General features: G+C 32.0%; 39 protein-coding genes and 1 tRNA gene (1 of these 40 running past the window's edge). 4 read left to right on the top strand and 36 right to left on the bottom strand.

The features are described from left to right. A protein-coding gene (locus tag ACTG3V_RS00200; RefSeq protein ID WP_439130100.1) for a PadR family transcriptional regulator crosses the window boundary here: on the bottom strand, window positions 1–102 show its 5' portion. Its footprint begins 237 nt before the window's first position; the window shows 102 of its 339 coding nt (coding positions 1–102); the start codon lies at window positions 100–102; its stop codon lies beyond the left edge, outside the window. A gap of 355 nt (window positions 103–457) precedes the next feature. Further along, on the bottom strand, window positions 458–817 hold the full coding sequence (gene trxA / locus ACTG3V_RS00195; RefSeq protein WP_439130099.1) for a thioredoxin: 360 nt from the start codon (window positions 815–817) through the stop codon (window positions 458–460). 358 nt (window positions 818–1,175) lie between these two features. Here trxA and ACTG3V_RS00190 point away from each other — a divergent pair, with 358 nt between their 5' ends. Further along, window positions 1,176–3,257: a prolyl oligopeptidase family serine peptidase gene (locus ACTG3V_RS00190; protein WP_439130098.1), complete on the top strand. Its 2,082-nt coding sequence runs from the start codon at window positions 1,176–1,178 to the stop codon at window positions 3,255–3,257. Window positions 3,258–3,338: 81 nt separating this feature from the next. Here ACTG3V_RS00190 and ACTG3V_RS00185 read toward each other — a convergent pair whose 3' ends face one another. After that, window positions 3,339–4,184 (bottom strand): DMT family transporter, encoded by an 846-nt coding sequence (locus ACTG3V_RS00185; protein ID WP_439130097.1) that lies wholly within the window; start codon window positions 4,182–4,184, stop codon window positions 3,339–3,341. Between the two features lie 278 nt (window positions 4,185–4,462). On the opposite strand from ACTG3V_RS00185, the gene ACTG3V_RS00180 reads away from it, so the two are divergent. Further along, window positions 4,463–6,382, top strand: coding sequence for a glycoside hydrolase family 97 catalytic domain-containing protein (locus tag ACTG3V_RS00180; RefSeq protein ID WP_439130096.1), 1,920 nt, complete (start codon window positions 4,463–4,465; stop codon window positions 6,380–6,382). 80 nt (window positions 6,383–6,462) lie between these two features. Here the strand turns inward: ACTG3V_RS00180 and ACTG3V_RS00175 are convergent, their stop codons facing one another. The 26 genes from ACTG3V_RS00175 to ACTG3V_RS00050 form a co-directional block, all read right to left on the bottom strand. After that, window positions 6,463–8,028: a solute:sodium symporter family transporter gene (locus ACTG3V_RS00175; RefSeq protein ID WP_439130095.1), complete on the bottom strand. Its 1,566-nt coding sequence runs from the start codon at window positions 8,026–8,028 to the stop codon at window positions 6,463–6,465. Between the two features lie 32 nt (window positions 8,029–8,060). Further along, the gene (locus ACTG3V_RS00170) at window positions 8,061–9,245 is read right to left on the bottom strand and encodes an aldose epimerase family protein (RefSeq protein ID WP_439130094.1); all 1,185 of its coding nucleotides are present in this window, start codon (window positions 9,243–9,245) and stop codon (window positions 8,061–8,063) included. A 23-nt stretch (window positions 9,246–9,268) separates the two neighbouring features. After that, on the bottom strand, window positions 9,269–10,759 hold the full coding sequence (gene araA, locus ACTG3V_RS00165; protein WP_439130093.1) for an L-arabinose isomerase: 1,491 nt from the start codon (window positions 10,757–10,759) through the stop codon (window positions 9,269–9,271). 14 nt (window positions 10,760–10,773) lie between these two features. Further along, entirely contained in the window at window positions 10,774–11,475 is a 702-nt protein-coding gene (locus ACTG3V_RS00160; protein ID WP_439130092.1) for an L-ribulose-5-phosphate 4-epimerase, read from the bottom strand. Between the two features lies 1 nt (window position 11,476). Next, a complete protein-coding gene (locus ACTG3V_RS00155; protein ID WP_439130091.1) occupies window positions 11,477–13,150 on the bottom strand; it encodes a ribulokinase in 1,674 nt (557 codons plus the stop codon). 64 nt (window positions 13,151–13,214) lie between these two features. After that, window positions 13,215–15,236, bottom strand: coding sequence for an alpha-L-arabinofuranosidase C-terminal domain-containing protein (locus tag ACTG3V_RS00150; RefSeq protein ID WP_439130090.1), 2,022 nt, complete (start codon window positions 15,234–15,236; stop codon window positions 13,215–13,217). 12 nt (window positions 15,237–15,248) lie between these two features. Beyond that, entirely contained in the window at window positions 15,249–16,250 is a 1,002-nt protein-coding gene (locus ACTG3V_RS00145) for a family 43 glycosylhydrolase (RefSeq protein ID WP_439130089.1), read from the bottom strand. After that, complete coding sequence (locus ACTG3V_RS00140) at window positions 16,251–17,591, bottom strand: MFS transporter (protein ID WP_439130088.1); 1,341 nt, start codon at window positions 17,589–17,591, stop codon at window positions 16,251–16,253. A gap of 73 nt (window positions 17,592–17,664) precedes the next feature. Beyond that, a complete protein-coding gene (locus ACTG3V_RS00135; protein ID WP_439130087.1) occupies window positions 17,665–19,368 on the bottom strand; it encodes a GH39 family glycosyl hydrolase in 1,704 nt (567 codons plus the stop codon). Window positions 19,369–19,390: 22 nt separating this feature from the next. Beyond that, complete coding sequence (locus ACTG3V_RS00130; protein WP_439130086.1) at window positions 19,391–21,340, bottom strand: glycoside hydrolase family 127 protein; 1,950 nt, start codon at window positions 21,338–21,340, stop codon at window positions 19,391–19,393. A gap of 3 nt (window positions 21,341–21,343) precedes the next feature. After that, entirely contained in the window at window positions 21,344–22,687 is a 1,344-nt protein-coding gene (locus tag ACTG3V_RS00125) for a serine hydrolase domain-containing protein (RefSeq protein WP_439130084.1), read from the bottom strand. 9 nt (window positions 22,688–22,696) lie between these two features. Further along, window positions 22,697–23,710 (bottom strand): family 43 glycosylhydrolase, encoded by a 1,014-nt coding sequence (locus ACTG3V_RS00120; RefSeq protein WP_439130083.1) that lies wholly within the window; start codon window positions 23,708–23,710, stop codon window positions 22,697–22,699. A gap of 30 nt (window positions 23,711–23,740) precedes the next feature. Then, entirely contained in the window at window positions 23,741–24,622 is an 882-nt protein-coding gene (locus ACTG3V_RS00115; RefSeq protein WP_439130082.1) for an alpha/beta hydrolase fold domain-containing protein, read from the bottom strand. 14 nt (window positions 24,623–24,636) lie between these two features. Continuing rightward, complete coding sequence (locus tag ACTG3V_RS00110) at window positions 24,637–25,524, bottom strand: alpha/beta hydrolase family protein (RefSeq protein WP_439130081.1); 888 nt, start codon at window positions 25,522–25,524, stop codon at window positions 24,637–24,639. A 37-nt stretch (window positions 25,525–25,561) separates the two neighbouring features. Then, window positions 25,562–27,421 carry a glycoside hydrolase family 2 protein gene (locus ACTG3V_RS00105; RefSeq protein ID WP_439130080.1) on the bottom strand — a complete coding sequence of 620 codons (1,860 nt, stop codon included), beginning with the start codon at window positions 27,419–27,421 and terminating at the stop codon, window positions 25,562–25,564. Between the two features lie 5 nt (window positions 27,422–27,426). Then, entirely contained in the window at window positions 27,427–30,546 is a 3,120-nt protein-coding gene (locus ACTG3V_RS00100) for a glycoside hydrolase family 2 TIM barrel-domain containing protein (protein WP_439130079.1), read from the bottom strand. Continuing rightward, window positions 30,543–31,766: a glycoside hydrolase family 88 protein gene (locus tag ACTG3V_RS00095; protein WP_439130078.1), complete on the bottom strand. Its 1,224-nt coding sequence runs from the start codon at window positions 31,764–31,766 to the stop codon at window positions 30,543–30,545. The genes ACTG3V_RS00100 and ACTG3V_RS00095 overlap by 4 nt, the downstream gene beginning before the upstream one ends. Window positions 31,767–31,842: 76 nt before the next feature. Further along, window positions 31,843–33,111: a DUF2264 domain-containing protein gene (locus ACTG3V_RS00090; protein WP_439130077.1), complete on the bottom strand. Its 1,269-nt coding sequence runs from the start codon at window positions 33,109–33,111 to the stop codon at window positions 31,843–31,845. Between the two features lie 20 nt (window positions 33,112–33,131). Beyond that, on the bottom strand, window positions 33,132–34,118 hold the full coding sequence (locus ACTG3V_RS00085) for an arabinan endo-1,5-alpha-L-arabinosidase (RefSeq protein ID WP_439130076.1): 987 nt from the start codon (window positions 34,116–34,118) through the stop codon (window positions 33,132–33,134). A 6-nt stretch (window positions 34,119–34,124) separates the two neighbouring features. After that, window positions 34,125–35,105 (bottom strand): glycoside hydrolase family 43 protein, encoded by a 981-nt coding sequence (locus ACTG3V_RS00080; protein ID WP_439130075.1) that lies wholly within the window; start codon window positions 35,103–35,105, stop codon window positions 34,125–34,127. Window positions 35,106–35,115: 10 nt separating this feature from the next. Next, window positions 35,116–36,648: an arabinan endo-1,5-alpha-L-arabinosidase gene (locus ACTG3V_RS00075; protein ID WP_439130074.1), complete on the bottom strand. Its 1,533-nt coding sequence runs from the start codon at window positions 36,646–36,648 to the stop codon at window positions 35,116–35,118. Window positions 36,649–36,660: 12 nt separating this feature from the next. After that, window positions 36,661–38,163 (bottom strand): alpha-N-arabinofuranosidase, encoded by a 1,503-nt coding sequence (locus ACTG3V_RS00070; RefSeq protein WP_439130073.1) that lies wholly within the window; start codon window positions 38,161–38,163, stop codon window positions 36,661–36,663. Between the two features lie 267 nt (window positions 38,164–38,430). Continuing rightward, a complete protein-coding gene (locus ACTG3V_RS00065; protein WP_439130072.1) occupies window positions 38,431–39,786 on the bottom strand; it encodes a vanadium-dependent haloperoxidase in 1,356 nt (451 codons plus the stop codon). A gap of 34 nt (window positions 39,787–39,820) precedes the next feature. Next, entirely contained in the window at window positions 39,821–43,327 is a 3,507-nt protein-coding gene (locus ACTG3V_RS00060) for a VCBS repeat-containing protein (protein WP_439130071.1), read from the bottom strand. Window positions 43,328–43,372: 45 nt separating this feature from the next. Further along, entirely contained in the window at window positions 43,373–44,923 is a 1,551-nt protein-coding gene (locus ACTG3V_RS00055) for a RagB/SusD family nutrient uptake outer membrane protein (protein ID WP_439130070.1), read from the bottom strand. A gap of 13 nt (window positions 44,924–44,936) precedes the next feature. Continuing rightward, the gene (locus ACTG3V_RS00050; RefSeq protein ID WP_439130069.1) at window positions 44,937–48,038 is read right to left on the bottom strand and encodes a SusC/RagA family TonB-linked outer membrane protein; all 3,102 of its coding nucleotides are present in this window, start codon (window positions 48,036–48,038) and stop codon (window positions 44,937–44,939) included. Between the two features lie 187 nt (window positions 48,039–48,225). Between ACTG3V_RS00050 and ACTG3V_RS00045 the strand changes: the two genes are divergently transcribed. Then, window positions 48,226–48,915: an NUDIX hydrolase gene (locus ACTG3V_RS00045; RefSeq protein WP_439130227.1), complete on the top strand. Its 690-nt coding sequence runs from the start codon at window positions 48,226–48,228 to the stop codon at window positions 48,913–48,915. 2 nt (window positions 48,916–48,917) lie between these two features. Here ACTG3V_RS00045 and fsa read toward each other — a convergent pair whose 3' ends face one another. The 7 genes from fsa to ACTG3V_RS00010 all read right to left on the bottom strand — a co-directional run bounded on the left by fsa (window position 48,918) and on the right by ACTG3V_RS00010 (window position 57,222). Next, window positions 48,918–49,571, bottom strand: coding sequence for a fructose-6-phosphate aldolase (gene fsa, locus ACTG3V_RS00040; protein ID WP_439130068.1), 654 nt, complete (start codon window positions 49,569–49,571; stop codon window positions 48,918–48,920). A gap of 10 nt (window positions 49,572–49,581) precedes the next feature. Further along, window positions 49,582–51,621: a transketolase family protein gene (locus tag ACTG3V_RS00035; RefSeq protein ID WP_439130067.1), complete on the bottom strand. Its 2,040-nt coding sequence runs from the start codon at window positions 51,619–51,621 to the stop codon at window positions 49,582–49,584. A gap of 117 nt (window positions 51,622–51,738) precedes the next feature. Continuing rightward, window positions 51,739–53,064, bottom strand: coding sequence for a xylose isomerase (gene xylA, locus ACTG3V_RS00030; RefSeq protein WP_439130066.1), 1,326 nt, complete (start codon window positions 53,062–53,064; stop codon window positions 51,739–51,741). Between the two features lie 27 nt (window positions 53,065–53,091). Then, on the bottom strand, window positions 53,092–54,576 hold the full coding sequence (locus ACTG3V_RS00025; protein ID WP_439130065.1) for a xylulokinase: 1,485 nt from the start codon (window positions 54,574–54,576) through the stop codon (window positions 53,092–53,094). A gap of 4 nt (window positions 54,577–54,580) precedes the next feature. Then, window positions 54,581–55,582 carry a GntR family transcriptional regulator gene (locus tag ACTG3V_RS00020; RefSeq protein ID WP_439130064.1) on the bottom strand — a complete coding sequence of 334 codons (1,002 nt, stop codon included), beginning with the start codon at window positions 55,580–55,582 and terminating at the stop codon, window positions 54,581–54,583. Window positions 55,583–56,113: 531 nt separating this feature from the next. Then, window positions 56,114–56,187, bottom strand: a tRNA-Ile gene (locus ACTG3V_RS00015). A gap of 63 nt (window positions 56,188–56,250) precedes the next feature. Then, window positions 56,251–57,222, bottom strand: coding sequence for a polyprenyl synthetase family protein (locus ACTG3V_RS00010; protein WP_439130063.1), 972 nt, complete (start codon window positions 57,220–57,222; stop codon window positions 56,251–56,253). A 126-nt stretch (window positions 57,223–57,348) separates the two neighbouring features. On the opposite strand from ACTG3V_RS00010, the gene ACTG3V_RS00005 reads away from it, so the two are divergent. Beyond that, window positions 57,349–57,671: TetR/AcrR family transcriptional regulator (locus tag ACTG3V_RS00005; protein ID WP_439130062.1), on the top strand; the 323-nt coding region annotated here is incomplete at its 3' end.

Genomic DNA, 57,671 nt, shown 5'->3' with positions numbered 1-57,671 from the left:
TACTTTTTGGGTAATTTCATAGCCATACATTTTATCATTAGTTTCTAATAATTTTAAAATGATGGTTTGTAAAGAACCTTTGTATAATTTCTGATTTCCCATTTTTATGATGTGTAATCGGTTAATTGTTTATTTGTTTAAGCTGTCACTTCGAGTGATTTCGATTTTTTCAATCGAAATTGTATCGAGAAGTCTTATGTGTTCTCGATACAATTTTGTTAAGCTACGCTTGCTATCTTCAATAAAAAAATATTTTTATTTCGATAATTTCACAAATTCACGCGAAGTGACATTTTAAATTTGTCTGTGCGATTCACATCAAATATACATAATTTTTTGATGCATTAGATTCTTAGGTATAAAATTTTAACACTAAAAAAATCCCAAAAGTTAACTTTTTAGGATTTTTTGGATTTTTAATTATTAGATTCCTGCCTTCGCAGGAATGACAAAATTATCATTTTGTCACCTTTAATACATCTGCAATAACACGCTCTAATTCTGCTTTTGGTAAAGCACCATTTGCCATTTGTGGTTGCCCCTCTGCAGGACAAAATAACATTGATGGAATACTTCTAATACCAAATGCAGCTGCTAATTCTTGCTCTGCCTCAGTATCTATTTTATAAATATTAATTTTGTCTTTGTATTCATCTGATAGTTGTTCTAAAACTGGCGCTAACATTTTACATGGCCCACACCAATCTGCATAAAAATCGATGAGTGCAGGTTTATCGCCTTCAAATTTCCATTCTTTATTTTCTTCAAAATTAAACACCTTTTCTAAAAAAGTTGCTTTTGTTAAGTTTTCTGTCATAATAAATCTATTTTACACAAAAGTAGTCGTTTTTGCATACTATTCATTACAAATGCTTGTTTAACGTGAGTTCAACTTAAAAAAAGCTGTTTAGTAGTTCGTTACGTTTTTTATGATTTGAAACGAATGCTATTTGGAAAGAAATGGAGAAATCTTAGTCTAAATTTGAAATATTTCAACTACACTGTGTTTTGTTAGAAATGACAACAATTTGATTTTTAAACAAATAAACCTCTTTATCCCAGAGAAGTTAAATCGAAATCAAGTTTATAGAATTAAAAATTTCATGCTTATTCAAAACCAATCTAATTTTACTACTTATTTTAGCACGTGTGTTCTTACAATCTGATATAAAAAAATGAGACAAAAAAATTTGGTATTGAACTATCCTAAAACCAAAAAAAAACCAGTAACTGACAGTTTTTTTGGTACTTCAGTAACCGACAATTACAGATGGTTAGAAGATGATAAAAGCCCAGCAACAAAAGCCTGGGTAAAAGCCCAAAACGAGGTTACTTTTTCGTATTTAAAGAACATACCTTATAGAGCACAATTAAAATCGCGTTTATCAGAAATGCTGAACTACGAACGCATAGGAATACCCAGCCAAGAAGGTGATTATACATATTTCTCTAAAAATGATGGCTTACAAAATCATTCTGTAATTTATCGTAAAAAAGGAAATACAGCACCAGAAATCTTCTTAGATCCAAATACTTTTTCTGAGGATGCTACTACAGCTTTAGATGTACTTTGTTTTTCTGAAGATGGTAAAACTGCTGCATATTCAATTTCTCAAGCAGGCTCTGACTGGAGAAAAATTATTGTTATGGATGTTGAATCAAAAACTATTAAAGAAGATGCTTTGGTTGATGTAAAATTCTCAGGAATTTCTTGGTACAAAAACGAAGGTTTCTATTATTCTAGTTATGATAAACCTAAAGGAAGTGAGCTATCAGCAAAAACAGAACAACACAAATTGTATTATCATAAACTGGGTACATCTCAAAAAACGGATACCGTAGTTTTTGGCGGAATTGCTTCTGAAAAGCATAGGTATGTAAGTGGAACTGTAACCGAAGACCATCGTTATTTAGTAATTACAGCTTCTGTTTCTACATCAGGAAATAAATTATTTATTAAAGATTTATCAAAACCAAATAGTACGTTAATTCCTATTTTAGAGCACACGAATAGCGATACTTATGTAATAGATAATAGAGGTAGTATGTTATATTTGGTTACAAATTTAAATGCGCCCAATAAAAAAATAGTCACTGTAAACGCTCAAAATCCTATACCAGAAAATTGGCAAGATTTTATTCCAGAAACCAACAATGTACTTTCACCTAGTACAGGAGCTGGCTATTTTTTTGCAAGTTATATGGTTGATGCAGTTTCTAAAGTATTGCAATACGATTTTAACGGTAAATTAATACGAGAAGTAAAATTACCTGGTATTGGCACTGCAAGTGGTTTTTCAGGAAAAACGAACGCTAAAGAACTCTATTTTTCCTTTACCAATTATAATACACCAACTGCATCTTATCAATTCAATCCAAAAAAAGGCACCTACAATTCATATTGGAAACCTGACATTGATTTTAATGCTGATGCTTATGAAAGTAATCAAGTGTTTTATACCTCTAAAGATGGTACAAAAATACCTATGCTTATTACTCATAAAAAAGGTTTACAACTTGATGGTAAAAACCCAACAATTTTATACGGTTATGGAGGCTTTAATGTAAGTTTAACACCTAATTTTAAAACTAGTATAGCTGTTTGGATGGAACAAGGAGGTGTTTATGCTGTACCAAATTTACGAGGTGGTGGAGAATATGGGAAAAAATGGCATATTACTGGCACCAAACTGCAAAAACAAAATGTTTTTGACGATTTTATTGCTGCTGCAGAATATTTACTGAAAAATAAGTACACCTCATCTGATTTTTTAGCCATCCAAGGAGGCTCAAATGGTGGTTTGTTGGTAGGGGCAACTATGACACAAAGACCTGATTTAGCCAAAGTTGCTTTGCCTGCTGTTGGTGTTTTAGATATGTTGCGATATCATACTTTTACAGCTGGTGCTGGTTGGGCATACGATTATGGAACTGCAAATGATAGCGCAGCAATGTTTGAGTATTTAAAACAGTACTCACCTGTACATAATATTAAAAGAGGTATTGAATATCCTGCAACAATGGTAACCACGAGCGATCATGATGATAGAGTTGTACCTGCACATAGTTTTAAATTTGCTGCTGAATTGCAAGAAAAACAAACAGGTAATCATCCAACTTTAATTAGAATAGAAGTAAATGCTGGTCATGGAGCAGGTAAACCGATTTCAAAAGTTATTGAAGAAACTGCTGATATTTTTGGCTTTACATTGTTTACCATGGGCTTTGATGTGTTACAAAACCTGACGAAACGTTAATCAAAAAAAACTTTATAATTAAAAAATGTTATCAACTCAAGATCAAAAGCAAATGAAGCCTTTTGCAAAATAACAATGCTATCATTTCGCTTTTTTTCTTTTGATGTAGATGTTGTAAATCAATCCAGATAAAATAAGTACAATTCCTAAAATGGTCCAACCATTATAAATATCACCAAACCAGAAAGTTCCGATAATAATGGTAATAATTACCTCAAGGTATTTTATTGGTGCTACTAAATTGGTTTCTTCTGCCTGAAATGCTTTGGTCATGTATAACTGACCAAAATACCCAAAAACCCCTATACTCAAAAACAGAATCCATTCCATTAAACTAGGTTGCACCCAATATTTTATAGACAATAATCCACCAAAAATAAACGCCATTAGCATAAAATAGTTGATGATTACTAAGGGATGCTCTGCATTGCCTATTTTACGGATTACCACAAAAATTATCCCCAAGAAAATAGCAGATAAGATGACAAAAAAGAGTCCTAGCGTTTCCACATCAGCACCAAATCCTTTAATAATTAACACACCTAAAAATGCAATTAAAAAAAGAAACCATTGTATGGGTTTAATTTTTTCTTTTAAAAAAAATAATGCAAATATAGCTGCAAATATTGGGGCTGTATATCTTAAAGAAACAGCAGTACCTATACTTAAATAATTTAAAGATTGAAAAAAACAAGTTAATGAAATTACACCAGCTATACCTCTAATTATTAACCATTTTTTATGGGTGCCCCAAAAAGGAATTTTTTGTTTTAATACTAAAGGAATGGTAAAAAAAAGTGTCCCTACAGATCTAAAAAAAACTACTTGATAAACATTAAATGTACTCAAATATTTTACCATAGAACCCATTAATGCAAATGCTATTGCACTAAAGATCATATATAAAATCGCTTTGTTTTGTGTCATATAAATCAGTGTAAAGATAGTGCAATAAATAAACTATTGTCCTCATAGCAAATCAAAAATCTATCATACAAAAAATAGAAAAAGCTATTCTTTAAAACCTTGATAAACCAAATATTCCAACTTTAAAACCATTTCTAATTAAAAAAGAATAACAGCATATTTTTTTTAAAAGCAGGAATTCACTGTGTAAATTAAGAGTATTTTAAACTTTTTAAAGATAACATCTCATAATTAATGAAAATATATTAAATTTATAAGTGTAATTAAAACACTTATATATGAAGAAGCTAATTCTTTTACTTATTTTTTGCTTTGTTTTATTTTCTTGTAAAACAGAAAAAAACAATTATCTGTTTGTAAATCCTTCAAATTCTATTGAAGTTAATTTCAATATTAATACCCAAAATATACCTATCTATAACATTCTACATAAAAAAGATACTGTTTTAGGCAACTCTCAATTAGGGATTACTAGAGAAGATATGAATTTTTACAATAACATGGAACTAATATCTGTATCAGATCCTATTGAAGTTCATGAAACTTACAGCATGGTTCAAGGTAAAAAGAAGCATATAAATTATATAGCCAATCAATATATTGTAGAATTAAAAAATGAGAGCAACAAAAAAATGAATATTATTTTCAACTTATCTGATGATGGGGTTGCTTTTAAATATATTTTTCCAGAAACATCAGAATCAGTTTATAAAATTGAAGATGAAAAAACGACTTACAATTTTGTTGCAAATACTAAAAGTTGGTTGCAACCAATGTCTAAAGCTAAAACAGGTTGGGAACAGGTAAATCCTTCTTATGAAGAGCATTATTTATCTGAAATCCCAGTTGATAAAAAATCTCCAATTGGTGAAGGTTGGGTTTATCCAGCTTTATTTAACACAAATGATTCTTGGGTTCTCATTTCAGAATCTGGTTTAAATAGTAATTATTGTGGCACAAGATTGATTTATAATAATGAGTATAATGCACTTAAAGTATCCTTTCCTCAAAAAGAAGAAGTTTTTCCTGGAGGCGCATTAAAACCAACATCAAAAACACCTTGGGAAACTCCTTGGCGAATTGTAACAATTGGAGATTTAAAAACGATAACCGAAAGCACCTTAGGTACAGATTTAGCAAATAAAGCTATTGATATGGATACTTCTTTTATTAAAAGTGGCTTATCTTCTTGGAGTTGGGTGTTGTTAAAAGATGACTTTACCAATTATGAAACCTCTGTAAAATTTATTGATTATGCATCAGAAATGAATTGGGATTATTGTTTAATAGATGCTGATTGGGACCAAAAAATTGGTTACGAAAAAATGAATGAACTAACCAAATATGCTTCATCAAAAAATGTGAAATTATTGGTTTGGTATAATTCTGCAGGTAGCTGGAACACCACTCCTTATACCCCAAAAAATAAACTACTTACTTCAAAAAGTAGAAAAGATGAATTTAAAAAACTGAACGAAATAGGTGTTTCTGGCGTTAAAATTGACTTTTTTGGAGGTGATGGACAATCTATGATTGCATATTATCATGCTATTTTAAAAGATGCTGCAGAACATAAATTACTAGTTAATTTTCATGGTGCTACTTTACCTAGAGGTTGGCAAAGAACTTATCCAAATTTAATGACAGTTGAAGCTATAAAAGGAGAAGAGTTTATCACTTTTGAACAAGAAAATGCAGATTTACAACCAAGCCATAGTGCTCTTTTACCTTTTACTAGAAATGTTTTTGATCCAATGGATTTTACACCAATGGTTTTAGACAGTATTCCTGGTATATATAGAAAAACATCAAAAAGTTTTGAATTAGCACTTCCTGTATTATTTCTTTCTGGAGTTCAACATATAGCTGAAACTCCTGATGGCATGAAAAAACAACCTGACTATGTTGTTGACTATTTAAAAGATATTCCTACCAATTGGGATGAATCAAAATTTATTACAGGTTATCCTGGAAAAGATATAGTAATGGCAAGACGTAAAAATAATACTTGGTTTATTGTGGGAATTAATGGAGAAAATAAACAAAAAAAATTGCAACTCGATGTATCTTTTATTAACAATAAAAGTGGTTTTATAATCACTGATAATGAAAAAGCTTTTAAGAAAACAAAAATAAATAGTAAAAACCTAACAACAATTCAGCTTGATTCAAATGGTGGATTTGTAGCTAAGTTTTAATCAAAAAAAAAGGAAGTGATTATTACTATCACTTCCTTTTAAATAAATTTTATAAAAAATATTCGGTATACTTTGTTGAATTATGAAAGCGAAATATAAAGCGCTATAACCAACCCAACAATTACATAACCTACAGGCTTTAAATATTTCCAATTGGTAATATCTACTTGCTTAGTATATTCTTGGTCATAGTCTGAAGTTCTTGGACTAAATGCTGTGATAATAAACATGATGATTACTGTAAGCACAAACAAAATTCCCATTAAATGTAAGAAACTAATATCTGGTTTAATAACATAGAGTGTAACTAAATAAGTAATAACACTAAATAAAATACCAATATTTGCTGCTTTGGCAGATACACGTTTATTGAATATTCCTACTAATATTATAGCTAAAATTGGCACACTGTGCGTACCATTCAATTCTTGTAAATAGGTAAATATTCCACCTTCAACACCATAAAGTAATGGTGCAATTCCCATGGAGAATAAAGCCAAAACGATTCCGAAAGTCTTACCAGCTCTTACAACTTGTTTTTCATTTGCATCCTTATTTATATATTCTTTATAAAAATCCAATCCAAACAACGTTACAGAACTGTTTAAAGCACTATTAAAAGAACTCAATATCGCTCCAAAAAGTACTGCTGCAAAAAATCCTATAAAAGCTACAGGTAAAACAGCTTTTACAACCATAGGATAAGCTTCATCTGCATTTGCAAGGTCTCCATTAAAAATATAAAAGGCAATAATACCAGGCAATACCACAATAAATGGTCCTAATATTTTTATAAATGCAGCTAATAAAAGTCCTTTTTGACCTTCCTTAAGATTTTTAGCTCCAAGAGCTCTCTGAATAATGGCTTGATTTGTTCCCCAATAATAGAAATTTACAATAATCATTCCTGTAAATAATGTCCAAAAAGGAACATCAGAATCAGGCCCTCCAATGATGTCAAATTTTTCAGGAAGTGCTGTTGTTAATTTATTAAGACCTGTTAAAACATTACCATCACCAATTTTCATCAATCCAAAAATTGGAATTAATGATCCACCAATTAACAACCCAACTGCATTGATTGAATCTGAAACTGCAACTGCTTTAAGCCCTCCAAATATTGCATAAATACTACCTATTATTCCTATTGACCAAACTGTTACCCAAAGTGCAGGTTCTGGCTCCATATTTAATAATTCTGGAATATCAAACATGGTGTTTATTGCCAATGCACCTGAGTATAAAACTGTAGGCAACATAGAAATGGCATACCCTAAAAGAAATAAAAGAGATACAATGGTTTTAGTGCTTTTAGCATATCTGTTTTGTAAAAACTGAGGTATGGTTGCAATTCCGCTTTTTAAATATTTTGGCAACAAAACAAAGGCTGTAAAAACCATTGCAATTGCAGCAACAACTTCATAAGCCATAATAGGAATTCCGTCTCTAAATGAAACCCCATTCATCCCAACAATTTGTTCTGTAGATAAATTGGTAAGTAATAATGAACCTGCAATTACAGGACCTGTTAAACTTCTTCCGCCTAAAAAATACCCATCTGAAGTATTTTCGTCTGTTTTTCTTGTTGACCACCAAGCTATAATTGCTACAAGTAGTGTAAAAGCACCAAAAGATATAAGTCCCATAATTTATTTAGTTAATATTTGTGGTTATCAAATTACTTTACAGAAAATTTAAAAATCGTTTTTGTTGAGTATGTTTCACCTGGATTTAAAACCGTAGATGGAAATTTTTCTTGATTAGGCGAATCTGGATAATGTTGCGTTTCTAAACAAAATCCTGTTCTGTGTGCATAGGTTCCACCATTTGGCATTGGTAAAGAACCATCTAAAAAGTTTCCTGTGTAAAACTGAATTGCAGGTTCTTCTGAATGAATTTCCATAAATCGTCCACTAGTTCCATCATAAGCAGAAGCCACAAAACGCATTTCTCCATTATCACCATTTAAAACCCAGCAATGATCGTAACCTTTACCACGTTTTAATTGTTCGTTAGTAGCGTTAATTTCTTTCCCTACTTTTTTAGAGGAATTGAAATCAAAAGGCGTTCCTTCAACTTTTCTAATTTCTCCAGTTGGAATCAAAGTAGCATCTACTGGTAAATAGGTATCTGCATCTATTACTACATCATGATTTAAAATATCTTTAGAGAAATCTCCTGTTAAATTAAAATATGCATGTTGTGTTAAGTTAACTACCGTTGATTTATCTGTTGTAGCTTGGTAAGCTACCTCAACAGAATTATCTTTTGTTAGCGTGTAAATTACTGTTACTTCTAAATTTCCTGGATAACCTTCTTCACCATCTTTACTTAAATATGTTAATTTTAACGATGAATTTTCTTTGCCTTCCATTGGTATTGCTGTCCAAATTACACGATCAAAACCATTAACACCTCCATGCAAATGATTTGAACCATCATTGGTTGCCAAAGTATATTCTTCACCATTTAATGAGAATTTACCTTTTGCTATTCTGTTTCCATATCTACCAATTAATGCACCAAAAAACGGATTATCTGCCCTTAAATAGCCTTCCATGGTATCGTGTCCTAAAACAACGTTTTCTAATTTTCCATTTTTATTTGGCACTTTTAAAGATGTTATTCTACCTCCATAAGTTATCACATTCAACTCAACACCATTCTTATTTTTTAGCGTATAATTTTCAATTGCTGTACCTTCTTTAGTTTTACCAAATTCTGATTTTACAATTGCTAGATTCTCTGCTACCATAGATTTTGATTTTTCAGTTGTATTTTCTTTTTTCTGATTCTTACAACTGATTCCCAAACATAATACTATTATTAATAAAAAATAAGGAATAGGTTTTAAATTTTTCATCTTAACATCTTTATAATTAATTTCTATTTGTAGAAAGCTTCATTAGTATGAATTGTGTTTTTAAAGTTTCTAATGGTTGTATCTTCATCAATTACTAAAGATTCAATATTTGCCATTTCCGCAAAATCTTCTAATTGCTCTACAGAAACGTTTTCACTATAACAAGAATGATGTGCTCCACCTGCTAAAATCCAAGATGTACAAGCTGTTTTAAAGTCTGGTAATAGTTTCCACATAACTCTTGCAACAGGCAAGTTAGGTAATTTTTCTGTAACTTCTTCTCCAACCGTTTTATTAATTAAAAGTCTAAAACGATTACCAAAATCCATTAATGCTGCTACTAAAGAATCTCCAGCTTTACCATTAAATACTAAACGTACAGGATCTTCCTTACCTCCAATTCCTAAAGGATGTACCTCACAAGATGGTTTATTTGCTGCTAAAACAGGGTCTACCTCTAACATGTGCGAACCTAAAACTCGAGGTTTTTCTGGATTTAAATGATAGGTGTAATCTTCCATAAAGGCGCTACCACCTTCTAGACCAGCACCCATTACTTTCATTGCACGTACTAAAGCAGCTGTTTTCCAATCTCCTTCACCAGCAAATCCATACCCCTTTTGCATAAGCCTTTGTACAGCGATTCCTGGCAATTGTTTTATACCATGTAAATCTTCAAAAGTATCACTAAAACCTTTAAAACCACCATCTACTAAAAATTTCTCTAAACCTAATTCAATACGAGCAGATTCTATTAAAGAAGAACGCTTTTCTCCACCTTCAAGTAATTTATCATCTACATGATAAGACTCCTCATATTCTTTTATTAAAGTATTTATTTCTTCATCAGAAATAGAATTTATAACTTCTGCCAAATCACCAACTGCATAAGTATTTACTGAAAATCCAAACTTGGTTTCTGCTTCAACTTTATCGCCATCTGTAACTGCTACAAAGCGCATATTATCTCCAAAACGAGCAAATTTAGCACCTTGCCAATCATCCCAAGCAGCAGCAACTCTTGTCCAGTCACCGATATTTTTTTGAACTGAATCTTCAGTCCAGTGCCCAACCACTATTTTTCTATTTTTTCTTAATCTACTAACCATAAATCCAAACTCACGATCTCCATGAGCAGCTTGGTTAAGATTCATAAAATCCATATCTATAGAATCCCATGGAATGTCTCTATTAAACTGTGTATGTAAATGACACAATGGTTTTTGAAGCGCAGTTAAACCACGAATCCACATTTTTGCTGGTGAAAATGTGTGCATCCAAGTGATAACTCCTATACAATTTTCTTCTTGATTTGCTGCGGTTAAAGTGTCATAGATTTCTTCTGTAGATTTTACAGTAGGCTTATAAACTACTTTAACAGGTATTGAAGATGAAGCATCTAAAGCTTTTACAATTTCAGAAGAGTTTTTAGCCACTTGAGCTAAAGTTTCTGGTCCATATAAATCTTGGCTACCTGTAATAAACCAAACTTCTTTGTTAGAAATATCTATCATAATTCTGTTATTCTTTATTGTCCGTAATAAGCATTTTTACCATGCTTACGTTCGTAATGTTTTTTTATTAATGAATCTTTTAATCGTGGAGCATTAGGATTAATTTGTAGCGTAAAATACGCCATTTCTGCCACCACTTCTAATACTTTACTATTATACACAGCCTTAGCTGCATTTTTTCCCCAAGAGAATGGACCATGATTTCCAATTAAAATCATTTCTACTTCTTTGTGAGAAAGATTTTTTTCTTTGAAACAATCTAAAATTTGGATACCTGTATTATGTTCGTAATTCCCTTCAATTAATGCATCACTCATTGGTGGTGCACAAGGTATATCTGCTGTTAAATGATCAGCATGAGTTGTTCCAAAAATTGGTATATCTTTTTGTGATTGTGCCCATGCACAAGAAAATTTGGCATGTGTGTGTGCAATTCCTCCAATATCGTCCCAGTTTTTATATAAATAAGAATGCGTTTTTGTATCTGATGATGGACGCATTGTACCTTCTACTATATTATTATCAAAATCTAAAATTACAATGTCTTCTGGTTTTAATTTTTCATAGGCTATACCACTTGGTTTAATAGCAAATACACCATTTGCTCTATCAACTGCACTTACGTTACCAAAGGTATATACTACAAGATCTAATGCATTTAATTGCATATTAGCTTCGTAACATTCTTCTTTTAATGATTTATACTTAGAACTCATACTATTTTGATTTTATTGATTGTTCTACAAATTCTCCTAAGGCTTTATACTCTTCCATGAAGTTTGCGTAGATTTTTACTTGATTGGATTGTGGAAAGTATTCTGCTTCAAAATCGCTTCCCATTACTTTACTAGCTTCTACTACATTGCTATAAACACCTGCTGCTACTGCTGCATAAATTGCTGCACCTAATGCTGGTGCTTGATCTGATTCTGCCACTTTTATTGGCATGTTTAATACATTTGCTAATGTTTGCATAATGAATGGCGACTTACGTGCTACGCCTCCAATACCAATAACAGTATCTATTTTTACACCTTCGTCTTCAAAACGATCTACAATCATTTTAGAGCCAAAACAAATGGCATTCACCAATGCTTTAAAAATGTGTGGTGCTTTTGTGCCTAATGAGATTCCTGTAAATGCCGCCTTTAATTCTTGATTAGCATCTGGTGTTCTACGACCATTCACCCAATCTAAAGCAATTGGTACAGCTTCTTCTAAAGGAATTTTTTCTGCTTGACTTGCTAGAGTCCTTATAAAATTGGCTTCAATTTCATTTTGAAGTTTTTCTTTTTGATCTTCAGAAAGGATAGAAGAAGTCATTACTAAATTGTCAATTGGCCATGATAAAACATTTTTAAACCAAGCTAACACATCTCCAAATGCAGATTGTCCAGCTTCTAAACCAATAAATCCAGGAATTACAGATCCATCTACTTGACCACAAATTCCTTTTACACAATTAGCTCCAATAACTTTTTCATCGGCTACCATAATATCACAAGTAGATGTACCCATTACTCTAACCAATGCATGTTTATCAACTTTAGCACCCACTGCACCAGAATGCGCATCAAAAGTACCAACAGCAATAACAGTATTGGTAGTTAAGCCTAATTTATCTGCCCATTCTTGATTTAAATGACCCGCAATTTCATCTGATGTGTAAGTTTCATTGTAAAGGTTTCCTCTTAATTCTGCTAAGTATGGATCTAATTGCGTTAAGAATTCTTCTGCAGGTAAACCATTCCAGCTTTCGTGCCACATGGCTTTATGTCCTGCTGCACATCGACTGCGTTTAAAGGATTTTAAATCTTGATTATCAACTAACATATACGTCATATAATCACAATGTTCCATCCAAGTATGAGCTGCTTCTTTTACGGCTTTATCTTGTCTTGCGATGTGTAATATTTTTGCCCAAAACCACTCAGAAGAATAAATTCCCCCTTCATATTTTGTATAATCTTCTCCTCCCCAACTTCTTGCCAATTCATTTATTTCATTCGCTTCTTTTACAGAAGTGTGGTCTTTCCAAAGTACCATCAAAGCATTTGGATTTTCTTTAAAACCCTCTACTAATGCCAAAGGTGTACCTTCTTTTGTTAATGGTAAAGGTGAAGATCCTGTAGTGTCAATACAAATACTTGTAACTGCTTCTGGTGAAACACCACTTTCTGAAATTACAGAAGTAATCGTATGTTCTAATCCTTCTATATGATCTAATGGATGTTGTCTAAATTGATTGATTCCTGGGTTACAATATTGTTGTTTTTTCCACCTTGGATACCAAAATACCTCTGAGGCTAATTCAGCTCCGTTTTGTGTGTCTATCAATACAGCTCTTACAGAATCTGAGCCATAATCTAAACCTATTACGTATGTTTTCATAACTTTTGTTATTTTACAATTTACAAATATAAAAGATATTTTTACTTAAGTGTAAACCTAACACTTATATTTTTATTTTAAACACATTCAGCGATTGTGCTTCTAATTCAATTTTAATATTTCCGTTATTTATTTCAAATTCTGACGATGTTACTTTAGTATTATTAGGTTCATCAAAAGAGTTTGTTACAGATAAATCTTTTTGACTTAATTTTAATAAAGTTCCTTTTCCTTTTAAAGTTCCGTTTTTTGGAGAAATAGTAATGCTTTTTAAATTTTCACTTGTATTAACAACTTTAATAATCAAATCATTAGATTCTGAATCCTTAACTGCAGAAGCGTAAATTTGGTTTTTACCTATTACTGGTTTTCCTTCTTCTGTTATTTTCAACAAATCAGTTCCTGAGTTGTTACCAAATAGCTTTTGTACCTGATAATTTGGTGTTTGGTAAGACTCTAAATTATTGAACCAAATAAGGTCTGGTGCCCATTGCCAACCTTCCTCATGAGCCATTAGTGGTGCATAAGCTGTTAGGTGAACAACATCTGCATTTCGTTCTAAACCTGTCATAAATGCAGCTTCAGATAAAGCTGAGTTCCAGTTATTTTCTAAAGGGCCATTTTTAACTCCTTTAGGATGTGCAGCATATTCACCAGCAAATACCTTTACACCTTCTCGTTCATAACTATCATATCTATCAGCATTATTTCTAAACCATTCAGGTGATCTGTAATAATGCTCATCAGCTAAATCTACATTAAGTTTCTTCAATTGTTCCCATCCATATTCAAACATATCTCCATCAGGAAAAGGACCTGGAGTTGATACTAAAATAAGTTCTGGATATTTTTCACTAATTGCTTTTGCAAAAATTTTATAACGTTCAAAATATTCTGGTCCCCATTGTTCATTTCCAATACCTAAATACTTCATATTAAAAGGTTCTGGATGCCCCATTTCAGTTCTTAATTTTCCCCAAGGAGTTTCAATACTACCATTGGCAAATTCAACTAAATCTAATGCCTCTTGTACATAAGGACCTAAGTTTTCTAACGGAACCAATTCTCCTGTATTAAACTGACAAGCCATTCCACAACCTAAAATTGGGATTGGTTCTGCTCCCAAATCTTCAGACAATTGAAAATATTCAAAGAAACCCAAACCAAAACTTTGATAATAATCATGAGCTGGTCTGTGATCGAATAAATTATTCCATCTATTAATTAGTAATTCACGCTCTTCTGCTGGACCTACCGTTTTTTGCCATTGATAACGTTGCGCCAAACTACGACCTTCAACAATACATCCTCCAGGAAAACGAAGGAAACCAGGATCTAAACCCTCTAAAAGTTCAACTAAATCTTTTCTTAATCCTTTTTTTCTACCTTTCCAAGTATCTTGAGGAAACAAAGAAATCATATCTAAATCGATACTTCCTGTACCTTCAAAAGTGATTTTTAATAATGCTTTTGCATCAGTTTTGTTAGGTTCTAAAACAGCCTCATAAGTTTTCCAATCTCCTTTTGAGGGTTTAAATTTAGTTTCTGCAAGAACAACTCCTGTAGTATCCACCAAAGAAAAGTTGATACTTTTTATACCATCATTATTAGCCATCATTACAGAAAGGTCATACTTTTTACCCCCATGCAATCCTATACCTCGAAAACCTTCATTTAATAATTCATAATTTTTATCATTATACACTTCTGTGTGGCTGTATTTTTTATTTCCTCCATTTGGATTTACATAATTAGTAATTTTAGCAAAACCTGAATTTTTATTTAATGATGGTCTAGCACTATTTGGCTGTTTCCACCCCATTTTTGCATCAGGAAATTCAAAGGATCTATTCTTTATAAGCTCTGCATACAAACCACCATCAGCTGAAAAATTGATATCTTCAAAGAAAATCCCATACATGGTTGGCTGTATTTTAATATCAGTATCTTTAAGATCTAATGCCAAATCAATGGCAGCTGGGCTTTTTTCTTTATCTGAATTTACTTTGTTTTCATTTTTACATCCGTAAAAAAAAGTAATTCCTACTATTAATAGCAGTAATTTTTTAAAAAATGATGTTTTCATGTTGATGTTTTTTTAATAAAATTCAAAAAAAGGCTTTCCTGTTTCGTCAAATTGAACTTCCATAACTCTTGCATGACGATTTGGATCATATAAAGGATCTGCAATAATTTCTTCAAGTGATCTTTTGTCGCTCTCAGGAACTACAGCAGGATCACCAACTGCATTTTCATAATCTCTAGCGTGATAAATACTTATTGGTTTACCCTCTTCATTTACAGTAAAACTATTATGGCCTGGACCAAATATTTTCTTATCATAATTAGTTTCCAAGACTGGATACCTTGATTTTTTCCATGAATTTCTATCCAATAAATCTGCATCTTCATCAGCTTCCATTAATCCCATACAATAACAGGCTCCTGTTGCACTTGCTGAAAATGTGATATAGATTTTTCCTTTATTTTTTATAACTGCTGGACCTTCATTTACCCAAAAATCAATACGCTCCCAATCATAATCTGGTGTAGTTAGCATAAATTGTACTGTTTTTAGTTTAATGGGTGATTCCATTTCAGCTAAATATAAATTGGAAGCCGCGAATTGTCCACCAGTTTTTTCTGCCCAACAGAAATATCTTTTCCCTTTATTTTCAAAAACAGTTCCATCTAAAGAAAAATCGATGAAAGACTTATCATCATCATCAGCTGCTTGCATTTGACCCAATTCTATCCATTCATCAGCTAAAGGATCTTGACCTTTACACTCCAAAACATAAGGTCTTAATTTCCATATATCATCTTCTTCACTTGCTGCAAAATATACATACCATTTTCCATCTAAATAATGAATTTCAGGCGCCCAAATATGACGACTCATTGGTCCAAAATTATGCTTGTGCCAAACATCAAAAGTTTTGGCATTTTGTAATTCATGAATTGTTTTTGCTCTTCTTATTTCAATTCTATCAAAAGTTGGTACTGAACCTGTAAAATAATAATATCCATCCGTATGCTTATACACAAAAGGATCTGCTCGCTGATCAACTATTGACGAATTTGTTTTATTTGTACTCATCTAAATATTTAATTTTGCTTTAATTGTTTGATAATAAGAATCGGTTATTTTATAACGAAACATTAATAAGCCCATAATCACATGGAAAACACCAGGAATAATCGTTAACATTAATGCTAAACCTAGTAATGCTGTTTCACTTTGAACTGTATCTGGAATATATCCAAAAAAATCTAATAAGTAACCTACTGCAGCTCCAGCAATCCCCATCCCGAATTTTTGTGCGAAAGAAATACCTCCAAAAGATAATCCTGAAACACGTTTTCCAGATTCAGCATGTCCATAGTCTACTGCTTCTGCAATTGCTGACCAAAAGACTGGTGCATGTAAATCCACCACAAAAGACAAGATAAAATATAGTATATAGGCTATAACCAAATCGCCTGGATCAACAACAAAAAACATGATTAAACTAATAGCACCAACTGCTAATTGGGTGTATTTAAAAAGTTTTACTTTACAATAATGTTTCGTAATTAATGTTGATGCTGGCATCGCTAAAATAGCTGCAATAACGCCAGTTCCCAAAAAAGTTGATTGTATTGTGGCATCTCCACCAAGGAAATATTTAGCATAAAAAATAGCAACAGAACCGCGGATAACGTAACCAACAGTTCCTGTAAAACATACTCCAAACAATAATGTCCATTGTCCATTTTTAATCAAAAGTTTAAATTGTTCCATTAATGTTTTATCATCAATTTTATGTTCAACACGTTCTTTGGTTGTAAAGAAACTAAACAGCAATAAAGCAGTTCCTAAAAACGCCATAATTCCCATTGCTAATTGATAACCTCTTGCCAAATCACTCTTCCCTAACTTTTCAGCTAAAATTGGAACAACAATCGATACCAAAAAAGCTGCGATTTTTGCAAAAAACAATCGATATCCATTTGCAGATAATTTTTCTTTTGGATCACTTGTTAATACACTTATTAAAGAGATATATGGAATGGTTACTGAAGTAAACATTATGGTTACAAAAATATAAGTAACATATGCATATATAAGTTTACCTGTATAATCAAAATTTGGTGTGGCAAATGTTAAGAACACAGAAATACCAAAAGGCACAGATAAAAACAAAAAATAATGTCTGTATCTACCCCACTTTGTAGTAAACTTATCAGTAATCAATCCCATTAAAGGATCTGTTACAGCATCAATAAATCGTACTAAAAGAAACATTAACGCCATATCTGTAGCTTTTAACCCAAAAACATCGGTATAAAAGAACGTTATAATTAAAAACATTGAGGAGATTACAACGTTTACAGCTGCATCACCTGATCCATATCCTATTTTTTCAAGGATGCTTAACTTTTGGTTTTCTGATTTCATTTTCGTGTTTATTGAATTAAAGTTGAAATTTTTGTTAGTTTATTTATATTGATATTCTTGATGGGTATGCAATTTACCAATCCAGTTTTATTAAAGATATCCCTTGTCTTGGTAAATCTATTTGAATATTTGTTGATCCCTTATTTATTTGTTTCCATTTAGGTGATGTAAATAACTGTAATTGCCCAGCCTTTTCCAACTTTTCTATTTGACTTTTAGTTGGGTTTTGAGGTGACCCCATTTCTTTCCAAACTGTATATGAGTTACTAAATTCTTGATCCACTCTATAATGATTCATCAAAACTTTGTCTGAAGGAATATTATCAATAATTAAGTTTACTAAAGACGAAGGCACATTCAAATCATTATCATCATGATAATTCCAAACCATAATGGTTATAGAGTTTTCACTCTTAGAAGCTATGGCATTAATATCTGGACTTTTACCTCTAACACTTTCATCTCTAACTTTTAAGAAATTATAGGATAGGTTTTCTTGGTTTACTTTAATTCGCTGACCTTCCATCATACCAAACATTCGAAACACATTTAAAACTGGTTTATCTACACCATTCGTTGCCATATCTCTAAAACCAGCATACCAAGGTTGATTTTCAAATTCGAAACCCCATGTTACTGCTCCTAATAAATTTACACCATAATGATCTGCCAGTTCATATTTTCTAGCAAATGAAGCTGCAGTATAACTAGCATACATCGTTCCATTTCTATAGGCGTTATGAGGATAATCTGCTTCAGAACAGGCAGCACAACCTTCTGGATCTGATTCACCAATAATAATTGGTAAATCTTTGAATTCTGGGTAAGAAGCTACAATTTCAAAACCTTTACTTATATCACTCAACTGTGCACCCATATCCATTTGAACCATATCATTAACCACTTTAGGACTACCTTTTGCGTGGAAAGTTATAAAATCTAATGGTGAGCCTATTTTACCTGTTGCGTAGTTTTTACCATTTTTAACATGATCTAAAAACGTGCGTAAAAAATTTTCTGCGACATCCCATCTTGGACCTGTAGTTTCTGGACCACCCATTTTAGCTGTTGGCAATGCTCTTTTTACTGCATGTGCACTATAATCGTATAGTTTTATATATTCTTCAGTAGTTCCTTGCCAGTAACCGATATTTGGCTCATTCCAAAGTTCCCAGTACCAACTTTCAACTTCCTTCTTACCATAACGTTCCACACAATGCGTTACCCATTGATAAACCAGTTCTTCCCATTTATCATAATCTTTTGGTGGATAAGCCCATCCTGTATAAATATCTTCGTATTTCGCACCAGGTTTCCAATAATGACGATATGGTTTAGGTTTTGATGATAAAGCTTCTGGCATAAAACCAATTTGTGCAAAAGGCTTCATCCCTCTTTCAATATAGGTATCAAAAATTTTGTCGACGATGGTCCAGTCATAAATAGGATTTCCATCTTCATCTTCTGTATAAGCATTTGTTGAACCCCATTTTAATCCGTGAGTTCCTTTGCCAGTAACCAACAAACTGTGAGCACGCACAAATACTGGAACTGGACTTAAATCTGCTATTTCTGACAGTAGTTTTTTACCATCTTTCATGTAAGTATAATTAGGCTCATCATAACCCCACCAAGCCCAAATTGGTTTCATTTCTCCAATTTCTTCTGCTGCATCAATATTTATTTCAACAGGATTTTCCTGTGCTAAAACATGTAACTGAAACAGGATAAATCCAATACAGAATATTTTTTTTGAAATAAATTTAATGTCTAACATAATGTTATTTTTAAAGGTTATTTTATTTTTTTTCTATCCAAACTTTCATTTTATTGACTCCTCGATTTGACCAAGCATAATAAGGTATCGCTTTCAATTTATTGTTTTTTATGGTATTTACACCTTCTAAGATATTTTCTTTTTGTACTGTAAATTCATCAGATGGTGATATCGAAATCTCATCAAATTTTGGATTATCGACTTCTTCTACTGCGTATACAATTGGCCCATATTCTAAAGATAATTTACCTCTATCCTCTTCTACTTTTTCATTTGCTTTTACTGTTCTAACTTCCATTGGGAAATTGATTTCGATTTTATCATTTCCACTCCAATTTCTAGTAATATTAAAATAGCCATCTTTAATTGAAGTTGCTATTTTTTCACCATTTATAGATAAAGTAGGCTGTGATTTAGAGGTCTCTGTATAAGAATATAAATTGCTTGGTAAAACCTCGTTTCTACTCCAACCTGGTACACGAAATTTCAATGTAATTTCAGCATCAGATTCAACAGACATTTGTATTTTTCCATTCCATGGATAAGATGTTTCTTGAGTAACTTTTACTGCTTTTCCATTTAAGTTAATATTGGCATGACTTGATGCATATAAATTAACATAAACCTCATTATTTCCTTTTGAATAAATTAATCCAGGAATGGAAGGGACAAAACGAATGACGTTAGTGGGACAGCAAGAACAATCAAACCAAGCTTGACGTGTACAAGAACCACGATTTGATTTATAAACACCATCAGATTCTAATGCATTTGGATAGAAAAAATTGGTTCCATCTAATGATAATCCTGAAATTAATCCATTATATAATGTACGCTCTATTACATCAAAATACTTAACATCACCATAAAGATTGTGCAATCTGTGATTCCAATACACATCTCCAATAGCTGCACAAGTTTCATTATATGCAGTTAGATTTGGCAACTCATAATTTGCACCAAATTGCTCTCCATCATGTTTTGCTCCAATTCCTCCTGTAATGTACATTTTTTTAGAAACCATATTGTTCCATAATTTGTTTACAGCGTTCTCATACAAAGTATCTTTTTGAATGGCTGCAATATCTGTCATTGCAGCATACATATACATGGCTCTCACAGAATGACCTACGACTTCATCTTGATTAACTACTGGAATATGATCTTGAGAATATGGTCCAAATAATTTATGATTTTCTGGATTTCCTCGGTTATCTAAAAAGTATTTTGCTAGTTTAAGATATTCTTTTTTACCAGTAATTTGATAGAGTTTTATCAAACCCGTTTCAATAATTTGATGCCCTGGAACTGCAGATATTTTAAGCTCACCTTCGCCAAAAGTTTTTACCATTAAATCCGCATTTTTTAAGGCGATATCTAAAAAGTTACGTTTTCCTGTTGCCTTATAATGTATGGCTGCAGCTTCATATAAATGCCCTGCATTGTATAACTCGTGGCTCATAAATAATCCATCCCATCTTACTCCTTTTTCTGTTTTTACCCAAGGTGCAGGCGGTTTTGCAGGGTTAATGGTTCTCCAAGTGGTTAAATAGCCATCTTTTTCTTGACCTACTTTTATAATACTCACTAATGAATCTAGTACGATTTCTAGCTCTTTATTTGGTGCAGAAATTAACGAGTTTGATGCACCTTCAATAATTTTATAAACGTCTGTATCATCAAATGGCATTTCACCTTTAACTTCTCCTTCCATTTTTCCTCCTGCAATTAAGAAATTGTCTAAACGTCCTTCTTCTTCACATTTGGCAATAGCATATTCAATGGTTTTTTCTTGAACACGTTTGATAATTGGTAGCCAAAATTTATCTGTGACTTTAACTTTTTGAATATCTACAGGTTGAATAGCATATCCTTTTGAGTCACTCTCAGTTTTTTTAACCTCTTTTTGTTCAGAGTTACAAGCCAAAAGAGCTAAAAATAGATATACGATATTTCTTTTTCTTAATTTCATTTTTTAATCTTTTTTACTAGTATCAACTACATCATATACTTTTTCTAAATAATCTTTATACAAAGATTCTCGCTGAAACATGTTGATGTAAAAAAGCGCAATTAAATCGTTTTCTGGATCGATAATGTATTCTGTACCCATTAAGCCACCCCACCAAAAAGCAGTATTTGAAACAGCATCAATATGTTTGTTTTTTTCATTGGCCAATTGAAATCCTAATCCAAATTGAAAATTTTCACCTCCTGAATTAACTTTTGGAAGTCTATTGATAGTTGTCATTTGTTCAATAGTTTCTGCTTTTAAAATTCGGTTTCCATTGAATTCTCCTTTATTTAAAAGCATTTGACAAAATTTGGCATAATCTTTAATTGGTCCATTTAAACCAATGGCACCTTCTGCATAAGTTTGTTTTTCACTTACAGCTCCTTTCGCATACATCATTGATCCAGGCTCTAATTTGCCATCAACATAATTGTATGGTTTTACAAATTTGGATAGTTTTTCTGATGTAAAAAACCAATCTGTATCATTCATCCCTAAAGGATTTAATATAGTTTCCTTTACATATTCCTGTAATGATTTCCCTGAAATATATTCAATTAAATAAGCTAACATATTAGTACTGATGTGATAATTCCATTCTGAACCAGGATCAAAACCAAGTGGATATTTTACCAAATCCATCATTTCTTGTTTTAAATATTCAGATTTTGGATTTCCACCAAAACTTCTTTGACCATTAGGTGTTGAATCAGTTTCAACTTTTCCAAACTCACTTAATTCTGTACTTTTCCTTTTTTCTTTTGCTCGAATTTCTTTTACCAAGCCAGCATTTAATCCTGATGAGTGAGACATTAAATGAGTAAAAGTCATTGGAGATTTTACAGGTCGAGTTTCGTAAGTTCCACCCTCATTTACTTTTGTTACAACCTGATTTGGGATTTGAGGAAAATATTTAGATACAGGGTCGTCTATGGCTACTAATCCTTTTTCAACTAAAGTCATAAAAGCGACTGTAGTAATTGCTTTTGTCTGAGAAAATAGTACATAATAATCATCCACACTCGCTGGAATATCATTTTCAATATCCTTAAAACCAAATGATTTGTTATAAATAATGTTTCCGCCTTTAGCTACAAAAGCTGTAACACAATTTACTTTTTTATTGGTTACATAAGATTGCAACAAAGCATCAATATCTGCAATTTTTTCTTTATTGATATTAAGATTATTTAAATCAACCTCTTTTTTAAAACTTTGAGGTGTTTCTGGTTTTTGTTGCTTAGCGTTTTGACATCCAAAAAAAATGGATACCAATAATATAAAAGCAAGATTGGATTTTTTCATCATTTTAAATTAAAATTTAACTGTTGGCCATTCAGCTCTATCCCATTCAATTTCTTTAACTAGTAATTTTGAGCGTCCTTTATCTTCTTTATCATAAGCGTGCGCAACAAAGTAGGTTTTTCCATCAAAATCGTAAACAGCAGAGTGCCCAATACCAGCATACTCATCTGTTTCGCCAGCAACAAAAGTACCTCCACCAGCATACAAAGGTTTTCCTTCCTTATCAAAATAAGGACCTCTTATATCTCTGGAACGACCCACTACTGTTTTGTAAGTACTGTCTAATCCTCTACAACAATAACCTGTTGATACAAACAGATAATAATATTGATGTCTTTTATAAATGAATGGTGCTTCAATTGTACCATCTCCTGGATCTGTATCTGGCATACCAAAAGTTCTTTCTTGTTTAGCAATGGTGTACCATTCTTGTGGTTCAGCCAACGCTTTCATTGTAGCGTCTAACTTTACCAATTTAAGACCACCCCAAAAGGAACCAAAAGATAACCAACCTGTGACTTTACCTCCCCTTTTTTTTTCAAAATAAACATTAGCATCAATGGCATTCCAAAAATCACGACCTGGTATCGATTTGAGAATCATTCCATGATCTACCCATTTATAATCTGAACTATTTTGGTCTAAAGTTTTATTTGTCATTACACCAATTGCTGACGTGTTTTTAGCAAAAGCAGAAGGTGAATAATACAAGTAATAGGTACCATCTAAAAATTGAATATCAGGAGCCCAATATCCTCTTCGATGTCCAGGAATGATATCTTCTGTAACCCATTTTAAGTCACTAGGAACTGGTTTAATTCTCTCCCATTTTTCTAAATCTGTACTTTTGGCAACTCCTCCACCAGTTGTAAATAAATAAAATACATCACCTTGTTTAATCATTACAGGGTCATGTGCTAAAAAACCTTTTGAATCATCTGGTTTCCAACTTGGTTGCGCTACTGAACATCCACTATAGAATAACGATAAAAATACTAAAGTGAATAGGTATATATTTTTCATAATCGTATGTTATTATAATTTCTTCTAGTTTTATTTCATTAAGTATTTATCAAAGAAATCTTCTAAAGCAGGATCTGTAATTTCTAGTTGACCATTGTATGCAATTCCATGGTTACCTTCCATTTCAAGATATTTTAAATTTGTGTTACCTGCAGCTTTCATCTTTTCTACAAAATCTCTAGTTCTTTCAGGTAAAACAACAGCATCTTCTGAACCTTGAATTAAGAACATAGGTGGATGATTGGCAGCGATATAACCTATTGGCCACCATTCTTTTTTTGCCATAGGCACATCTCTACCCAATTCTGTTGGAGGTGAACCAGCACCAGCAACTGTTACCTCACTTGAATAATTGTCCCAGCCACCATCGCCTTCTAAACCATCAGATTTATCGGTCATTGCAAGCATCATAGACAAATGTGCTCCTGCAGAATGTCCATAACTTCCAATACGATTTGGGTCAACATTTAGTTCCTTAGCATGAGCACGAAGCCACCTTACAGCACATTTTACATCTTCTATACAGGCTGGAAATTCTGCTTCTCCTGTTAATCTATATTCTACATTAATTGTTACGTAACCCTTTTGGGCATATGCGACCATCATTTTCTGATAAACATCTACAGATTTTGAACCAAAACGCCATCCACCACCATGAATTATTACCAATGCTGGACGCAACTCGTTGCCAGAATTCTCTGGCATGGCTAAATCAAGTTTCCAAGAATCACTATCTCCTTTTCGATAAGGTATGTCTTTGGTAACTGTAATGGTTTTATAATCCTTTTTTAGAGAAATTTCATTATTCTTAGATTGATTTTCTAATTCTATATTTGAGTTCTTTTTATTACAAGAAAGCAAAGAAAAAAATAGGAATATCAATAATACGTTGTTTACTGTAAATGTTTTCATCATATTTTATGGAATTAGTTCGTTTTATTTTTCAAAGTCCAACCTTTGTAATTTGATAAATCTTGCTTTAAAAAGATGTTCGAATTATCTTTTGATTTGAATTGCCAATCCAACCAACTTAAAGTTAAACGAGCAAAATCCCCACCAAATTCTTCATTAAAAGTACCTCCATGTCCTACATTTTCTAAACTTGCGAAAACCACAGAAACATTATTGATTCTTTTAAAATCTAAAAGCGCATTGTGATAAGCGACATCTGTTTCTCCACCTAAAATGTAAATTATTTCACCATGTAATTCTTTTAAAGATGCTTTGCTAGCCCCAGCCATAGTCATATCTCCCATACCAGAATTAAACATCATATACTTTTTAATTCGTTTGTCATCAGCAACAGCCATAACTTGAGCACCACCACAAGACATACCACATGCTGCTATTTTTTTTATATCTGCCAATTGATAATAATCACTTTCTTCTTGATTTACTTGTTCTGTAATCCAATCTATTGCAACTTGAAGTTTTTTGTTTGGTGTATTTTTATGTTCTCTTTCTTCAACCGTCCTTTGTAGTTTACCAATCGCGATAATTAAATAGCCATGAGAAGCAACTTCTGTTAATAATCTTTCATGATGAATAGAAGAGTCCATACATCCTCCATTTGCCCAAACTATTATTGGCAACTTGCCTTCTGTTTTTGTTGCCAATTTAATATCTAAAGGGCGATATACTACAAAATCGGATAAGGTTTTTTCAGTTACACCTACTGCTTTGTATAAACCACTTCCTCCATTATCTATAATTTTTGAATTTACGATTTGTCCGAAACTACAAATAGTCGTCATAATAATTAAGAGAAATGTGATAGACGCTGTTTTTATATTTTTGATTTTATTTTTTTGCATAAAATGATATTTCTACAAACAACTAATTTGATTAAGTTTATTTGTTTTGATTTTCTTTTGCTTCTATTTCTTTATAATATTTTTGAAGTGTATAAAAGGCTAACTTTTTATTCCCTCCATCACCAATCAATCCTTTACGGTTCCAATTTCTTTGATAGGTTTGATTATGTCTTTTTGGTGAACGAAAATCGGTTAAAATCCATGGTGACAATCCACTGAAACTCTTAGGAAACTGATTTTTAAACATTTTTATTTGTTCTTCATAATACCATTGTTGATACTCTTCACTAAAGCGTGCTTCTTTGACGTCATGATATCCACTTTTCGCTCCGGCGCCTGTCTCACTAATAAAAAATGGCTTTTTATACTTCAGCTTCCATTCTGCTGTTTTACAAGCTTCTGGTGTGCCAATATACCAACCCAGATATTCATTTAGTGCAATAATATCAGTATGCGCACCTAAAGGATCGTCAACAAAATTGAAGCCATTATTATAATGTACTTCAAGTGCTGCTGCCACTAATCTTGTATCGTCTAATTGCTTTGTTTTTTTTACAAGATTCGTCATAAAATTTGTTCGAGATGCGCTTACAGGTGTTTCATTTCCTACGCTCCAAATAATAACAGAAGCTCTATTTCTATCTCTTGCAATCATTTCTTTTAATTGAATTTCTGACTTTTTATAAACCTCTGGATTATCAAAATCAATAGTCCAATAAACGGGAATTTCTGTCCACAATAGTATGCCTAGAGAATCTGCCAATTTAGGCATGTATTCGTTGTGTGGGTAATGCGCCAAACGAGCCATATTGGCATTTAATTCTTGAACTTTTCCAAATAATTTTTTAGCATCTTTTTTACTATTCGCACGTCTTTGTTCTTCAGAAACTTCCTCGTGTATGCTAATTCCTCTAAGAAATATTTGATTGCCATTCAGTAGTATTTTTTCGCCATCAACTTCTATTTTCCTAAACCCTATTTTATCTGTAATAGAATTGTTGTTGAATTTAAAAACCACATCATAAAGCTTAGGTTTTTCTGTGGACCATAACTCTAATTTTTTAGCCTCAAAATTTACTTTTACAGAATCTCCACTTGCTTGAAATTTCTTAGTTAGATTGAGTTCAGGAATAGTAATTGAAACTTCTCCTGATGCTACTGGTTTATTTAATTTAACCCAGCCATTAATTTGATAACGTTTTTTCTTTATGGATTTTAATATATCCTGATTTTGAGCCAACTGAATATGATACTGTTGAATGTATTGTTTTGGTGTAATAACCAGTTTTACATCTCTTGTAATACCTCCATAATTCCACCAATCTGTATTAACAGTAGGTACCTCATTTGGATAGCGGTTATTATTTACATGAACTACTAAATTATTATCTTGATCCTTTAATAAGTTTTCCGGAATTTTGAAATTAAAAGCGGTAAATCCACCTTTGTGCATTCCTAACTTTTTACCATTTAAATACACGTGTGCTTCGTAATTTACAGCACCAAAATAAAGATATAAATCCTTATTATTAAGTGCATTTGGCTTATCAAAATTTCTTTGATACCACACAGTACCTTCATAAAATAAAAATTTTGGATCTTGAGAGTTCCAATCTCCTGGAACTTTAATGGTGTTAGGGTTTTTAAATTCGTGCTCTGTCCAGTCCGATTTCTTTTTTGATTCTAGTTTGTTCCAATAAGCACCTGGATCAGATTCAGGCCTTTCTTTAAAGCGATAGTCATAAAACCCTGTTTCATATGGATCAATAATATAAAACCAAGTTCCATTTAACGACACTGTTTCTCTGCCTTCAGTGTTAATTATGAGATTATCTTGCGCTGCAACGAAGTTGAAACTTAAACATAGTGTTATAATTATCCCTACAAAATGCTTCATTGTTCTTATTTTAAAAGTTGAATGGTATACCCATATTCATAATTATTCGCTAATAACCTGTACTTTTCATGTGGCAATGCTCCCCAACTAGTATCGCCACCAACACCTCTTTGCTTATAATCTACATGCAAATACACCTTATCTTCTGGATGAATATCTGTAGTATGTCGTTGTTGTTTGCTACTCCCTGCATCTAAAGATTCTGTAGAAAAGTTTAATGCGCTAAAACCTAGAGGTTGCAAGCCATTTATTTGAATACCTATTCCTTTATCATTCATCAATTTGAGCCAACGTACATCGGTTTTATAACCATTTTCTTGTGGACGAATGTATTCCCATGTAAATTGATCTGATGTTGTACTTTGGTAGGATCCTATAAAAGCCGAAGTATTTCTGTCTGAATAATTTTCCCAAGGGCCACGACCATAATATTCGAGATTATTATAATTACCTGACAAAACCATTCGCATTCCAAAACGCGGTAATTCTGGCACTTCTAAATCTTGTAAATCTATTTTAGCCTTGATATTAATACTTCCATCATTTTGAATAAAATACAAAAGTGAGTATGGAATCTGTTGCTCTGTTAAAGTCATATGCACTTCAATTGGTAATCCTAAATTAGACTGTTTACCAACCTTAATTGAAGTGATTTTTTTAGCTTTGTGAGCATCTTTCCAAAGTATAGATTTTTTTTGCATAGCATTACCAAAATCATTGTCTGTAGTTGCTCTCCAGAAATAAGGTTCTGGATATGCCAAAAAACTGCTTTTGTCATCTTTTAAGGTATATGATGTTATTTTACCATTTCTCAGGTTGAATTCTCCATGAATCTCATCTGTTTCAAAAGTTAAAACATCATCTAATTCTTTGATTTTAAGTGCTGCTTTATTTTTGGTTTCTTTGAAATTGAAATCAAAATAATTTTTATTTCCTAATTGGAATTGTACTCTAGAAAGTTCATGGCCTTTTGGAATCAATCCTTCAGTTTTTCTTGTTAAAGCATATACATTTATAAAATATTCTGCATCGTTCTCAACATCTGCAAAAGGCAAATTAACATGAGTTGATGTTTGTGGTTTCCCTTCTATATCAATGACACCTTTATCTATAATATTTCCATTTTTTAAAAGTTCCCATTGAAATGAAAAGTCTTTTAAATTGGTGTAGAAATATCTATTTTGGATTGATAGTTTTGAATCTTTCAGTTGAAACTTAATAGGAGCATATACTTTTTTTACTTCATAAATTGCAGGATGCACTTTTCGGTCTGCTGAAACTAATCCATTTGCACAGAAATTATTATCGTTTTGTAGATTATCACCTCCCAAATCTCCACCATAAGCCCAAAAATTCTTACCATCTTTTTCTGCCAAAAGTCCTTGATCTACCCAATCCCAAATAAATCCACCTTGCATTTGTGGAGAATTGTCAATGATATCAAAATACTCTTGAAAATTTCCACTGCTATTTCCCATAGCATGACTGTATTCACACATGATGAATGGTCGTGTTTTATTCGTAAATTTTGCATAATCTCTCATACGTTTCAAACTTGGGTACATAGGACAAATTATATCTGTATTTTTGTTTTCACCTGCTTGTTCAAACTGAACCAAACGTGTATCATCAAACTTTTTTAACCAGTCATAAGCTTTATAAAAAACAGGTCCATTTCCACATTCATTTCCCATTGACCACAAAATTATTGAAGGATGATTTTTTGTGCGTTTAGCCATTCGTTTTATCCTATCTAAATGTGCTGCTTCCCAAACTGGCAAATACGCAGGATGAACCTTCTTATTAAATGGACCTTGCAATGTAGCTCCCATAGCATGAGTTTCTATGTTTGCTTCTTCAACAACGTATAAACCAAATTCATCACAAAGTTCATAGAGTTTTGCTGCGTGTGGATAATGGCTCATTCTAATGGCATTGATATTATTTTGCTTCATTAAAGCCAAATCCTTACGCATCATATCTTCATCTGGAACATGACCTTTAGTAGGATGATGCTCATGTAAATTAACTCCATGGACTTGGATAGGATTTCCGTTAACCAAGAGTTGTGCGTTTTTTAATTCAACCGTTCTAAACCCTGTTTTACCTGAAACATAATAGGATTTAGATTCTTCATCTTGCCACTGAATGAGGTAGGTGTATAAATAGGGTGTTTCATCACTCCATTTATTAATTTTTGGCAATAAGGTTTTAAAGTTGACTATTGTTTGATTTGTTGATATTTGTCTTGAGTCTGAATATATTTGACCTCCCTCTGTATCCAATAATGCAAATGATACTTCTGTATTTTCTGTTTTATTTTTATCAAATCGCCTTAGATAAATACTTACATCAAGAGTACCTTTTTGGTATGTAGAATCCAATCCAGATTTTATAAAAAAGTCCCAAACTGAAAGTTTAGGTAGTGCTTGTAAATACACATCGCGTTCAATTCCACTCAATCTCCAAAAATCTTGATCCTCCAAATAGCTTCCATCATGCCAACGAAATACTTGTACAGCTAACAAATTTTCTCCTTCATTTAAAAAATCAGTTACATTAAACTCTGAGGGTGTTTTGGAAGCTTTGGTCATGCCCACTTCTTTACCATTGAGATATACTTTTGCATATCCAGAAATAGACCCAAAATGTAGAATAACTTCTTTATCACTCCAATCTTTGGCAATAGTAAAGTGTGTTCTATAAGAACCTACAGGATTATAAGCGTCATCAACAAAAGGAGGGTTTTTGGGAAAGGGATAGGTTACATTCGTGTAAATTGGGATGTCAAAACCTTGTAATTCCCAGTTAGAAGGAACTTGAATTTCATTCCAATTAGTATCATCAGTTTCAATTTTATAAAAATCTAATGGTCTTTGGTTTGGTGTTTTCACAACATCAAACTTCCAAGTGCCATTTAAACTTTGATATAAAGTTGAATTATTTTTATCATTGGAAATAGCAGATTCCTTTGAATGATGTACTATAAATTGAGTATGTGCCTGCTCTTTGTTTCTATCTAAAATTTTCGGGTTTTCCCATTCGTTTTTCAACTCTTGGCAATGAAGTACTCCAGCCATTATGACTATAAAACAATAAACAATATGTTTGTTTAATTGTTTCACTTTTTGAGACTTTTATAACGAAGCATTGCTTCTACCAAATAATAATCACCATAAGATAATGGAACATTTACTTCACTATGGGTTGGAAGATCTCCTACACCATGTTTTAAAAGAAATCCTCCATTTTCTTTTGGGGCTGCAAAATATTCTGGAGTTAACAAGCTCGTTAATATCTCTTCAGCATTAGTATTATAAAATTTAGCTAAATCACCTTCAGTGTAAGTCCCTAACTCTAACAAAGCTGAAGCGATTATTGCTCCTGCAGAAGAATCTCTTTCCTCATTTGGAATATTTGGCGCATTAAAATCCCAGTAAGGAATTTTATTTTTAGGAAGATTTGGATGCTTTAGAATAAAATCTGCAATACGCTTTGCTTGGTCTAAATATTTTTGATTTTTTGTAGCTCTATACATCACTGTAAAACCATACAAACCCCATGCTTGACCTCTTGCCCAAGCTGAAGAATCAGCAGCTCCTTGTCTTGTAATTTTAGCTTTTACATCTCCTGTTTTCTCATCATAAATCAATTGATGGTAAGAACTATTATCTTCTCTAAAATGGTTCTTAAGTGTTTTTTCAGCATGATTTACTGCAATATTGTAATAAGTATCATCTCCACTATATTCTGATGCCCAAAATAATAACTCCAAATTCATCATATTATCAATAATTACAACTAAATCTCCTTCACCTGCATGATTCCAAGGCTCACTATTCCAAGAGCGAATTGCCTGAACCTTATCATTATAACGTGTTGATAATGACTTTGCACTGTTCATTAAAATAGTTTGATAGTCTTTGTTTTCTTCCAATCGATTTGCATTTCCAAAGCTGCAATACATCATAAAGCCTAAATCGTGTGTGTCTGTATTGGTTTGTTCTCTTTTTAAATCATCTAAAAATGAAATCGCTTCTTTTTTTAATTTAGGTGCACCTAATACTTCATCTAAATAAAGTAATGTACCAGGATAAAAACCACTGCACCACCAACCAGAATTACTTGTAACTAAAGTGTCATTTTCAAAAGTTCTTGGATATTGACCTATTTCAACTTGATCACTTAAATATGAATATTGCTTAACTGCAACATTTAAAGCATTATCAACAGTTGCTAATAAACTTTTTTCTGTTTTTTTAGTATCATTCGTTTTTGATTTCTGCTTACATGATAAAAAGCTAATCAATAAAAAACAACTTAAAATAATTTTAGATTTTTTCATGATAAATTTTAATTTTAGTTTGTTATCATTTACCACTAATTTGGTTACAATAACTATTTTTAGGTTATTCCTTTTATTAGTTTTTCTTTGGATAATATGCGTAATCAATTATCGCTTCTTTACCTGCCCATATTTTTTTCTGAGTCCAATCTTCATAAGAATCAGACCAAAATGGTGCATCTTTTGGCAAGCCTAATACTAAATAAGCAGCACTACACAAATACAAACTACCAGTTGTAATATAACGCTCTGCTATTGATTTTTGATGTCCGTAAAAACCAATATTTAACCATCCTTTTTCGTTAAATGTACCTGGTGCTGACAATTGATTTTTAATGACCGTATATAATGCTTCCCTAACTTGAGCAGGTTTAACATTTTTTGGTAATTTTTGAAATAATGCAATTTGTGATAATGCTTGAAAAACTCCAAATCTATATGCTAAAGAACGACCTATAGCTGGGTAAGTTCCTGTTGGTGATATTAAACGTTCTTGAATTGCAGCATAACGTTGTGCTCTCTCGAAAAATATATTTGCATTGGTAATAAATTTATCTTTATGTGGATGATTTTTTAGCACTTCTTTCTTTTCTTTTAGTACATTAAGAATGTCTAAAATCATTGGCTGAATTACAAAACTATTGTAATAATCCCAATGAAAATCTGGTCCATCTCCATACATTCCATCGCCTAAATACCATTCGTCATGCTTCATCAGGCAATATTCAATTCGCATAATATCAGCTTTACCTTCAAATTTTAACAAAGCAGCCTCAATCATTCCACTGAATAATAACCAATTCATGTAAAAAGGAGCTATTGTTCTTGTTTTTTTGAACTCTTTAAGAACACGTTGTTGTGTTACTTTATCTAAATTTGCCCAAAGTTGGTTTGGTGCTCTTATTAAAGCTTCAGCCAAAAATGCTGCATCAACTAACGGTTGACCTAATTCTGTAAAATTTAAGTAATCGTTGGCTTCTGGATTTACAGCATTTGTAATCCCTTTTACCGCTAAATTTATATATTTTTTTCTAAGTTGTCCTTCTTTTGTATTGTCTGGTCCTAACTCTAACCATGGAGCTATTCCTGCAAGAGCTCTACCAACTGCTTCCAAATGAACTACTTCTTCTCTACCTGGATATGGATTTTCAGCTTTTTCAACTGGCATTTTTGACTTTAAATTATCATTTGCCAAATGAGTTAAAATCGGATCACAAATACGAACTAAACTTTCTACAAAAAAGGCACGCTTATCAGTATTAGAAATAGTATTATTATTTTGAGAAATTACTTGATTATTTACAAAAAGAAATAATCCAACAAGAAAAAAAAATTGTTTAAACATTTGATAAAAATTAAAAATAATTAATCCATTGGCTCTACTGTTGGCCAACCTTTAACCCAAGTGATTTCTTTAACAATTAATTTTGGTAATGCTCTGTCACTTGCGTCATAACCATGCATAAAGGTATAGTCTTTACCATCAAAAGTAAAAACACTATTATGCCCCACTCCATACCAGTTTTTATTGCCTTCAATTACTAAACTTCCTCCACCTTCAGTTAATTTCTTACCTTGTTTATCTACATAAGGTCCAGTTACAGATTTAGATCTACCCACAACAAGTTTATAAGTACTTTCTTCTCCTCTACAACAGTAATCCCAAGATAAAAATTGATAATAAAAACCTCCTTTTTTAAAGATAAAAGGCCCTTCTAATGCTGCATCTCCTGCACTTGCATCTGGGAAGTTTGGACTTCTTTTTCTACTAGCAATTGGATACCATTCTTGAGGTTGTGCTAACGTTTTTAGGTCTTTTTCTAATTTTACCATTTTTAATCCTGACCAAAAAGAACCAAATGACAACCAAGGCGTTCCTTCTTCGTCAAAGATTAGGTTGGGGTCAATTGCATTCCATAAATCTCTATTTGGTGCTGATTGAATAACCATTCCTTGGTCTTGCCATTTATAATTTTTGTCTTTTGGATTTAACGTCTCATTTGTGACCAAACCAATCCCTGAAGTATTTTTTCCAAATGCTGATATTGAATAATACAGGTAATATTTTCCCTCATAAAAAGTGATATCTGGAGCCCAAATATGACCATTGAAACCAGGTGCTACTTCTTTAGCCCATTTTGGTTGATCAGCAAAAACAGGATCTGCTTTTGTCCATGTTTTTAAATCTTTAGATGTAAAACTTGTAATTCCTGGTCCTGTACAAAAAAGGTAATAAGTATCACCTTGTTTTGCTACAACAGGATCGTGAGTTATTGGTTTATCTGTTTGTGCACAAGACACAAATGATGTAAAAAAGATACTTAATGCAACACAAAATTTTAATAGTCTCATAATGTTTTATTTTTGAATGCCTTCTGAAGTCATGATGACACGTTTTAACGAACCATCTTCATTATATTTTAATTCATCAATACATACAGAACGCCTAAAGCTACCACCATTTGGTTGAACTCCTCCTGTATGATAAATAAAGTAATCTTTACCTTTGTATTCTAAAATTGCTTGATGATTGGTATTAGTATTTCCTGCCAATTCATTTAAAATTCCTTTAAATTCCCAAGGTCCTTCAATTGACTTACTCATAGCATAAGCTGTTTTTTCTGGAAATTGATAAGCATAAGACAAATAGTACCAATCTCCTTTTTTATGAATCCAAGGTGCTTCTGTAAAATTGGGTAAATCTATGGTTTTGATTTCTCCTTCAAGTTCAATCATATTGTCCTTGAGCTTTGCATAATAGCATGCTGTATTTCCCCAAAATAAATAGGCTTGACCATCATCATCAATAAAAACAGAAGGATCAATATCATCCCAACGAATATCAGTAGCTTTAGTCATATCATTAGTAACAAGTGCTTTGCCTAAAGCGTCTTTGAAAGGACCTGTTGGACTGTCTGAGACAGCTACACCAATAGCTTTACCATAATTTGAATCATCATGTTCTACAGTTACATACCAGTAAAACTTTCCATTTTTCTCAATAACTTGTGATGCCCAAGCATCTCCTTTTGCCCAAGAAAAATCTGATGGTTTTAAAGGCACTGGATAAGATTTCCAATTTACCATATTTGTTGATGAAAAAACCAACCATTCTTCCATCTTATAAAAGTTGAAATCATTTGGAGCCTCATCATGACCTGCATATAAATAAACAGTATCCTTATAAATGATAGCTGCAGGATCTGCTGTAAATACCTCTGTAATTATTGGGTTATTAACCTCTAAAGGTCTTTGTAAATTATCTGCTTTCTTTGGTTCATCATTTTTACATGAAAAAAAAATTAGAGTAATTCCTATAAGTTGAAAAATTTTTTTCATGTATTATTTTTTAGTCAATTTTTTTACCCCAAACTGCAGTACCTTCATTGTTTAAACCTGTAAGTAAAATTGTATTAGCAACTTTATTTTCCCAGTCTCTACCCCTTTCTACATGTAGCTTATCCGTAAATCCATTTGCCCAAGTAATCGTTAACCAAGGTGCATTATATTCCCATTTATTATTTGCATCATCATTTACACTACCATCAGCCGTTAATTTTACATTGGTTGAAGTTTGAAAATCTGCAGAAGTTTGTTCGTTTGCATAACCAGGTGTTACTGAATAACCTAATACGATTTGTTCATAATTACCCACTAAATCTTCTTCAGATATCGCAGTTTGTGGAACAGCAGCATATCGTTCTGGAGACACGATTGGCCATCCATCTTCTGTCCAATGAATTTTACGTACATGTAAAACCATAAAAAACCTGTTAATTCCTGGTCTACCTTGATGAGCCATGTAATATTGTCCATTTCCATCATTAAAAACAGCTGGGTGAGAAACACCTTGCCAACCAGAATGACCATTAAATTGGTAAGGTGTCAAAATCATTGGTCCATTATCAACCTCCGTATTTATATCTAAACCATTGAAATCATAGAATGGACCATCTGGATTATCACTTCTACCAACTCTTACATTGTATTTTGTTTCTAACCAATCATATGATATAAACATATAATATTTGCCTTGTTCAGCATTATAAATAACTTCAGGCCCCTCAATATTACCATTTATAGTATTCCCTGTAAAACCTCTTTGTGCAACTCTTGTACCTTTATAACCATTTATCATTGGAAGTCCTGTAGAAGGATTCAATTCTAATTGATAAATACCATCCCAAGCTGAACCATAATAAAACCAATGTTCTCCTGATGGAGTCACTACAACTGCAGGATCTATTGCATTTGTTTGAACAGTACCTCCTGGTTCTGATGTTACTACTAAATCTTTTTCTACCCATGGACCTTCTGGACTATCTGATGTTGCAAGCCCCATAGCACTTAATCTACCTACTTCTGACGCTAAAGAATAATACAATCTATACTCATCTCCAACCTTCATAATATATGGAGCCCATAATGAATTGAAAGGGTTTGTACCTTTACTACGAATATAATTTGCTCCTTTGGTTGGTAAACCATTAAAGGCCCATCCAACCCATTCCCAATTGATTAAATCTTGAGATTTTCTAATTTGGATTCCTGGACGAACCTCAGATCCAAAAGACACATCAGTATTGTAGCAATAATAAGTGTCTCCATCTTTTAAAATAGAAGGGTCATGTACGTTATATGGCCCCCAATCAATAACATTTGCTACGCCAGCAACATCGAAGTATGTGTCTTCAATATTATCTACAGTATATACTTTTGAAGTTGGCTGTGGATCTGGATCATCAATTGGATCATCAATTGGATTATCGTTTCCTGGATTGTCTGTAATATTATCATCTGGAGAACAACTTACAAGCATAAAGAGTAGTAAAAACACTAATCTTGTAGCTTTAAAAATGTTCACCAATTTTATATTATTCATTTTATATTATTTTTAATTTCCTTCTATTACTACCACAGAAAAAGGTGGTAATGTTAAAGTTAATTTATTATTTTTTAATTTAAAATCTTTAAATTTAATTGGCTTTATAAGGTCTGGATTCTCAAATGTATTATGATTTTGTAATTTATCTGAAGTTAATATTTGACCTTTTAAATTTTTAATATTTAGACCTTCTAAATCTAATTCAATTATATTTTCTTTGGAAGCATCAATATTTACTAGTGAAAAATGTTTAACACCCTCTTTGTTTTCTGATGCTGAAATTGAAATAGCTGGGAGTTTTTCGCCATTAAACTCATAATCTGGAGAATTGAATGAAACTGGTAATAATTTTGCATCTTGATGTACATTATACATTTTCATTACATGATATGTAGGGGTTAGTAATATTTTTTCATCCTTAGTTAAAATTACCGCTTGCAGTACATTGATAGTTTGAGCCAGGTTTGCCATTTTTACTCTTTCTGACCAATTATTAAAGGTATTAAGAGTTGTACCTGCAATCATTGCATCTCTCATGGTATTTTGTTGGTAAAGAAATCCTGGATTTGTACCTTCTTCTACTTGATACCAACCACCCCATTCATCAACAATAAGGTCTACATTATGATTTGGATCGTATTTATCCATTATTTCAGTGTGCTTTCTAATCAACTCATCCATTTTTAATGCAGTTTTCATTGTTGAGAAGTATTGTTCATTATTAAAAGCGGTAGCTGAACCTTTTTTATTCCATTCCACATAAGAATAAGAATGTAATGCTACTCCCTCAATAAGATTTTTTGGTATTTCTCTCATTAAAACTTCAGTCCAATTATAATCTGCAACATTAGCACCAGAAGCTACTCTGTAGAATCCATCACTGTTGGTCCAATCTGTCATAAATGTTGCATATTGTCTATAAATATTTGCATAATACTCTGGTGTCATGTTTCCTCCACAACCCCACATTTCATTTCCTACTCCCCAAAATTTAACATTCCAAGGCTTTTCCCTTCCATTCTCAATTCTATAGTCTGCCATTGGCACACCACTTTCTCTAGTAACATATTGAATGTACTCTGTAAACTCCTTTACTGTACTACTCCCCACATTAGCAGCTAGGTAAGGTTCAGCACCTAAAACTTCACATAAGTTTAAAAAATCGTGCGTACCAAAACTGTTATCTTCTACAACATCTCCCCACCACTTGTTTATCATTGAAGGTCGTTCACTTTTAGGACCAACACCGTCTTTCCAATGATAGGTATCTGCAAAACAACCACCTGGCCATCTTAAATTTGGTACTTTTAATTCTTTTAATGCTTCTATAACTGCATTTCTAATTCCGTTTGTATTTGGAATTTCACTGTCTTCACCAACATAAAATCCACCATATATACATCGCCCTAAATGCTCAGCAAAATGACCATAGATATGTTTACTAATTATTGGTGCTGCATCATCTTTATTTATTTTAACTACTGTAGTGTTTTGAGCACTTACTATTGTCATAAAAAAAATAGCAAAAAAAACTGAAAAAATTGAAGTTTTATTAAACATAGGTTTAAACTAATTTATTAAATAATTATTTGAAACGAAAAACTGAAAAAAATACAAGTGTAAATATTACACTTTCAAATTAATAAAAAAAAATTAAGATTGCCAAAAAAAGATTGCACTTTTTTGTTTTATTAACATATTACAGACTTAATAAACGATAATATGTTAAATTATATATCTTTTAAATTAAAAAAAATGAATGAATGGGCTTTAAAATTACTATTTTAAAGTTCTAAAATTATCTACAATGTAAGTACCTACTTCTTGACCTTGCGTATACCCTTCTTTAATAGCCATATTATAATGTATACCACCATAAAGTCGAGATAAGGCAGCTTCTTCTGATGCTTGGATGAAAGATTTGAATTTACGAGATGGCAACCCATATTCAACTTCAGTTGTATCATTAAAGCTAAAATTATCTCCAAATAAATCTGTTAAAACCATTGCTGCTGAGGCAGAAACAACTGAATGTCCACTAGTATATTCAGGAAATGGGGGCGTTTGTAATAAAGGCTCCCAATGTTCATCAATATGCTTATTTATAATAGTTTCTGGTCTAACAACTAATGTATTCCATTTTGCATCCCAGCAACTAATAAAACCATCAAAAAGGGCTATAGACACTTTGGTAAATGCATTTATAGTTTCATCAAAACTAGTTTTCGATTTTTCTGAAGCGATTGATGTAATCCCTATCCAATGCCCTCCAGGAGTAATTTTTTTATTTGCGAACATTGTATGCCCTTGACTATATGCTACATAAGGATTACAATCCCAGAATTTAGCAATATCCTCATCTTTACTATTATTTTTTCCACCAACTTCATAAACTTCCATTAATTGCTCCATAAAAGGACTCCCTTTAGTTAGATTGAACTCAATTGGTGGTTTGGGTGAAAACTGATTTGCCGACTTTATAACCAAAGTTCTAATCTTATTCCAATGAGGTTCAATACCTTGCATATAGTTTGGTGGAGTTGGTTTCCAAAACTTGTCTTCCTCTTTAATTATGTATTGTGGATAGGTTCTCGTTTGTTTGTAAAGGTCTTTATCTGCCCAAGCTAAGATGTGTTTGGCTACAATATTTCCATAAGCTACAGATGCTTTCATTACATCTTTCGGAATTCCTTTATTTTTCAATTCATTGTAAAAATCCTCTTGATATTTCAGCAATCGTTCTTCTGAAAAAACAAGTGATTTCCCAACTGTTAAAAAGGCATGTAATGATGCTAAATTAAAATCAATAGCTTTGTTCTCTGGATCTGGTATATCTTTAAATTCACTTAATTGACCAACTAAAGAGTTATATTTATTAGGATGTTTTTTTTGAATTATTGCATAGGATGCTACACTTGGATACATGTAGATTCTAGAGGCAACAGGTGGTGAAAATATATCATAAACAATAACATCTGTTAACTGCTTCATTGTAGCATTAAAAGTTTGTGGACTCTGTAATATTTCTTTATATCTTACATCATCTTGACAAGCTGTTAATACATTAAACAGCACTAATAAAACAATACATCTTAATGATGTAGCAGTAATAAATGAAATACTTTTAAAATTCATTATTATCTAATTTTTATAATTAAACCTGTTAAAGTTAATCAAAATTAACTTCACGAGTAATTTTGCCAGAAGAACTATAAAAGTCAATTTTATCAACTAACGTGTTTACGCTAATTTTATTTGAAGTTTGTGAAAGATAACCTCCAGCACTAGTAGAAAATTGATGTTTTCTTTTTGAACCATTTTTGAAAATAATAATAGCATAGGCCTCATCAGAATGAGGTTCTACAAAAGAATTATTACTATTAACTATCTGCAATGATTTTACATTTTCATTATTAACACCTACCAACACTAATGGTTTTAATTTGGTATGAACTTTTACAATGCTTTTGGCATCTCCTAAAACATAAAATCCTGTTTCTTTAAACTTTTTCGAGGTAAATGTACCGTTTTTATTGTTCATTACAACATGACCAATAGAAGCATCATATTTTCCCATTCCTACTTCTGCACCATAATCGTTACCTACTAATAATATGTCTAAAAATCCATCTTGATTCATATCTTCAGTAAGTATCCCATTTATAGGAGCTATTTGAGTTTCATTGGGAAGTGCCGTTATTTTAAACTTGTTATTACCCAAATTCTCAACATACGAAGATTTTAACTCTTCTGCTTGCAAAGTCTCATAAGTTTTAGACCCAAATAAAGACAGAACATCTTCTGTTGTTGATTTTGCAAACGTATTGTAATACAAAAATTTCTTCTTCAATATTGGTAGCTGCTTTACCAATTGATCTAAAGATGCAATTGGATAATAATTACCTTCTTCGTATTTAGAAAATATAGGATCTATAGAGCTATTATTATCAAAATCAGCGAAGTCTAATTTAATAGGATGATTATCTTTAACCTTTAGGTTAGAATTTAAACCAAGATTACCAACAACAAAATCTATATCTCCATCATTATCAAAATCTGCAGAAACTATACTATTCCATAAACCTGAACTATTTTTTAAATCAGATTCTTGTGTGATATTTTCTAATTTAGATCCATTTCCTTTCAAAATGGTTATCGGCATAAACTCACCAACAATCACTAAATCAAGGTTTGTGTCATTGTTAAAATCCGTCCAAGTAGCTGATGTAACCATACCTACATTATTTAATAATGGACAAACAACATCTGTAACATTTTCAAAATTACCATTATCATTTTCTAGTATATAACTTTTAGGAGCAAGTGGATATTTTCCAGGTATAATTCTACCTCCAACAAATAAATCTAAGTCGCCATCGTTATCAAAATCTCCTGCAGAAACTGTTGAAGTACTGGTTAACATTTCAGGCAATTCACCTTGTTTTAATTGTCCATTAAAATTATAATATATTCGATCTTGATATGCTTTGTGACCTGCATATCTTTCTGTGCCACCACTTGTTATGTAAAGATCTAAATAACCATTGCCATCTGCATCAAAAATTAGTGCTCCACCATCTTCGTAAAGTTCTGTATCTGAAATGTTTATTTTTTTGAAATCTCCATTTTTTTCTTGATAAAGTATAGCTGAATTAAAACCGTATGTACCTCCAATAAAAACATCTTCTAAACCATCATTATTCAAATCACCTACAGCCATTGCTGGTCCTTGACTTGAATATTTTTTTAGCAAAAGTGATTGAGTTGCAAAATCATTATAACTCCTGTCTTGATGTTTGTATTGAAATGCAGTGTCTAAAGCAAAATAGTTACCTTTATCTTTATTTCCCTGAGTTATTTTAGGTCTTGTAGCATTTGATTGAGATACTACTATAGTTTGATTCGCAGAAACATCTATTAGTAAATTTGTAGCTCCATTGGGCCATTCTACTTTTAAGGTATCTACCTTTTTAAGGTTGTTTAACCCAAAATGAATTGTATTACCTACAGAGCTTTGAAATCCTCTTATAGGTTGATTGTATCTTATTTTTTTAGTATTTCCATTTGTTAATGTTAAAGTTGCTCCTTTTCCATTTTTATTTGGAGAGTTTCCCTTTAACTTAACTTTTAAATAGTGAGTTTTAATAGAGTCTTTTTCACGAAGCTTATTTTTATATACAAATGCTGTTTCATTAATATTATTAACGATTAAATCTAAATCACCATCATTATCTAAATCAGAATAAATGGCTCCATTAGAGATTGATTTTTCGTTAAAACCCCATTCGTTATTTATTTTTTCAAAGGTTGAGTTTCCTTTATTTCTAAAAGCATAATTTGCAATTTTAATACTTGGTCTGTGGTATAAACAATCGATAACGGACTTTTTTAGCTCATTAACATTACCAAAGGATGTAGAAATTTTTTCTCTATATTTCACAAAATCCATATCTGTGATGTCTTTACCAAAACCATTGGTTATAAAAATATCATTTAGTCCATCGTTATCAAAATCTGCAATTAAAGGAGCCCAACTCCAATCGGTTTTATCAATTCCTGCAAATTGACCAATTTCACTAAAGTTGTTATTACCATTGTTTACCTGAAGCATATTTCTCATTTGCTGATGTCCATACCCAAGTTTGTTGGCAATTTGAAAAACATCGTGCGAATGATGTGTACCTGACATTAACTTTCTTCTTTTAACATCTTCAGGAAGCATATCAACTGTTACTACATCTAATAAGCCATCGTTATTGATGTCTGCAACATCATTACCCATAGAAAAATGACTTGTATGCCCAAAGTAGTTTCTAGCATCTTCTTTAAAAGTACCATTTTGCTGATTGACATATAAAAAATCTCTAGAAAGATAATCATTAGAGACATATATATCTGGCCATTTATCGTTATTCGCATCAAAAACAGTTACACCAAGACCAAAGCCTTCTATTGTAATACCTGCTTCTTTTGATACATTTGTATATACAGGATGTCCTTTCTCTTCGTTAAAATCGTTTCTATATAATCGATCAGTATTTCTGCTTTCACCATTTTTTAAGATTGGTCTTATTGTAATTGCAGACCTTTCAAAACCTCCTCCAGTAAGCAGGTACATGTCTAAATCACCATCTTTATCATAATCAAAAAAAAGTGACTGTATACTTTCACCTTGGTCTGCTAAACCATAGTCTACAGCAGATTCAGTAAAGGTTAAATCACCATTATTAATATAAAGCAAATTGGGAAACATACTTTTGTTTCCCAATCCGCCAATATTTAAATAAATATCATCGTATCCATCTTGATTGATATCTACAATGCTTACTCCTGTACACCATTTATTTTGGGTATTAATTCCAGAAGTACTTGTTATATCTTTAAAAGTTAAATTGCCTTTATTTATATAAATTCTACTTTTTACTTGGTTTCCAGAAAATATAATATCTGGAAGATTATCGTTATTAAAGTCACCTACACCTACTCCACCTCCATTATATAAGTACTCATAAGATACAATATTAATAGAGTCGTTTGTAGTTATTTGGTTTTTAAAATTGATGCCTGAATACTCTGCACTTATTGATTCAAATAAATTATTCTCAATATTTTTATCTACGCAACATATAAACAAGCCTATACTAAATAGGATAATTATATGTTTTTTAATTTTCAAGCACCAATTCATTTTAAAATTAATTCAAATAATCTTAACTTTCAATTATTGATTGGCTGTATTACCAACTAAATTTGGGTTTCTGTCTAACTCTGATTGTGGAAAAGGTTGAAATTGTCTTCCAGTTGTATAAGAATTAAAGTCTATATCATGAGCTTTAAGTTCATTTAATTTTGCTGAATCATCTAACCAACCCCATCTTTTAATGTCATACCATCTTAAACCTTCAATTGCCAATTCTGTAACACGTTCATGAGCTAACTGATCCATAAATTGCGTTAGGTTTAACGCTGCAAACTCAGCTTCTCTATCTGGAAGATTTGCTCTATCTCTAACTCTTTGAACTTGAGCAGCTGCTCCAGCTATATCGTTAGTATTTGCTAAACACTCTGCATACATTAATAATACATCTGCAAAACGAATAATATGATAGTTGATACCACATGTAAATGGATCTCCACCTTCATTTGCTAAAGTATATTTAGCTAAATAATTTTGAGTTTGATCTAAGAAAAATGGTGCTCCATAAGATTGTGTTAATCCCTCTGCAGGAAGATATGATAATATGGTTGCAGGATATCTAGGATCAATTTCATTAGTAATAGTTCTTTCTTGTTTTAATTCATCAACTAAGAATTGAGTTGGCGTAAAATCATAAAAGTCTGCACCTGAATAGGTTGGTGCAACTGCTGAGAATTGTCTCCAGTTTACAGTTGGATCTCCTCCCCAGTTATAATCTACATTTGCGCTTTGTGTAAATTCTGCCCAAAATATTCTACCTGGGTTTGCATTTTCTAAAGCAGGGTCTTGTGAAAATAAATCTCCATAATTAGGTGCTAAGTCATAAACTTGAGAGTTAACAACGGTTTGAAAATAAGGTAAAGCCCCAGCATAATCACCTTGATATAACTTAAGTTTACCCATCAATGAATTTGCAGCTCCAAGAGTAGCACGTGCTGGTTGACCTGCATCTGGACCAGAAACATTTGAATAATTAACAGGAAGTCTACTAATTGCCTCATTTAAATCTGCCTCTATCTGTGCATATACATCTGCTTGAGTTGTAGATTGATTAGATGGAAAAAAAGTATCTGCACCAGCTTGTACCTCTAACACTAATGGAGGATTTTCAAAAATATTTGAAGCATTAAAATATGCCAAAGCTCTTAAAAAGTAAGCTTGCCCAATAAGTCTTTCTCTTAGGTTTGTTTCTATATCATCTATTTGATCAATTGCTGCAAGAGCCTGATTTGCTCTATTAATAACAGTATAACAACCTAAATACGCTATAACGATGTCTGGCTGAGTAGAAGGAATTGTAAAATTCCCTGTACCTGTTAAAAATGGCCATGGACTTCTTGAACTAGCTTCATCTCCTCTAGCATCATTTATAGCAGGCATCATTCTTTGGTAATTTCCGTCTATAATAAGTCCATTATAAATAGCATCAACAGCAGCTACAGCCTCAGATTGACTCTGATAGTATTCTTCTGCAAGAAGCCTATTTGTATCTTGAATATCTAGTTCATTATTACACGAACTAAGTGATGTAATAACAACTACAAGTAATATTAATTTTGTAAAATATGTTTTCATTTTTTCTTAGATTTTAAAATTTTAACTGAAATCCTAACATGGTTGTCATCGGTCTTGGATATGTACCAAAATCAAAACCTGGATTTAATACACCAGCTTGAAAATCTGGATTATACCCTTTGTATTTAGAAAAAACAGCAACATTCTGTAAGGTAACAAAAAATCGAGCACTAGACATTGAAAGTTTATTAATAACGTCATTTGGCAAACTGTATCCTAAAGATATTGTATTTAATCTAAAGTAATCTCCATCTTGCAACCAACCAGGTCTGTCTGAATCTCTCTGATTGTTGTTTGGGTCATTTAAAACAACACGTGGCACAGTTGTATTTGTATTTGTTGGCGTCCAACGATTTAAGATATCCTCATGCCAGTTCGTAAAACCTTGTGTTGGCATTAAACCACGGTATAAATTACTATTTATTAAATTTCCTCCACTTCCTTGACCGAAAATAGTAAAATCAAAGTTTTTATAGTTAGCTGTTATATTAATACCATAATAGTACGTTGGTAAACCTTGCCCTAGAAAAGTTCTATCTTGGTCATTAACAACACCATCTGGCGTACCATCTGGACCAGTAATATCTTTATATTTTATATCTCCAGCAGCGGTTCCAGGCGTTTGAAAAGGTGCATCTGCAACTTCTTGTGCTGATTGAAAAATACCATCATAAACCCAACCATAATGCTCTCCTAAAGAACGGCCAACAATATTTCTAGTACCTGCACCTGTAATAAATTCTTGACCCCCAATTTCAAGGATTTCATTCTTAACTGTATAAAAGTTTGGAGCGATTTCAAATGAGAAATCATCGCCAATACTTTGTCTGTAAACAGCAGATAGTTCTATACCCGAGTTTCTTATTGAACCTGCATTAGACAAAATCTCAGAATTGAATGCTCCAACTGTATTTGAATATGGTACTGGAATATTTACTAATACGTCTTTAGATGTATTTCTATAATATTCTGCAGTAAAATCTAACCCACCATTAAGAAATGAGGCATCGATACCTACACTACTTGTTTGTCTAGTTTCCCATTTGATATCCTCATCAATTAGAGAAGTAACTGCTGCACCAACAACTGTTGATCCTCCAGAAAACTGGTATGGTATACCTCTGTTAATGGTTCTTTGATATAGGTAATTACCAACTTCTTGGTTACCAACTTCACCCCAACCACCTCTTAATTTAAGAGAGTTGATAAAATCAGGTAATTCAAATTCGTTGTGTATTTTCCAAGCTGCAGAAACAGAAGGGAAAACTTCAAATCTAACATCTGGATTAAATTTAGAAGAACCATCATATCTAATGTTTCCTGTAATAAAGTATTTATCATCAAAAGAATAATTTGCTCTACCTAATAAAGAGAACAATGCAGCTTCTTGAATGTTATCAAAAACACTATATTCTGTAGCATTACCTAAATTTAAAACATAAGGCTCTGTTAAACCACCACCTACAGCAGTAACTGATCTAAATTCATCTTTTTGAAAAGTTTGACCTGCTAAAACAGATAAATTATGTTTTCCAAATTCTTTCGTAAAGTTAGCTGTATTCTCAATTAAAAAACGGCTTATGTTTGTGTTTACAACACGAAGTTGAGCTAAAGGATTAGGAAAAAAGTAACCTAAATCATATTGAGGAACAAATAGTTGACTTGTAATATTAGTAGTATTATAAGATCCGCTTGATTTAAAAACTAAGCCATCTACTGGTTCAAAACTCATATATACGTTAGCGTTTAATCTGTTAACTTTAGCTTCATTATCAATCAATGAATTAATTCCAGGAACGTTAAGTGTAATTGAATTATGTATTGTAGCATTTGCACCACCAAAACCACCTAATCTATTTGGATCTTTAACTGGAATAGTTGGCGCAGCTTGTAATAAATCATTTACCAATGTTGGTCTTCCACCAGGCAAGTTTATAGAAGCTGTATCGAATAATGGATTTTCATCAGAATGAACGAAAAATAGATTTTCACCAACCGTAAATTTACCAAATTTAGTCTCTGTATTTACTCTAAAAGAGTAACGTCTATAATTAGGTCCTTGACCAACTAATGTACCTTCATTATCTAAATAATCTAAAGACATAAAATAGTTACTGTTTTCAGTACCTCCAGAAACATTAAAGTTATGGTTTTGGATAAAGCCCATAGTAAACCCTTCATCTTGCCAATCTGTATCAATATTATCAATAAAATCAGGAGAGTTTGGATCATTTCCTGTTGGAATTGGAATTGTGTTTCCACCATTATTGATGAGTTCTCTGTTTATTGTTTGATAACCTACTCTATCTAAAAGAGGAAGTTTTTGAGTAATGCTTTGAACACCATAATAAGATGAAAGACCTATAGAAACTTTTTGACCTTTTCTACCCGATTTTGTGGTGATAATAATTACACCATTACCTGCTCTATTTCCGTAGATAGCTCCAGCAGATGCATCTTTCAGAACTTGAACAGATTCAATGTCATTTGGGTTAATATCTCTAATTCCATCAATAGGAACTCCATCAACCACATATAATGGTTCTGCACTAGCTCCAATTCCAAAAGTGGCTACACCTCTAATTCTAACACTAGGTGCAGCTCCTGGTTGCCCATCAGATGTAATTGAAACACCAGCAACACGTCCTTGCATCATTTGTGTAACATCATTAGATGCTTGTTTCGTCATTTCTTTGGTATCAACGACACTAATAGCACTCGTTAAATCGGCTTTCTTCTGAGAACCATATCCAACCACAACTATTTCATCTAAAGAAGTTTCACCTTCTAATAGAGCTACATTAATCTCAGTTTGACTGCCTACCAAAACTTTTTTATCGGCAAACCCTAAATAACTAAAAACTAATGTTTCATTAGGTGCTGCAGAAATTGAAAATTTACCATCAAAGTTTGTAGAAGTACCTCGAGTTGTACCTTCAATTAGAACACTTACTGCTGGTAAGGCCACACCATCTGAGGCTGCTGTAACTGTTCCTGTAATTGTTTTTTGTTGTCCGTAAACAATGGTGCTTACAGAGAGAGCAAATATAAAAAACAATACTCTAAGAGGTATTGTCTTAGCATAAATGCCTTTTTTTAATTTTGTTGTTGTCATGTTAATTAAGTTTAATTTTAATACAAGTGTGCATTTTACATTTGTAAATTAATAACAAAAATTTAACAATACAAAATATTTTATTGAAAAATTATGTTTTTTGTATTTTTTATTACTGAATTATACTTTTTTAGAAAAATTTTGTAGTCTTTTATAAAAAGTTCTAAATTTGTTCATTATTTTAATTATGACGAAAGGATATCATCTTGAAGATAAAGTACTACTTGCTGTTGATTGTATAATCTTTGGCTTTGATGACGAAGATTTAAAAGTACTTTTAATTAAAAGAGAATTTAAACCCGAAAAAGGAAAGTGGTCTTTAATTGGAGGGTTTCTTAAAAAAAGAGAAACACTAGATTTAGCTGCCAAAAGAATTCTTTATAAGTTAACTGGTATGAATGATATTTATATGGAGCAGCTTTATACTTGGAGTGAAGTTGACAGAGACCCTAAAGAAAGAACAATATCTACATCTTTTTACGCTATTATAAATATTGAACATCACAATACAGAAATCATTAAAAATTATAATGCTAAATGGTTTAGCCTATCAAAAGTACCAGATTTAATTTTTGATCATAATGAAATGCTTGTTAAAGCAACAAAACGTTTAAGAAGAAGAACATCTATAAGCCCTATAGGCTTTGAGCTTTTACCAGAAAAATTTACAATGAGGCAGTTGCAAAAACTGTATGAATCTATCCTAGATAAGAAAATAGACAAAAGAAATTTTATCAATAAAATAAAATCTATGGATATTTTAATCAAGTTAAAAGAAAAAGATATGACCTCTTCTACGAAGGGATCATATCTTTATATGTTTGATCAAGAAAAATACGATAGTAAAAAATCGAATGACTTTTACTTAAAGTTATAAACTTAATTTCCTTTTTTATAATCTTCTAAAAATTTTGCCAATCCACTATCTGTTAATGGGTGTTTTAACAATCCTGTTATAGATGATAATGGTCCTGTCATTACATCACTACCAATTTTTGCACAGTTAATTACGTGCATTGTGTGACGTACTGATGCTGATAATATTTGTGTTTCAAAACCATAATTATCGTACACTTGTCTTATTTCAGAAATTAGGTGTAAACCATCCGTTGAAATATCATCTAATCTTCCTAAAAAAGGAGATACATACGTTGCGCCAGCTTTTGCAGCCAACAAAGCTTGCCCTACTGAAAATACTAAAGTAACATTGGTTTTGATGCCTTTATCAGAAAAGTATTTACACGCTTTTACACCATCAGCAATCATAGGTAATTTTACCACAATTTGTGGGTTTAAAGCGGCTAATTCTTCACCTTGCTCAATCATTCCATCATAATCTGTTGCAATTACTTCTGCAGAAACATCGCCTTCTACAATATCACAGATTTTTTTATAATGATTTAATATATTTTCTGCACCTGTAATGCCTTCTTTTGCCATTAAAGATGGGTTTGTAGTTACACCATCTAAAACACCTAAAGCTTGTGCTTCTGCAATTTCCTTAAGGTTTGCTGTATCAATAAAAAATTTCATAATTCTAGTTTTATACTGTTTTTAAATATTCTAATACTTCTTTGCTTACTTTTTCACCTGTAAAACCAAATTTATCATCTAAAACAGTTGCTGGTGCAGAATAACCAAAATGTTCTAAACCGAACACTTTTCCATTATCGCCAACCAAACCTTCTAAATTTACTGGTAAACCTGCTGTTAAACCAAATAATGGTTTGTTTTTAGGAATTACAGAATTTTGATACTCTTTAGATTGTAATCTAAAAACACCTTCAGAAATTACAGAAGCTATATTTACTTTCAATCCGTTTTCTGATTCTAAAATTTCTGCAGCTTCCACTAAAGTGGCTACTTCAGAACCATTTGCAATTAAAACTACATCTGGATTTTCTACTTCTTTTACCAAATAACCACCTTTCTCTGCAGCTAAAGCTTCTTGATATCTTGATCCATCTTTTGATGGTAATAAATCTTTAATACCTTGTCTTGATAAAATTAAACCTGTTGGAGTTTTTGAATTCTCTAAAGCCATTTTCCAGGCAACACTTGTTTCTGCAGAATCTGCAGGACGTAATGCTAAGAAACTTGGGTTTCCACTATGGTTTTTCAATTTTTCAAGTAATCGAATTTGTGCTTCTTGCTCTACTGGTTGATGTGTTGGCCCATCTTCTCCAACTCTAAACGCATCATGTGTCCACACATATTTTACACCCAATTCTTGAATTCCACTTAAACGAATAGCAGGTTTCATATAATCTGAAAATACAAAGAAAGTTGCTACTACAGGAATAATACCACCATGTAAAGCAAGTCCGTTTGCAATACAAGCCATGGTTAATTCAGCAACACCCGCCTGTAAAAACGAACCTGAGAAATCTCCTTTTTTAAGTGCTTGTGTTTTCTTTAAAAAGCCATCTGTTTTGTCTGAGTTAGATAAATCTGCAGAAGAAACAATCATGTTTTCTACTTTATCAGCTAAATATGCTAATACGCCAGATGAAGCTGCTCTTGATGCCAAACCTTGTTTGTGCGCAATGCCTTCAAAATCTAATTCTGGTAATTTTCCTGATAAAAAGAAATCTAATTTGTCTGAAAGTGCGGCATTTGCTTTTCTCCAAGCAGCAATTTCTTTTTTCTTTTCAGCAGCTTTCGCTGTTTTTTCTTTTAATAAATTTTGATAAAAGGCACTAACGTCCTCAAAAATATCAAAAGGATTTTCAACACTTGCTCCTAAATTTAATAAGGTTTTTTCGTAATCTGCACCTGTGTGTCCTATAGGCTGACCATGCAATTCACATTCGCCCTCAAACATTTTTCCTTCAGCTGTAACACAACCTTTACCCATTATCGTTTTACCAATAATTAGGGTTGGTTTTTCCGTTTCGTTGTTTGCATCTGTTAATGCTTTTCTAATTTCATCATGGTTATGCCCATCAATGGTAACTACATTCCATCCCCAAGATTTATATTTCATTTCGGTATCTTCAGAAGTTACTTCATCTGTTGAAGTTGATAACTGAATGTCATTAGCATCATAGAACATAATAAAATTACTCAATCCTAAATGACCAGCAATTCTACCTGCTCCTTGAGAAATTTCTTCTTGCACACCTCCATCAGAAATAAAACCATATACTTTATGATTCATCCAATCTCCAAAACGTGCTTGTAAAAATTTTGCTGCAATTGCTGCACCAACTCCCATGGTATGTCCTTGTCCTAATGGTCCAGAAGTATTTTCTATACCTCTCTTAACATCTACTTCTGGATGTCCTGGAGTTATAGAACCCCATTGTCTAAAATTAGCAACATCTTCTTTTTTATAGTTTCCTAAAAGGTAATATTGTGCATACATTAAAGTTGATAAATGTCCTGCATCCATAAAAAAGCGATCTCTGAATGTCCAAGTCATATCTGAAGGATCAAAATTAAAAAATTCTGAGTATAAGATGTGCATAAAATCTGCACCTCCCATTGGTCCTCCTGGATGCCCTGAATTTGCTTTTTCTACCATTGCAACTGCTAAAGCTCTGATGTTGTCTGCTGATTGTTGGTCTATTTTTTGGTTCATTTAGTTATGAGTTTATTAGGAATCTAAATTACGAAAATTAAGCATATAAAAAAACAAGTGTATTTTACACACTTGCAAATATATACAAAATAATCTAAATCTATTCGTATCATTAAATTAAATGTATTGATTGATGATGTTTTCAAACAACTCTTGCTTACCACTTTGCAATGATAATTCGCCGTTTTCTTGCGCTATTTTATATAAATCTTGTAAACTTAATTTACCAGCTTCAAAAGCTGCACCTTTACCAGAATCAAAAGAAGCATAACGCTCTGTTCTTAATTTTTCGTAAGGTGAAGATGTAATGATTTTATCAGCAATTAATAAAGCTCTAGCAAATGTATCTGCACCACCAATATGAGCGTGAAAAACATCTTCTAAATCTGTTGAGTTCCTTCTGATTTTAGCATCAAAATTAACACCACCACCTTGTAAACCACCAGCTTTTAAGAATACTAACATTGCTTCTGTAGTTTCTTGAATATTGTTTGGAAATTGGTCTGTATCCCAACCATTCTGGTAATCTCCTCTGTTTGCATCTAAACTACCTAACATACCTGATTTTGCAGCGGTTTCAATTTCGTGTTGAAAAGTATGTTGCGCTAATGTAGCGTGATTTACTTCAATGTTAATTTTAAAATCTTTGTCTAAACCATATTCTTTTAAGAAACCAATAGCAGTAGCACTATCAAAATCATATTGATGTTTAGATGGCTCCATTGGTTTTGGTTCGATAAAGAAGTTTCCTTTAAAACCTTGTGCACGAGCATAATCTCTACACATGGTTAAAAACTGCCCCATATGATCTAATTCACGACCCATGTCTGTATTTAAAAGAGACATGTAACCTTCACGACCACCCCAAAATACGTAGTTTTCTCCATCTAAAGCCATAGTAGCATCTAAAGCTAATTTTATTTGACCACCAGCTCTTGCAACCACATCAAAATCTGGGTTTGTAGATGCCCCATTCATATAACGTGGATTTGAAAAACAGTTTGCAGTACCCCAAAGTAATTTAACCCCAGAAGCTGCTTGTTTTTCTTTTAAATATTCTGTAATTGCTGCTAATCTAGATTCAGATTCTGCAAATGTTGCTCCTTCTCTAATTAAATCGAAATCATGAAAACAGTAGTAATCAAAACCCATTTTTGTAATAAACTCAAAAGCAGCATCTGCTTTTTCTTTTGCAGCTACAATTGCATCTGCTGGTTTATCCCACTCGAAACTTTGAGTTCCAGGACCAAATGGATCTGCTCCTTGCCCACAGAATGTGTGCCAATATGCAATTGAAAATTTAAACCAATCTTTCATTTTTTTACCTGCAACCACTTGTTCTGGGTTATAGTATTTAAATGCTAAAGGATTGTCTGATTCTTTTCCTTCAAACTTAATTTCGCCAATACCTTTATAGTATTCTTTGTTGCCTATTAATGCCATTGTTTTTTGTTTTAAAATTTATATTTTTTACTTGTTATGTAAAATATGATTCAATTCTTTTTTCCAGTTTTCGTATGCCTTTAAATAGGGTTCTTTATCTTTTAAAGGCATAAATGTCATTACATGATCATTATCTTCTACTAATTTGCCATACGATTCAAAATCACCTTCATGTAAACCAGCTGCTCTTGCAGCACCTATAGCTCCTGTTGTATTATATATTTCAATTTCTTGATTGATTAATGTTGCTACTGTATTTGCAAATATTTCTGAACGGAATAAATTATCGTTTCCTGCTCTCATCACATTAATATCAATACCATCTGATTTTAGAATATCCATACCGTACACAAATGAAAAGGCAATACCTTCTAAAGCTGCTCTACAAACGTGTCCTTTTTTATGGTTATTTAAATTTAAGTTGACCAACCTTGTACCTATTTCTCGGTTGTTTAGCATTCTTTCTGCACCATTTCCAAAAGGTAACATGCAAACACCATCTGAACCTACAGGAACATCTAAAGCCAGTTGATTCATTTCGTCATAAGAATCTACAGACAGGTTATTTAACAACCATCTGTATTGAATTCCAGCTCCGTTTATGTTTAATAATTTACCAATTCTTGGAACTGATTTTTGATAATTTACATGGGCAAAATTATTAACCCTTGTACTTTCTTTACCAGATAAACTTTCGGTTACTGCATATACAACACCAGAAGTTCCACCTGTTGCAGCCACATCACCTGGGTTAAATACGTTTAAAGATAGTGCATTGTTTGGTTGATCTCCTGCACGATAAAATATAGGTGTTCCTGCAGCCAAGGTACTTTCTTTGGCTCCTTTTTCATTTACCACAGATTGTAAACCAAAGGTATCTACAATATCTGGTACTAAAGATTTATCAATTCCATAATAATCTAAAAGAAAGTCTGCAACAGTATCATTTTTAAAATCCCAAAAGATACCTTCTGAAAGTCCAGAAATTGTGGTATTTATTTTGTTTGAAAAACGATAAGCAATATAATCTCCAGGCAACATAAACTTATACGCTTTGTTGTAAATATCTGGTTCATTATCTTTTACCCATTTTAATTTTGAAGCTGTAAAATTTGCTGGAGAATTTAACAAGTGACTCGAACTTTTTTCGCTACCAATAATTGCAAAAGCTTCTTTACCAATTTCTACTGCTCTACTATCACACCAAATGATACTTTTTCTTAAGGGTTTGCCCTCTTTATCTACCAAAACCAAACCATGCATTTGATATGAAATACCAATCCCTTTAATTTGTGTTCTAGAAACGTTGTACGTTTTTTTTAGATTTTCTATGGCTTTACAAATGTGTTTCCACCATTCTTCTGGTTTTTGTTCTGCCCATCCGTTTTTTAGAGCAAGCATGCTCATTTCTGTTTTTGGTTCTTGAACAACACCGATACTTTTTCCTGTTGAAATTTCAACTAAGGCAGCTTTTATAGATGAGCTCCCTAAATCAAATCCTATGTAATACATATCTTTATAATGATTCTCTTATGGTTAATTTTGTGGGTACTAAATATTGTATTTGCTTTTCTTGCATTACAAATTCCGCAGCTTTTTCTCCTTGTTTCTTAAAATCGGTTGAAATCACTGTAATGCCTTTGTAGATAAATTTTTTCATAGGTGTTTCGTTGTAAGATAAAAAACCTACATCTACACCTGGCTCATACTCTTTATCTCTACACTGTTCTAAAAATAGCCCTAGCATTCTATCACTAACACTTATATATGCGATATTCTTTTGTACTCTAAATTCTTTTGGGTTGGTAATAATTTTATATTCAAAATTATTTTTTTTGCAAAATTTCTTAAAATACTTGATAGTTTCAATTGGATGACTTGTATAAGAAGGATACAAAAAATGGATTCCCTTATATTTTTTAAACAAATGAACACCCTCTTGCAAAGCCTCTAAAAATGATTGTCCGAAATCTTGAAACACATAATTATTTTCTTTGCTAGCATTGATATTCCAATCTATTAAAAGTAAATTATCATTATTAATTTTAGATAATATTGATGGGATATTTTTATTATCAAAACCCATCACTACGTATTTATAATATTTACCAATACTATTATTTACAATAGTTTTAAAATTATCTATGTTATAATGATGAAATTGAACATCTGTTATAAATGTATCTGGTAAATTATTTGTAAAAGAATGATACAAAACCTCTTTATACGCCTTAAAAGTATCTAGAATTAAAAGCACTTTTTTGGTTTCTCCAGTAACATAATAGCCTTTGTTAGGCACTGCTTCTATAACACCATCTTGCTTAAGGATTGAATATGCTTTAAATACAGTATCTCTAGATATTTTATATTTTTTACATACACTATTTACAGAAGGTAAATGATCACCAATCGTTATCAAATCCTTAGAAATACCATCATTAATTGCATTTACAATTTGCTGGTATTTAGGAACATCACTATTGTGATTTATATTAAATGATAAAACGTCTTTAATCATCCTGTTCTGTTCTGGTATGCAATATTAAATATAATTTTTTTAATACAGCTTGATTTAAAAACAATTATATACAAACTTGTCGTCTATTATAAGATTGAAAGTCGGAAAAAGTTATTCATTTTATATAATAGCTGCAAACTAATTCAATCACAAATCATTTAAAGTGAACAACGTCATGTAAAATTAAAAAATATTGGAAGTTTTACTAAAAATGCCAAAAGAACAGCTTTTGACCTACCAAAATAGAAAATCATAAAAGAGTGATTAGAACCCATAAGCTTAACTTTAACCTAAGAATATATGAGCTTTAATATTATGAATAATTTATTTAAATAGCCTTTAAAGTGCAATTTAGAGAATTGAGAATATAGGATTCATTTTATTTAGACTTACAAATATCTATAAATAACTATTTAATCTCACAACTTTATATCTTGATCCATTGGTTCTTTATTAACGACACAAAAACCTACACAGAAAACCACTTAAAAAAACAAAACCTTGACAATCAAACGATTATCAAGGTAAATGTGGTCCCACATGGACTCGAACCATGGACCACCTGATTATGAGTCAGGTGCTCTAACCAACTGAGCTATAGGACCTATAATTTTGGTTTGCAAATGTACTATTTATTTTAAGTCATTTGCAAATAATTTTAATAATAATTATACAGTTCTATTCATTAACCATAAACCAAAATCTTTTAGTTTTTGTTTATTGGATGCACTTACATCCATTTTCGATAAAGTATTGAACGCTTTTTCTGTATAACTTTCAATTTCTTGAGTTACCAAAAGAGGAATATCATGAATTCTAAAAATTCTAGTTACATCAATTATTTTTAAAGAATTCTCTTTTAATTTTTTTCGATACAAATATTTTAATTTCTTCTTAGCATCAGCATCAGCAACCTCTAATGCTTTTAAATATAAAAAAGTTTTTTTATTTTCTATAATATCACCCCCCACCTGTTTCCCAAAGGTTTCAGGATCTCCAAACGTGTCTAAATAATCATCTTGTAACTGAAAGGCAAGGCCTAAATTCAGTCCAAAATCATAAATTAAGTCCGCATTTTCATCGTTAGCTTCTGCAACAATTGCGCCCATTTTTAAGGCTGCAGCAACCAAAACAGATGTTTTTAACCGAATCATATTCATATAGTCATCAATAGTAACATCTTTTCTTGTTTCAAAATCTACATCTAATTGTTGACCGTCACAAACCTCTAAAGCTGTTTTACTAAACAATTTTGCCAGTTTTTGAAAAACTGCGGGCTTATAATTTTCAAAATATTGATATGCTAAAATCAGCATTGCATCACCAGAAAGAATTGCTGTATTTATGTCCCATTTTTCATGTACAGTTGGTTTTCCTCTTCGCAAAGGTGCATCATCCATAATATCATCGTGCACCAAGGTAAAGTTATGGAAAACCTCTACAGATAAGGCTGCAGGTAATGCCTTTTGGTAATCTTTACCAAAAATATCTGCAGACATTAAGGTTAAAACGGGTCTTATTCTTTTGCCTCCTAACTGTAAAATATAATCTACAGGTTCATATAAGTTTTTGGGTTCTTGAACCCAATTTTTTGATGTTAGGTACTTTAAAAACTCTTGTTGATAATGTAAAATGTCCAAATCCGTTATTTTTTGTAAAAATACAGTAAACAAATTTTACTTTTTTTATGAAATGTTAAAAAATCATTAAAACTTTGGAAACTTTTTTTGTTTCTATAGTTTCCTGTTGTACTTTTGCGTCGAATTATGAGAGATAAAATTGTAGAAAAATCAAATGAACTCTTTTTAAACTTAGGTTTTAAGAGCGTTACTATGGATGAAATTGCTAGTGCCTTAGGAGTTTCTAAAAAAACAATTTACAAGTATTTTAAAAACAAAACTGAATTAGTAGACGCTGTAACCAAACATGCTTTTTGTGTTATTTCTGATGGTATTGATAAAATTTGTGCTTTAAAAGAAAACCCTATTGATGAGCTTTTTAACATCAAACAATTTGTCATGACACATTTAAAAGACGAAAAATCATCTCCTCAATATCAATTGCAAAAATATTATCCAAAAATATACGA

The organism is Polaribacter sp. (assembly GCF_965660385.1).
GTDB lineage: Bacteria > Bacteroidota > Bacteroidia > Flavobacteriales > Flavobacteriaceae > Polaribacter.
Note: the sequence above shows the minus strand (reverse complement) of the source record. Positions and strands in the feature narration are given on the sequence as shown.

Excerpts from the sequence above, each read along its gene's own strand:
- ACTG3V_RS00095 (WP_439130078.1), bottom strand. The coding sequence starts at position 31,766 with ATGAAAAAATCTAAAATTATTTTAAGTTGTTTTTTATTGATTAGCTTT.
- ACTG3V_RS00170 (WP_439130094.1), bottom strand. The coding sequence starts at position 9,245 with ATGAAAAATTTAAAACCTATTCCTTATTTTTTATTAATAATAGTATTA.
- ACTG3V_RS00020 (WP_439130064.1), bottom strand. The coding sequence starts at position 55,582 with ATGATTAAAGACGTTTTATCATTTAATATAAATCACAATAGTGATGTT.
- fsa (WP_439130068.1), bottom strand. The coding sequence starts at position 49,571 with ATGAAATTTTTTATTGATACAGCAAACCTTAAGGAAATTGCAGAAGCA.
- xylA (WP_439130066.1), bottom strand. The coding sequence starts at position 53,064 with ATGGCATTAATAGGCAACAAAGAATACTATAAAGGTATTGGCGAAATT.
- araA (WP_439130093.1), bottom strand. The coding sequence starts at position 10,759 with ATGATAGATATTTCTAACAAAGAAGTTTGGTTTATTACAGGTAGCCAA.
- ACTG3V_RS00105 (WP_439130080.1), bottom strand. The coding sequence starts at position 27,421 with ATGAAGCATTTTGTAGGGATAATTATAACACTATGTTTAAGTTTCAAC.
- ACTG3V_RS00125 (WP_439130084.1), bottom strand. The coding sequence starts at position 22,687 with ATGAAAAAATCCAATCTTGCTTTTATATTATTGGTATCCATTTTTTTT.
- ACTG3V_RS00070 (WP_439130073.1), bottom strand. The coding sequence starts at position 38,163 with ATGACAATAGTAAGTGCTCAAAACACTACAGTAGTTAAAATAAATAAA.
- ACTG3V_RS00140 (WP_439130088.1), bottom strand. The coding sequence starts at position 17,591 with ATGAAATCAGAAAACCAAAAGTTAAGCATCCTTGAAAAAATAGGATAT.
- ACTG3V_RS00085 (WP_439130076.1), bottom strand. The coding sequence starts at position 34,118 with ATGAGACTATTAAAATTTTGTGTTGCATTAAGTATCTTTTTTACATCA.
- ACTG3V_RS00190 (WP_439130098.1), top strand. The coding sequence starts at position 1,176 with ATGAGACAAAAAAATTTGGTATTGAACTATCCTAAAACCAAAAAAAAA.
- ACTG3V_RS00175 (WP_439130095.1), bottom strand. The coding sequence starts at position 8,028 with ATGGGACTTATATCTTTTGGTGCTTTTACACTACTTGTAGCAATTATA.
- ACTG3V_RS00025 (WP_439130065.1), bottom strand. The coding sequence starts at position 54,576 with ATGTATTACATAGGATTTGATTTAGGGAGCTCATCTATAAAAGCTGCC.
- ACTG3V_RS00075 (WP_439130074.1), bottom strand. The coding sequence starts at position 36,648 with ATGAATAATATAAAATTGGTGAACATTTTTAAAGCTACAAGATTAGTG.
- ACTG3V_RS00155 (WP_439130091.1), bottom strand. The coding sequence starts at position 13,150 with ATGAAAACATACGTAATAGGTTTAGATTATGGCTCAGATTCTGTAAGA.
- ACTG3V_RS00080 (WP_439130075.1), bottom strand. The coding sequence starts at position 35,105 with ATGAAAAAAATTTTTCAACTTATAGGAATTACTCTAATTTTTTTTTCA.
- ACTG3V_RS00185 (WP_439130097.1), bottom strand. The coding sequence starts at position 4,184 with ATGACACAAAACAAAGCGATTTTATATATGATCTTTAGTGCAATAGCA.
- ACTG3V_RS00180 (WP_439130096.1), top strand. The coding sequence starts at position 4,463 with ATGAAGAAGCTAATTCTTTTACTTATTTTTTGCTTTGTTTTATTTTCT.
- ACTG3V_RS00160 (WP_439130092.1), bottom strand. The coding sequence starts at position 11,475 with ATGAGTTCTAAGTATAAATCATTAAAAGAAGAATGTTACGAAGCTAAT.
- ACTG3V_RS00055 (WP_439130070.1), bottom strand. The coding sequence starts at position 44,923 with ATGAAAACATATTTTACAAAATTAATATTACTTGTAGTTGTTATTACA.
- ACTG3V_RS00050 (WP_439130069.1), bottom strand. The coding sequence starts at position 48,038 with ATGACAACAACAAAATTAAAAAAAGGCATTTATGCTAAGACAATACCT.
- ACTG3V_RS00035 (WP_439130067.1), bottom strand. The coding sequence starts at position 51,621 with ATGAACCAAAAAATAGACCAACAATCAGCAGACAACATCAGAGCTTTA.
- ACTG3V_RS00135 (WP_439130087.1), bottom strand. The coding sequence starts at position 19,368 with ATGTTAGACATTAAATTTATTTCAAAAAAAATATTCTGTATTGGATTT.
- ACTG3V_RS00115 (WP_439130082.1), bottom strand. The coding sequence starts at position 24,622 with ATGAAAACATTTACAGTAAACAACGTATTATTGATATTCCTATTTTTT.
- ACTG3V_RS00110 (WP_439130081.1), bottom strand. The coding sequence starts at position 25,524 with ATGCAAAAAAATAAAATCAAAAATATAAAAACAGCGTCTATCACATTT.
- ACTG3V_RS00045 (WP_439130227.1), top strand. The coding sequence starts at position 48,226 with ATGACGAAAGGATATCATCTTGAAGATAAAGTACTACTTGCTGTTGAT.
- ACTG3V_RS00150 (WP_439130090.1), bottom strand. The coding sequence starts at position 15,236 with ATGAAAACATCATTTTTTAAAAAATTACTGCTATTAATAGTAGGAATT.
- ACTG3V_RS00130 (WP_439130086.1), bottom strand. The coding sequence starts at position 21,340 with ATGAAATTAAGAAAAAGAAATATCGTATATCTATTTTTAGCTCTTTTG.
- ACTG3V_RS00120 (WP_439130083.1), bottom strand. The coding sequence starts at position 23,710 with ATGAAAAATATATACCTATTCACTTTAGTATTTTTATCGTTATTCTAT.
- ACTG3V_RS00145 (WP_439130089.1), bottom strand. The coding sequence starts at position 16,250 with ATGAGTACAAATAAAACAAATTCGTCAATAGTTGATCAGCGAGCAGAT.
- ACTG3V_RS00065 (WP_439130072.1), bottom strand. The coding sequence starts at position 39,786 with ATGAATTTTAAAAGTATTTCATTTATTACTGCTACATCATTAAGATGT.
- trxA (WP_439130099.1), bottom strand. The coding sequence starts at position 817 with ATGACAGAAAACTTAACAAAAGCAACTTTTTTAGAAAAGGTGTTTAAT.
- ACTG3V_RS00090 (WP_439130077.1), bottom strand. The coding sequence starts at position 33,111 with ATGTTTAAACAATTTTTTTTTCTTGTTGGATTATTTCTTTTTGTAAAT.